The following is a 57671-nucleotide window of genomic DNA, read 5'->3' as shown; positions in this document are numbered from 1 at the left end:
AGCGCCATAGAGAAACGCCAGCGCCCAAGGGAACTCGCTCAACCAATGGGCTGCCATGCCGCCACCGACCAAAGTAATTAAAGTCCCGATCGTCACCAAGTTTCGCAGACTGCCAGAAACTCTGCCCAAATCTCGCAATTGCAGATTGAAGCCGCCTTCAAATAAAATCACCGCCACCAGCAGGGCAACCAACACTTCTAAACCATTGCCCAAGCGATCGGGGTGCAGCACTCCAAACGCACTCGGCCCCAGCAGAATGCCAAATATCAGCAAAAAAACAATGCCAGGAATTTTGACAAACTCCGCCAGCACTTGGGCACCGATTCCTGCAATCACAGTGATGACGATTTGCAGAGTCAGGTCTAGGGGTGCATCCATAAGTGATTGGGGTTCAGGCGTTGGAGTTAGACTTCGTTGGGATCAATGCCCATCTGACGCAGCCGTTCAGCGAGTCGATCCGCCCGTTGCTTTTCCCGTTCAGCACGTTCGTCTCCAGTTGACAACAGATTGCCTTCACCATCCCACCAGCGCAGCCAGGGAAGCTCCATCGACTCGTATTCTCCACGCCAAATGCCTAGCTCAACGCCCATTGGCGGAATGGGAAAGTGTCCGCGTTGGTTGACAGCCATCGGCTGATAGCGACCTTCGACGAGATGATATAGCTCGATCGCGCCTTTGCTACATTCATAAATGCCATAAAAGGGGATGCGAATTGCCTGTTCATAGACCCAAAACTTTCCAGTGACGGGCGTTCGATCGCGTTCTTCGCTGCCATCTCCAGACGCAAATTCTAAGGCAATCAGAGGCGCAACATATTCTTGCCACAGCACATAAGAGCGGCGAAACACACCCTTCAGCATCGGCGGAACGTTGGGCACATAAAACCAGTCAGGTGCCTCGGCTCCTTTTTCAGGGGGATCGGTTAGCCTCCAGTAAATACCGCAATCTTGACCGATGCAATATTGTCCGGCGGGGTGAAGTCTTTGCAATATGGGGCGAATTGAGTCAGTTAAGAGGCTACTTTGCGGGTGTTCCTGAAAGTTTTTCACAAAGATGCCGTCTGACTCTGGAAGTTGCGTGTGGTCAGGGAGAGTCTTGATCGTAAACTCAGAAGATTGGGTTGCCGTCATAGAAATGCCCTTCACCGTTGCGAGCTTGAACCTATTGTATTGATTTTAGGGACACTGCGGAATAGAGGGATGATTTGGGTAGGGGCAAATCCCCCGGTGGTTGCCCTCTGTGCGTCGGGGGTAGGCACGGGGGCGCTACCCCTACCGCTGATGGTCTATTTCAACAGCAAATAATAAAGCTGTCCGGTGGAATTGACGAGTCCTGCCCGATCGCCTGCCTCCTTCCCAGTGCCCATAAAAACATCCACTCGACCCGCCCCCAAAATGGCACCGCCCGTATCTTGATCCAAGACAAATCGACTGACCAAACGTTGTTCTAATTGACGATTTACATTCAGAATTGGCAGTTGAGTTTGAATCAGCGCGATCGCCCCAGGTGGCATTAAAGATTTATCAGTAGCGATCGAGCGTTCTGCCGTCACCGGAACGCCTAAACTCCCCGTTGCAGGGGCACCTTGAGTATTTTGAAAAAACACAAACCGCCGATTGCGAGGCAGATACAAATCCAACTCGTCGGGATGCTGTTGAAAGTATTGCACCACGTTGGGCAGATTCAAATCTTCGAGACGGAGTTTGCCGTCTTTGACCAATTCTCGCCCAATGCCTGTGTAAGGCTGATTGGTGTGTGCGGCAACGCCGATCGTCATCGTCGTGCCATCAGTAAGTTGCAGTCGGGCAGATCCTTGGACTTGGACGAGAAAGGCTTCTAAGCGATCGTGCAGCCAGACCAGTTCCAATCCTCGCAGCAATCCTTTGGGGGTTTGCAAGCCGTCTTTGCCTTCTAGCTCAAGGCGCGTTGGGTGAGGAGCTTTCAATCTTGCGAGATCGGGCGATCGATAGAGTGGATAGCGATAGTCTGCGGTGCGAACTCGACTCGCTTTGTGGACTGGCTCAAAATAACCCGTAAACGAGACAGTTCCCTGATTGTCTTTGCCTGTGGATTGGTAGAAAACAAATTCTCGCTGAATTGCGGTTTGTAATTGTTGAGCCGAGCGAGACGCTAGAATCAGTTGCTTAAAGCGTCTGAGACTGCGATCGACGCGATCGCGCGTTACGCCTTTGACCGGATATTTTTGATAAGCCCGAACTGCCTGAGCCGTTTGCAAATAGCGTAAGCTGTAGTCGATCGCGCTCAACAACGTTTTACGATCACCAGAATGCCAAAGTTGCTCATCTAGGGCGCTTGATGGCGGCTGAGTAGGTTTGATCGGACTGGGTGCGATCGGACTGGGCGTGACCGAAGTAGGGATCGGAAGCGATCGAGCTGGATCGACCCAGCCTCCCGCAATACCTAAACTGATTAGTGCTAAAAGTCTAAGTCTCTCAACGATTTGCAAATTTCTCATGCGCTCTGACGATGAAGAAGCTAGAAGCGAGACGATTCCATCATGCTCAAGTTCCTGACGGCTCTAGTAGCGATCGACGCTGCCTGAATAGAGCGGCTCGACTCGAATTCCGAGCACTTTTGCAGGGCGCACCACCATATATTCGCCTTGAATATTTTTGATCGGCACGCTAATAAAATCGTTGGAAGCCGCTTTGGGCACTAGTTCGCCGCTATACCACTTTTGAAAGTCTTGAATAGTGGCAAACCGCACTTCTTCGCGATGACCGCCCTCTAACAAGAGGTAGACAGCAAACTCACTCGGCGTTCTAGGCATTTTGTTTTATCTCAACCACGACGACCTTATTATGGTCTGGAAGTGGGTGAAAATCACGATCGCGGGTCGGCAGTTCTCGGTGCGATCGCTAAGAAATTAAATTAAAGCGCTGCAATTGAGTTTCAACCGCTTTAGGCAAAAGCTTTTTGAGTTGCGCTTTGTCTTTATAGACGAGACGGTTTTGACTCGGCAAGTCAAAGGGAAACTGTCCGGGCAGGTCAGACCGCTCCATTTGGGTGAGTAAAAGTTGCTCCGATCGCTTGCTTTGCAGAGCATAACCCATCTCAACGCAGACTTTAGGGCTGGGGATCAGTAACGCGGGTGAGCCAGAAATCTGTGCGATCGAGGTGCCATCGGCGATAAATAAAAGGCATTGTCGAATCGATCGCATCAGCGCACTCGTGAGGCGCACTGGGCCATCGGTGAGGCGATGCGATTCTTGCAGAGTGATCGGGAGGCGCGATCGACCATTAATCGATTCAATAATTTTGTCTAACTCTTCTCGCAGCAACTCGCTCGACTCAGAATATTCGGTTTGATAGCACAAGAAGATCGTTGGCTCTAAATGCGCCATTACTTCTTGTTTCGAGAAATAAATCTCGTGACTTCGCAAATCGATGTTAGAAATCGCGTAGCCGCCACTGCCCTCAATATAAAATTCGACGGTTTCGCCTTCTAAATAGCGCTGAAACCAAAGAGAGGTCTTTACCTCTTCACTGTCTTCTAAGAAATCTGCCCGCAAGCCAGACTTTAGCAAGCTATTTTTGCTGAGTCGCAGATCGTGAGGACGCTTTTCAAGATCTCGAATCGGCTCATATTCCTGAAGATACCAAGCTTTGAGGGCAATAATTGACATGCCGTAATCTGCCTTTAATAATTGAATCCAACAGCACTCAAGTCTCTTATTCCCTGAGTTATTTTCTCTTGCGGTTATTGTATATAGAGTTAAACGGGTTGATCATCTTAATTATTAGTAACTTTTGATCAGGCGAGGTGTGAAGTCGCAACGATTTAGTTTTTTGAGAAGCTTATTTGATTTCTAACTATTATAGTACAAATGTCTTAACCGTATCAATCCGTTTAGATTAAGGATCGTGAATGTAAATAACCTGTAACTTTTGACGAGCTTTGTTCATTGCCTCACTCGCCCAGAAATTAATTTCCTGGCTCACAGCGAAAGTCCTCTAAACAGGACTAGAAGAGAAAGTCTGGCCCTCAGTCTGTTTCAACGGACTTCTGCTATTAGCCCGAACTTTTAGTTCAGGGCGGACAAGCAACTCAGCAAAAAGCGCTCAAGGGTCGTTAACTTTTATCAACTTGACTGCCGTGACTACGAGGGTCAGCGGCACTTTCTTTGGTTTCAACGGTGGTCGAAAAGGCTGAGGTTTGTCCAGTTGTCTGAGCATAAGGCAAAATATTGCCTTCAGACAACGCCACTAGATTGGCTTCGAGGATCGGGCGAGGCTGCTCACCGATCGCTTGCCCGATCGCGTTGCCTCCCTGTTTCATATAGACAAAATGCGGAATTCCATCGACTCGATAGCTGAGAATTTCGGGCAGCCATTTCTCGTTATCGACATTGAGCATCACAAAATTGATACGATCGCCATAGGTTTCTTTGAGCGATTGCAGGGTTGGAGCCATTGCCTGACAACTGGTACACCAATCAGCATAAAACTCCATCAAGGTTGGTTTGCCGTTTGCCAGGGCAACCTCTAGGGGCACGGCTACTTTCGCCATCGAGCTGAGAGAAACAGAGGTCGTTTGGGTCCTCAGTCCGAGAGAAATTGCGACGGTCAGCGCGATCGCCACTAACACGATCAGAAAATTGCTCAACCGGGTGGCGATCGGGGTTTCTGAAGGTGCAGCGCTGGAGGTGGGTAAATCTGTAGCCATAGGTGATCACAAGTCGTTACCCCTAAAGTTTAGTAGATTCATGGAGTGCTAGAATTCTTACTTGAGGTAGCTCTTCAGTGGAAACGACGCGATTGTCTAGCAAAGGTCAAGTGATTATTCCCAAAGCTTTGCGGGATGCTCACCATTGGGAGGCAGGGCAAGAGTTAGTCGCGATCGGCACAGGTGATGGGATTCTACTCAAGCTCAAAAATCCGTTCCGAGAAACCACATTAGAAGACGTTGCTGGATGCTTAAACTATTTGGGAGAGCCGAAGAGTTTAGAAGCGATAGAAGATGCAATTCGGCAGGGTGTGATGGAGCAATACGATCGCTTTTAACCTGCGATCGCCTTCAAACAGCATTGAGGAAATCAGATTTAACATGAATACTGAAAATAGCCGCACCTCTAACCAGATGCGGCTATTTTGGCGATTAGAGAACGATCGCTTGATCAAGGTGCTGACAATTGCACTAAATGCGGGTATAGATCTGAACACAGAGGCGGTTGCGTATATTTACGATGTGCTTTGTATAAGCTTTTTGTAAAGGTAAAAAATAACACTAGGAAATTAGGTGGATTTAGGTAAGAATAGCACTCAGTGAACCCGCTCAATTGGGTGAACTTACTGGGGCATCTCCAAGAGGGGTCTACCAAAACCACTTCACCTTTATGGAGATATTTAATTCATGACGACTTTGAGCAACGTGAAAAAACTGTCTGTCATTGCTGCGGGCGCTACCTGCCTCAGCTTAGGCGCAATGAACCCGGCTCAAGCATTGAACCTCGTGTCCAACGGCGGCTTTGAGACAGGCGATTTCTCAGGCTGGACTCAATCTGGCAACACTGGTTTTACAGGTGTTGACTCCGCTTCTGCCAACAGTGGCAACTTTGGAGCGTTTTTTGGTCCCATCGGTACTCCAGGCTTCCTATCGCAGACGCTTGCAACAGTTGCAGGACAAACCTACAATCTCAGCTACTTCTTAAAGAGTGATGGCGGCAAACCAAACAGTTTTGCCGTTTCGGCTGGCTCTGAGGTACTATCGACCTTCACCAATCTCGCTTTTCCTTTCACATCTTCACCTGCGGAAAACACCTTTAGCTTTATTGCACAAGCACCTTCGACTGTGTTGAAGTTCGCCTTTCAACAGGATCCAGCCTATCTTAGATTGGATGACGTGTCTGTGACCTCGACATCTACGGCTATTCCGACCCCGGCGCTCTTGCCAGGTCTAATTGGCTTAGGGTTTGGTGTCCTTCGCAAGCGTAAAGCTGCGGCAATGGCAGGGGCAGCCGAGAGCTAAGATAGCCATCCGATTTGAGTTGTGAGATTGCAGAATGTCCCCCTTGGGGGCTAAGGGGAGCAAACCTGTCCTGCTGCTCACGAACAATTTAGGATTGCTATGGATTAGAGACGATCGTAACTAGGCGGCGATCGTCTCTCCAACTTCAATAGAAAGGCAAAAAGTAAAGGAAGCAGCTTTACTCTTTGCCTTTTCTGTTTTGATAAGGAACGATCGCCGTTTTGAGCCATAGTATTGCTGATCAAGTATCAAGCACTTTGCTAATGACTTGGTACATCGATTCGAGTTCACGATCGCTAATGCAGTAAGGCGGCATTAAATAAAGCGTGTTGCCGAGCGGACGAATGAAAAACCCCAACTCTAGGAAGCGATCGCGCAACTCAGATCCGATCGTATTAAAGTAGCCTGGTGTTTGATCAGTAATGATTTCCATAGCGACGATCGTGCCACAGACGCGAATCTGCTCAATTCTAGAATGTCCTTTGAGCCAAGTCTCTAAATAGCGACGGTGCAACGCTTCTAACGCCCGAAATCTTTGCGGAGTTTGCTCTAACAAGTTGAGAGACGTTAGCCCCGTAGCGCACGCCAGCGGATTGCCCGTATAGGAATGACCGTGAAGAAACATCTTACTCGCGTCGTCGCTATAAAATGTCTGATAAATTGTCTCCGTTGCGAGTGTGACGGCTAACGGTAAGCAACCGCCTGACAGCCCTTTAGACAAACAGAGAATATCGGGAGTTGTGCCAGACTTTGAGCAAGCAAATAGCTCTCCGGTGCGCCCGAATCCGGTCATCACTTCGTCGTAGATCATCAGCACTCCGAATTGGTGAGCGATCGTTTGCAGCGATCGCAGAAATTCGGGGCGACACATTCGCATTCCCCCGGCTCCTTGAATCAGAGGTTCAATAAAAATCCCGGCATAGGTTTCTTGTTTTAAGAGCGATTCGATCTGTTCGAGTGCCTGTGATTCTTTGATCTCAACTTCTGGATCGTCATCAAACGTGGCAGGAAACGGAACCGTATCCATCTCAATTAACAACGGTCGAAACGGCTCCCACCATGAGCAGCCGATTCCGAGTGACATTGCTCCGATCGTGTCTCCGTGATAGCCTTTCTCAAACACTAGAAACCGAGTGCGATTCGTTTCTCCCTGGTTGAGCCAATATTGATATGCCATTTTTAAGGCAGCTTCGATCGCCGTTGACCCATTGTCGGTGAAAAAGACTCGTGTCAAAGCGTCGGGCAGATGGGTGAGTAATTTGCGCGCTAACTGTTCGGCAGGATCATGAGTGAAGTTGGCAAAAATCACCTGTTCTAGCTGCTGTGCCTGGTGATAAAGTGACTTAGCTAAGGCGGGATGTCCGTGTCCGTGAATCGTCACCCACCAGCTTGAAATGCAATCTAAAATGCGTCGTCCGTCTTCGAGTTCTAGCCAAACGCCTTCGCCCTTCACCACTTTGAGCGGCGGAGGAGTCGTTTTCATCTGCGTATAAGGTCGCCAAATTGGGGAATCTGTTTCGTGGTTAGAAAGGTTCATACGGATGCAAAAGTAACGTGACCAGACATGAATGTGCGAATGGTGCCATCAGAAAGACGTAATCGTAGACAACCACGATCGTCAATTCCGATCGCTTCGCCTGAAATCTGCTCTCCAGATAACTCGATCGTGATTTGTTTACCTAACAAGGCATCGCGATCGCGCACGGCAGACAATAGAACAGAAAAACAAGATGAATGCTGCGATGATTGTAAAAGTCCGGCGGTTTGCAACAGATAGTGACGTAATTTCTCCAATATTAGAATCTCATTAGGAACAATGGGAACAACTTCGTGAAGACTAGCTGGATTTCTAATTGTGCTAATCTCTAAACTTGTAAAGTCAGCATGGTGATTTAGACCAATTCCTACGACCAGTTTAGTACCATTGCTTAAGTTACTCGTCACGCCCTCACACAAAACTCCAGCTAACTTGCGTTGATTTAACCACACATCGTTTGTCCATTTTAAGCGCAACTGATTCTGCAAACCTGGAACCAAATCTTCGATCGCATAGATCACAGCTAGTCCTGCGATCAGGCTGAATCCAGATAGTTGGGTGGCGGGGATGCGATCGAGCACCACACTCAACGTCAATACGCCAGGAGGCGAGTACCAGACGCGCCCGTTTTGCCCGCGCCCGTGAGTTTGGTGACGCGTAAAGACGACTGTGCCGTGATCGAGTTGGGCTAAGTGCTCGATCGCCCAAGTGTTGGTACTCGAACAACTTTCTAGCCACTTTAACCACGGCGGCAAAGGGGCGGCAGCAGATATAGAATCGTCCATGATGCTCAACTCTTGAACCTGATAAAACGTCAGTTCGACGAGTTTTTTCGCTTCGTTGTCAGCGGCTTCTGCCCCCTAAATCCCCCATTCTGGGGGACTTTGAACCGGAAATTTTGGCTTGAAGTCCCCCAAAATTGGGGGATTTAGGGGGCTGCCCGAATTCACAAGTGGAGCGAACTACTTCAGTCGAACTGACGTTAACCTGATAAAGAATAGCATCTGGCTCAAAAGGGTTTTACAGTTACTTCTCTAAACGGCGGCGGGTGTGACTAATTGCTCTAAGGTTCGCAGCAACACCTGCTCGTTATAAGGCTTGGAAAAGTAGGCATTTGCGCCTAAATTCATCGCTAACTGGCGGTGCTTTTCACTGCTGCGAGAAGACAACATTGTGACGGGCAATCTTTCTAAATCGGGGTTGGCTCTCAGCTTTGCCAACAAGCCATAGCCATCTAGACGCGGCATTTCAATATCGCAAACGACTGCCTGCACTGATGAACCATTTTCTAAGCGATCGAGCGCATCTTGTCCGTCTTTGGCTTGCTCGACTCGATAGCCTGCCCGTTCTAGCGTCAATGCTAAAAAGCGCCGGACGTTAATCGAGTCATCGACTACCAAAATCGTGGCGGGCTGGTTGCCCATCGCTGCCGATAAAAACGAGGTAGGAGTTGACTCTAGAGACGGAAGACTGGGCATTGGCGGCTCGGTGCGCTCGTAGCTAGTGATCCAGCGCAGCAGTTCTGAGAGGCTGACCAGAGGCACGACGCGCCCATTGCCCAAAATGGTGCAGCTACTAAATCCAGGTGGCAGAGGCAGTGTGCCATTAATGCGTCGAATCGTGGCTTCTTGTTCACCCCAACAGCGATCGATTTGCAGCCCAACTCGCTGACTGCCGTGATTAGCAATGATCACGCTGGTCGAGGTGATGGTCGGGGGCGTTTCAAAGCCGTGGGGTTGACGAGGACAGTTGAAACTCAGCCAGCGCTGTAGCCGCACAAACTGCAAGATCTGACCGTGCCAGTTGAGCATTTCGCTGCCTGCGGTTTGCAAGATTTGCTCTGGTTTAAGCAGTGACATTTCTTCGATCACTTCGGTCGGAAACGCCAGCAGCATCCCGTTGCTTTCAGCCAGCAAGACGCGCACGGTTGAAAGTGTGAAGGGCACCGAAAGCGTAAAGGTTGTGCCCAGACCTGGCTGAGTGTTGACCTTAATTTCGCCTCGAATTTGTTTGAGATTATTTCTGACGACATCCATGCCGACTCCGCGTCCCGAAAGCGTTGTCACTCGATCGCTGGTGCTAAATCCGGGTTCAAAGATCAGAGAGAGCAACTCTTCGTCACTGGCAGAAGCTAACAATGTTGGGTCAAGTCCCATTTGTTCGGCTCGATCGCGAATCTTCTCGATCGCAATCCCTTCACCGTCATCTCGAACAGTAATAATCGTGCGGCTGCCTTGATGAGTGGCGCGAATCTCGATCGAGCCTTCGGCTGATTTCCCTCTTGCCTGGCGCGTTTCAGCATTCTCGATCCCGTGATCAAAGGCGTTGCGAAGCAAGTGCATTAAGGGATCATTTAGCGTTTCGAGAATGTTGCGATCGATGAGAGTGTTGTTACCCGCAACTTTGAGTGTCACCTGTTTTCCATGCTGGAGCGAGAGTTCTCTCAGGGCACGCGGGAAGCGATCGACTATATCTGATAGGGGACGCATCCGCAGTTGCGACAACCCTGATTGCAATTGTTTGGCGGTTTTGTTGAGCGATCGAGTAGTTTGTTCGGTGTCGTCTAAACTCAGTTCTATGTCTTGGCTGACTTCTTGAATTTGCACGATCGTCTCCATTACCTGTTGCGATAATAGGTGGAGATCATTGTAGCGATCTAATTCTAGTGAATCAAAATCTGATTTTAGGTTTTGGGTTTTGGATTTCAACGCTTGCTTAGAATTATTAGCGTTCTCGTTGCTAGAAGTTCCAGCTAGTAGTCTTAATCCCGATAGAGAGATCGATAAATCAGAGTCAAAAACAGATTTATCGTAAACGTCTCGCATTTTTTCGTTGACGTGATCGAGGGCTTTAACCCGATCGTGTAGCTGTTGATTTAAATTGCGGAGACGTTTGATATAAAGATCTAAGCCGTTGCGATCGATGGTTAGTTCGCCAAATAGATCATTAAGCTGGTTTAGCTGCCTGACCGGAACTCGAACTGTTGTATCTAGATCCTCTTCGGGAGGTGCAATATCGCCATCTGCTAACCCATCTAGCACTTTAAAGTCTGAAACCTGGCTTTCTCCGATCAGCGATCGTGCCGCAGGTTGAAATTCGGTGTAGCCCGCATCATCGACCGCAACCGAATCGGTTTCTAGCGCTGCTACATACCAATCGGGAATTGATTCACTCTCATCGGATTCGCCGAAGGAATCTTGCTCCACAGTTGCGGCATCTTGCCAGCTAAATTCGTCCTCAGCAGCCAGATTAAATGATGTGAGGTCTTGATTCTCTCCGATTACTATTTCGGGAGCCAGCGCGATCGCCTCTGGAATTTGATCATACTGTCCGATCATGACGAGGGCTTGAGTGCGTCTCCATGATTGCAGTGCAGACTCGGCGATCGCGCTCACATTGCTGACATCTACCTCTAAGCTGTACGTTACTGATGCACACAGGCGAACAAAGGCAGGCAGTTGCAGCATTTCTCCTAAGCCGCCCAACTCCTGCGCCAAGATGGTAAGTTCTTCTTGCAGACAAGGCTGATCGGGCGTTGCCAACACCCCCTCTAATCGCTGGAGACAGCCTTCAACCTCAGTTTCAAACAGCAGCGGCACAATATCTTGCCCGTCTTCGGGTGACAACACCGATGCTGCATTTTCATCCTGCGGGTCGCCTAACTGTTTGTGGAGTTGTTCAAATAGCGGGTCAACTTCGATGTTCAACCATTGAGGATCGATCGCAGCATTGTGACGATCGTACTCAATCACTCGACGCAGCACATCAACTGCTGTCAGCAAGAGCGTTTCGAGTTGAAAATCGACCGCGATCGCTTTCTCGACTTTTAAGACTTTAAACGAGTCTTCGAGACGATGAGCCAGATCACTTAAGACAGTAAATCCCATCATTCCGGCTCCTCCCTTAATCGAGTGGATTGCTCGCAATGCCGCATTGATTTTTTGAGTATCGACTCGATTATCTGCCAGACCGATCAAAGCGGCATCGAGCGCATCTAGATATTCCTGCGCTTCATCGAGGAACTGGCGACGAATTTCAAGTTCCTTAGCGTGTGACATAGGCGTTAAAGGGTGAAGAATCAAGGATGAAAGATGCGATGAATGTCATTGCTGAATGCCGGGATGAATCGTTAAGTCATTGTCATCCTCTCGCCCCCTAAATCCCCCAATTCTGAGGGACTTTGAACAGTCTTGTTCCCCCAGAATTGGGGGCTAGGGGGCGTATTCAAGCCTTTTCAGCAACGTTTTAATTTCAGTCTCCATCCATCAGCGTTTAGTTGACTTTGAACGTTTCGACTGAGAATTGTAGCTCTCGCGCCACTTCAACAGTTTGGCGCAACGATCGCGACACCTGAAGCGACGAATTTGACGTGCGCCCCGCGACTTCTACTACGTCTTGCATCAGACTAGTGACCGCTTGCGAGGTTTCGACTTGAGACACTGTTGCGTCAGAAATCGATCGCACTAAGTCGTCAATTTGAAGAGACACTGCCAGAATTTGCTCTAGACTTTGCTTGGCGTTACCGACGAGGCGAGTGCCTTCGACCACTTGAGTCGTGCCCGCTTCCATTGCGTCTACTACTTCGCTCGTTTCGCGCTGAATTGTTGCTACAATTTGCTCGATTTCGCGGGTAGCAGCCGCCGATCGTGCCGCCAATTCTCCGACTTCTTCGGCAACCACTGCAAAACCCTGACTCTCTTCTCCAGCCCGTGCTGCCTCGATTCCGGCGTTGATGGCTAAGAGATTGGTTTGTAGCGCGATTTGATTAATCAAAGACACGACTCTCGAAATCTGCTGTGACGACTCGCCCAAGCGTTTGACTTTCTTTGCCGTTTCTCCGATCGTTTCTCGCAGACTGAGAATATTGTGTACGGTTAAATCCATCGCCATGCCGCCCTCTGCTGCTGTTTCGGAGGCAGTTCGCGCTACGTCTGCGGCTTGAAGAGCGCTGTCTGACACCGCCTGAATCGATCGCACCATCGCCTCAACCGAGTTAAGTGTTCGAGTAGTTTCTTCGGCTTGCTGTGTTGCTTGCTCTGAAAGCGTGCGAACTGATTGTTCATCGCTGCCCAGCGCATCGTTGACTTGGGTGGCGGCTTGCTTAACCTGAGTCACAATTTGCCGGAGACTTTCGACGATCGAGTTAAAAAAGTCGGCAACGGTGCCGATTTCTCCAGCAGTCACATCTGCCCGAACGGTTAGATCACCATGAACGGCTCCTTCGACCTCTCCCAGCAAATTGAGCAACTGAAATTGCAGATCCTCTTTCTGCTGACGGCGTTCTTCTGAAAGATCTTCGGCTTGTTGTCGCGACTCGTTGGCTTGTTCTAACAGAGAAGCTTGATCCAATGCGAACCCGATCTGAGTGGCGAGTTGGGTGAAGAAGTCGATTTCTTCAGGAGTCCATTTGCGAGTGTTAGCGCATTGATGAGCGCAAATTAATCCAATTAGTTCTTGGTTTCGCAGAATCGGCGCAACGATGTTTGCCTTGACTTCTAAGCGCTCTAAAATCTCACAGTGACAGAGTGTTAGATCAGCATTCTGCACGTCTTCTACTGCCCAAACTTGCCCAGTGCGATAGCGATCGACATCTCCCAGAGCTAATGGATCGTCAACAATTTTGCCCAATGCTTTCACCCAGCCCGGCACAACCGACTCAGCCGTAATCGTGCCGCTCAACCAATCGTCATGAAAGCGGTAGATCACAACGCGATCGACCTTGAGAAACTCTCGCACTTCTGAGACACTCGTTTGCAGAATATCATCAAAGTTGAGTGACTTTCTGACGTTGACAATGATGTTGCTCAACAATTGCGTTCGCATTGCATGATCGCTTTGTCGCTGTAATAAGTTTTGCAGTTGCTCTGCCATTTGATTGATGTTAAAACCCAGGCTCGCGAGTTCGTCGTCTCCGACCACTTTGATGCGAGTCGTTAATGCGCCCTGTCCTAGTTTTTCGACCGCCTCAGTTGCCTCTAAAACTGGACGAGTTGCCCGTCTCGCGATCGCGGCAGCAATAGCACCTACTAACAGAGTGGTTAACCAAGTTCCGACCGCTAGAGTGACTGCCAGCCCCCTTTGAGGCGCAAACGCAGTCGCCGTATCCGATGCCAACATCACCTCCCAATCGAGGGAGGGCAGCCCTTCTAGATTCATCGGTGGCGCGTAACTCACCAACGCTTCGGCATTGCTTGTTGGATCAACGGTCACAAAACTGTCGATCGCTCTGTTCGATTGCAGCCGATCTAAACCTGGAAAACGCGATCGCCCCTCTTCCCCTAAATGCTTTTTGTTGGTTGCTAGAAATAGCTTTCCGGTCGAGTCTGCAACATCATAATCTCTGCCGTAGGTCTGAAAGTCTTGAATCACATCCTCTAAGCGTTGAAGCGGAATCACCGTGCGAACAATTGCGATCGTTTTACCTGTAACGCTATCTCTAACGGGAGCGGCAATATAAACCGCAGCATCTTTTTCTAGACTAGAGGCAACGTTTCGCTCAATATAAGGGCTATCGCCCCGAAAGACTGCCTGAAAATAAGCTTTATCTCGCTGGTTTGGTAGCTTTTCTCCTTTCGATTGCAGAATCGGATTTCCGTCTAAATCCATCACTGCAACGCTTTCATAGATGTTGTAGGTATCCACGACCTGGGTCAGCACGGCTTGCTTTTCTTCAACTGAAATGACTTCTTTGAGTTTGGCATTATTCAGCACGGGCAGTCGGGCTAAAACTTGCACATCTCCATAGCGATCCAACATAAATCGATTCAGTTTATCTGACAGCCCAACTGCGCTAGATTGCTGCATGGTGACAATTTGTTCTTTAACGGCTTTGTCTGCAAAATAGTAGGAGATTGCTCCGATTCCTAACACGGGCAGCGTTCCGATCGCCAGTGCGATCGCAGTTGCTTTTGTTCTCAAACTCGTTCGCCTAAACCCAGAAACTCGATTCGGCTTAGGGGCACGATTTGCAGAATCAGCGATCGGCGACGCTAAATCGATGCTAGGAAGTTGTGACGAACTCGATACGGGAGCGCTGTTCTTTGCTGTGTTAATCTGATCAACCATGAAATAACTCTCTTAACCCAGTAATGAAGTGAGTAGAACATGATGCACACAACCTGATATTGAAATCGTAGGGACATGGCACTGCCGTGTCCGTTTCCATTGCTTCGTCAAGAGCGGCTTCTGCCCCCTAAATCCCCCATTCTGGGGGACTTTGAAACGGAAATTTTGGCTTGAAGTCCCCCAATTTTGGGGGATTTAGGGGGCGCGATAGACTGGTAACGAAGTCGTCGAATTCACACCATTGCAAGTAACCAATATTGTTCAATCCACGATCGTCAGCAGCTCAATGTCCTTGCAAAACGGGAGACTGCACAATAGCTTCGGCATCTAAGGCTAAAAGAATGTCTTGAGACTGCACCATGCAGCCGCGCAAATAAGGAATCAAGTTTGTCGCAATATGAAGAGGCGGCGGTTGCAGCGTTTCGGGTGCAACCCAAAGAATCCCTTCTACTTGCCGCACTGCTACTGCCACGCTCATCGTGTGAGTGCGAAGAATCACCAAATCATATTGCTGTGGGCTGGGGTCGAGCGCTCCGATCTCTAACATTTTGGCGAGATCCATCACCCAAAGCACGCGACTGCGGCGATTGGTAAGTCCCAACAGGCAAGCGGACATATTGGGCATGGCAGTCAATCGGTGTGGCGGCAAAACCAGCACTTCTTGCACCTGCTTCATTAAAAAAATTGCTTGAATGCCTCGCCCCAACTCAAATTTGAGATAAGCATCTCCGGTGGCTTTTGGCGATCGAGTCGAGGTGAGCGTTAGCGATGAAGAAACCATTTATCCTCCTACTGAGCGAACGGCGCGCACCAACTGTTCTCGCGTAAAGGGTTTAGTGATGTAGACATCTGCCCCTTGCCGCATTCCCCAAAGGCGATCGATTTCTTGACCTTTTGACGTGCAGATAATGATCGGCACTTTTTCAGTTTCGGGGTGTTTTTTTAAGCTACGACATAGCTCAAAGCCGCTCATTCCGGGCATTACCACATCGGTAACGATCACATCGGGTTTAAGCTCGATCGCTTTATTGAGCGCTTCTTTGGCACTAATCGCGTTGATCACTGCATAGCCACTTTCTCGTAGATAGTGACTGAGCAGTTCCATTTCTGAAGGCGTATCTTCAACGACTAGAACGGTTCGCATTAATGTTAGGCTCATAATCCTTAAATCTGCGTGAGAGTGTTAGAAATGTGTGATCAAGTGAGATGTTTAAACACCGCTTTTAACAAGTCTGATTGTGTAAAGGGTTTGGTTAAATATCCAGATGCACCCACTAGTTTGGCTTTGGCGCGATCGATAAATCCGGTGTGTCCGGTGACCATAATAATCGGCGTATTTTTAAAGCTGGGATGCCGTCGCAATAGAGAACACAACTCATATCCATCAAGGTTGGGCATCCCGACATCCAGCAAGATCACGTCTGGTTTGCTTCGCATTACTTGCATCAACGCTTTAACCGGATCGTTAATCATCAACACCGAAAAACTAGAGTCGTCTAAGAAGGAGTTAATGGCTTGCAAAATTGTTGGACTGTCATCAATGCAGGCGATCGTGTAACCAGTTCTTGCGGAAGGCACAACAGGTTTCGATCGATTAGTCGCATCATTCGCAGCAAGTTGTCTAGCACTTTGAGATTGCTCGGCTGGATTGGGGGCACGATGATTGACTCCTGGCAGTGCATCGGGGCGTTGAATTTTGGGAGGAATCTGACGGGCAACAGGTTGCTGCCGCCGATTGTGGCAATATTCAACGATCGGGCGCAAATCAAGCTGGCAAAGGCTGGGATAGTCGGTGAAGCTCTGCGGGTCGGTGATCTCATACATGCCTTCAGTGACGCTCAAAAAAGACTCAATGACTTCTTTTGCCAAAGCCTCAATCAGTGAAGTGGCTTGCGAGCGATCCAGTCCTTGCTGCTCAACCAACCAGCAAATCGCTTGATAATCAGCACTACTGGCGGGGTGGCTTCCCGATGTGCCTTCAAACCGCGATCGCACCTGAGCGCATATCTCACGGGTTAAAGCAGGAATCTGAGCATTAAGTTGATGCAGGTGACGATCGAGGCGTTCAAAGGGATCAGTCGAGCTAGTAGCAAAGCACAGCTTGCCGTGGTTGAAATAAATCAACCAGGAAGTCGCTCCACTCACAACTTCTAAACACCCATCGACCTCACGACTCATTAACTGTGCTAACAAACTTAGGGGTTGCAAGCGTTGAAACGGTTTGGGACTAACCATAGAAACGGGGTTAAAACTTCTCACATCTCTTGAATCATTCAGCCGTTTTCTCATTTTCCCGACAGGTTAAGCGCGATCGAGCACCTCCTCAGATTGCAAATGACTCAGGCTGCACCCAAATTTGAAAGCGTTTCTATCTTTCGCTCAAGATTATTCCAAGTCACCTTTAGTGACTAATGCCTCAGCGTTTCTGTCTTTGAGCGATCGTGGGTAGATGCAAGCTTTATCACAATCCACTAGTTAGCAGATCGATTACGAGGTCAGTAACTAATCTCACAACTAGGTTACTGGTTACTTCTGCAAATAACAAGGGCTTAACACGATGGTAGTTCTTAGAAAATGTACTTTATAGCACTTATACTTTACTTTCTTGAAGCACTTATACAACTTATAAGCCTCGCCATAGGAAGCTTTCAATTTTTCTTGAGCACGAATATACTTGGTTTTAACCCATCAATCCTTATTGATAAAGCCTACGAGTCTGCTTCAGAAAATAAGGGGTTTTCCGTATTTTGAAGTACTTAAAAACACATACAATTACTAAGCTATTCAACGAAGCTATTGAGGAAACTTCTTGTACTGCAACCAGAATGTATCATTTTTGACAACGCCTACTAGTTTAGATATCGGTCAAAAATAATACTTATCTTTTGATTAATGAGTGAGTATAAGTTGATTTAGACAGCGCAAATCCTTGATCGATCGCAACCTATCCCAACACTAGGGCAAGATCAGCCAATTGACTGATCATTCTCCGCAAAATTCTCAGGGTGAATCAACACCGATCGCCTTTTGTTTTTTATTAAAACCTGTAAAAAAATTAACTATTGCTGCGGTTCTAATCTATTGGCTACGATTTTTTGGTAAAAACTCACCTAATGATTCAATCAAAATTAAAAGCTTGTAAGGAGAAAACCGTTGATTACGACCCTTTTGCTGACGGCGGCTCCTAGAACTTTAGAATGGACTCTAGGGCAAACGCATACGTTTCTTAACCATTGAGTGGCAGGGGTTGGAACGATCGAGAAGAGAACGTAAAATCCAGAGCAGACCTGATTGTGAGGAGCGTTCTGGGATGATTGGGTGCCAGCAGTGTTCAACATCCCTGATGGACAACTGATTGGTCTAGATGGCAAAACGCTACGAGGCCGTTACGACCGTGGCGGTAAACAAAGCATGATTCATCGGGTGAGCGCCTGGGCGAATCAAAGTCGGCTGGTGTTAGGACAGCAAAAAGTGAACGAGAAATCGAATGAAATCACAGCGATTCCAGAACTCTTGCAGGGACTCGATCTAAACGGAGCAGGGAAATATCTTGGATCATTTCTACGCGATGTGTTTCTGACACTCTTAGCCTGGGTGTATCTTTATATCCGTCGCATCCGTTTTATCATTAGTAGAAAGGCAAGAGCTTTTTATACCTGGCGAACTGGTGCAGGCTTTACCAATACAGATTGCAACTCCCTCGATCGCTTCATCTGCCGTCTCATATAAGTCACGCAGACCGCAATTGCGCTAATTTCTCTGGGTCAGGCTGCCTAAAACCACGACCATTTACCTCTTCTGTGTTAGGTTCTTGCGGGACTATTTGGGAAACGAGATTTTGTTGTTATGCTAAGGTTTTAGAGCAAGTAGTAGATTCAGATTAGTGATTCATAACATGGATGTTCTAATTGAGTCAACAAAGGGGTTTGAGAAGGATCTTGGTAAGCTGAGTGAAGGCGATAAAGCAGCAGTGATTCAAAAAATCAACGACTGCGCCAGCCTCTTCCCAACTCAAAAAGCTGATGTTTATCGTAAGCTGCGACGGCTCGGCCTACCGTCAAATCTTAATGGCTACGAATCTTCACTGTATACACTACGGGTTTCTCAAAAACTAAGCGTGGTTTTGTCAGTTGACGAAGACCCAATTTTTGGGCAAGTTATTTTTACTCTTTTTCGGGCAGTCAAACATGATGACCTTGATCAAGCGTATAAAGATGTAGCAGAGTCCTTATATCAAGGGCTACTTCACTACGATCGAGAAACTGCTCAGATCTCGTAAGCTTATTTATGGCAAAAGCTCTGACTCTTTGCGATGAATACGGCGTTACTTACGAAGCCATGAAAATTTTGCCAAATGACAAGCTAAAAATTTGTTTTCTTGAAGCCTTGTCAGAACTTGAAGACAGCGAGTGTCACAGAACAAGAAAATTTCCAAAAACGAGACTGCATAAAGTAAAGGGTGTGAAGCAGGCAATTTATCGTGCCGATATCGATAAGGTGTCAGGCTGGCGTATCCACGTTCAATACCTTAATGGGCAAATTCATCTCAAAGATGTGATTGAGGGGCAAAGGCACGATGATGTCATTGAGGTGATTAAATCTAAGAAGACACGCTACGAGTAGTTCTCAGTCCTGCTTGTTGCCTCACCTGCACCAGCTTTCCGAGAGGTTGTTTGGTTCGATCGTAGTGCATCTTGCAGCATAATTAGATTGTTCCACGAGAACTGGATACAAATGTTACCTGTTAGGAACAATACATCCATCGCCAGTTCTGTAGAACAACCTCGTTGGAACCGACACGCGAAACATGGTCGGTAAGGTTAACCGCACTGCTAACTAAAGTTAACAGTAGCTGTAATCGATCTGGTGCGGTTCAACTCGATCGTTAGCCTGGTAATCTGCTAGTGGGCAGTTAGCAAACTCCGTTGAAAGGCGTTTACACTGAGTCATGAACTTGTGAAGTGCCGCATCATGTCAGAGCCACTCAAGAGAATCACAATCAATCCCAGGCAATGTGGCGGTCGTCCCTGCATTCGAGGGATGAGAATCCGAGTATCGGATGTTTTAGACTTGTTTGCGGCTGGGCTGAGTGCTGAAGAGATTTTAGAAGAGATGCCTGATCTTGAGGCAGACGATCTGAAAGCAGCACTTTTATACGCATCACGTAAGCTCAATCATCCGGTATTAGTTGCATGACAATTTGGGTAGATGCCCATCTGTCGCCCGCGATCGCAACTTGGATCATCAGCTCTTTTAGAATAACAGCATTAGCCTTACGCGATGTTGGGTTGAGAGATGCTGAAGACTCTGAGATTTTTGAGGCAGCAAAGGCTCAAGCAATTATCCTCATGACCAAAGACAGCGACTTTGTTGATCTGGTTGGTCTTCTTGGATCACCACCACAAATCATCTGGTTGACGTGTGGAAATACTTCAAATGCTCGATTGCGAGAGATCTTGAGCGCGACTTTACCAGAAGCACTGCAACTTTTACGAGCAGGTGAAGCGTTAGTCGAAATCAGTGGAGATTAGCAGCGTAGGGTCACTCGTGAACTCGATCGTCAAAGCTAGTCGTCATGAGAGAAAGTTTATCTGCGGTGGGTGATAGGCACCGATATCTAGAATTAATCTACACCGCGATCGCCACTCCCTCGATCGCTTCATCTGCCGTTTCGTATAAATCACGTAGCTGCGCCAACTTCTCTGGTTCAGGTTGCCAAAAACCACGACCGTTTGCTTCTAACATTCGGCTGACGATGTTGCGAAATGCTTCAGGGTTTGCCGATCGCAGTTTGTTTGCCATCTCTGCATCGAGCGCATAGGTTTCGGCGGCTTGGTCATAGACCCACGACTCTTGAAAATCGACGGTGCCGCCCCAGCCAATCAAAGCCGTCATACGTTGAGAAATCTCGTATGCTCCGCCAGAACCCTGATCTGCCATTGCTTCCGCCCATTTTGGATTCAACAACTTCGTGCGATATTCCATTCGCAGCAGATCGTCTAAATCGCGAGGGGTCGAATCTTTTGAAAAACTCTCGACAAAACTCGCCTGGACTTTTTTGCCCTGCTGCTTTTCTGCTGCCCGCTTTAATCCGCCCGTGTTGGCATAATATTCTTGAATGTCTGTCAAGCCATATTCGACCGAATCGATTTCTTGAATGATCCGATCGGTCGTTTTTAATAGCGATTGCAAGATCAGCGATCGATCTTGTCCTTTATCGCTTCTGCCATAGCTAAATCCGTTGCGACTCTGCCAGGTTTGCGCTAATTCATCGCCCGATTCCCAATTACCAGCAACAACCTGATCGTTAACGAGAGAGCCATAATCTCCAGATGGATTGGAGAATAGCCGTGCCGAAGGATTTTCAACGCCTTGAGACTTGAGCGCTACAACGTGTTTACGAATGAAATTTTGATCGTTTGGTTCATCAGCATCGGCAGCACGTTGAAACAGATCATCTAATAGCTCAATGATGTTGACAAAGCTATCTCTAAAAATGCCTGAAAGATTAGCTAACACATCAATGCGCGGATGTCCAACTTCTGCTAAAGGCTTTAACTCATAGCGGACAATTCGCCCCGTGCCTTCTTTAACGGGTTCTGCACCGACTAGCTCTAATAAAATGCCCAGCGATTCACCTTTTGTCTTAATCGCGTCTAAGCCCCACAGCATCACTGCAACGGTTTCAGGATAGGTACTGTGCTGCTGCAAATGTTGCGTGAGAATTTGTTGCGCGATCGCTCTCCCTCGTTCATAAGCGGCAGGTGAAGGCATCCGATAAGGGTCGAGGGCGTGAATGTTGCGTCCGGTAGGCAAAACTCCTGCACCGTCGCGCAGCAAATCACCACCGGGAGCAGGCGGAATATATTCTCCATTCAGTCCGCGTAGAAGATTAGTAAGTTCGTCGGTGTTTTGAGCCAGCAAATTGCGGATCTGCAATGCCTCCTCAGTCTCTAGCGAACCATCAAAATAAGCGTTGAGATAACCGTCTAATTCTTCGGGGTTAGGTGGTTCACCGAGGACATGCAGACCCGATGAGAACAGACGATTTTCGAGAATTTGCAGATACTCGTAGAGAGTGACTAAGTAGTGATTAAAGGCATCGTTGCTGAAAAGTTTGACGGTCTCGATCGTGAATTCCATCCCCATCTGTTTAGCCTCTGCAAATGGACAATCTGCATCCAGTCCAGTGTCGCTAATCTTCTTACAAATCGCCTCTTTTAGCGCATAATTTTTATCGGGATCTTCACGATATTCAGCAATCAGATCGCGTAGGGTGACGAGTTCTTTATACAACCCCGATCGACCATAAGGCGGCACGTTATGCGAGATTAAAACGCCATAGCCGCGACGCTTTGCCAGAATTGATTCTGAGGGATTATTGGCAGCGTAAATGTAGAGATTGGGCAAATCTCCAAGCAAGACATCTGACCACGAATAGCCCGTGTTGCCCAACGGAGAACCGGGGAGCCATTCAACGGTGCCGTGCATCCCAAAGTGAACGATCGCGTTTGCCTGAAAGTCTTTTTGCAGCCACTGATAAAATGCGGCATATTGCGGATGAGGGGTGAGGTCACGATCGAACATTAATCGCATTGGGTCGCCCGAAATCCCTAACGGAGGTTGTACTCCAATCCACACATTGCCAAACTGAACACCGCCCCAGGTGAGGTCTTCACCCATCGTTTTGATGCCGCTTCCTGATAGCGACTTCCACTGTTTCTCAATTCGTGAGGTCAGAAGATAGCCTAGCCATTTTTCTAACGTCCGAACGTTGACAGAATGTTGAGTTGAATCATCAGTTTGGGATTCACCGAGCCATTCATCAGCTTGTTTGACTTGACGAATAATTTCTTCGCCGTTTTCGGGCAAGTCTCCGATCGTGTAGCCTTGATCTTTGAGTGCCTGTAAAAGTTTGAGCAGCGACTTCGGCACATTCAACAATGCGGCTGTGCCGACGGCTCCATAACCGGGGGGGAAGCCATATAAAATGATAGCGAGTTTACGATCGCTGACCGATTTCTGTCGCAGATCAATCCAATTTTGCAGCCGTCCGGTGAGCCGTTTGACTCGTTCGGGAATCAGGTAAATCTTCTCACCGACTAAACCGCCGAGTGGAATGGTGTCGATCGCGCCATCTAATTCTGGCAGCGCATACAGCACAACGCTTTGCAAACCGCCGATGCCTTGCCGCGTCCAGGAGTGGATGTCTTGAATCAGCAGCGGTGCCGCCACTAAATAAGGAATATTTTTGGCACTGAGAATGCGTTTTGCCACGTCGGTTTGACGACCCGCTTCCATCGATCCTGCTGGGCCTCCGACTAATGGAAAGCCGATCGTAGACACGATCGCGTCTACTTTTACCGCTTCACTAGAAAGCGATTTTGTGTCTACGATTCCTTGTTGACGTTGGGCTTGCTCATAGTCAGTTGTCATCAAGTCACGCACGGCAACATGTCCTTCAACGCCGTTAATAAAAATTGGCAGAGGAATCAAACCCGCTTGCTCAAAATGTCGAATTAATTGAGCAATATAAGGCTGTTTTGTAATGACGTGCTTTCGATAAAGCAAAATGCCAACTACCGGAAGATTGTTAGATTGGCGAGTTTGATACCAGTTCAAATATTGTTTAGGAGACTCAAAATAACCTGAATAATCTGGGTGTAATAAGCCGATGTTGGGAGTCTCGATCGGAGGTGCAATCTCTCCAACTTCTAACCCTAAATACTGCTCTGCCAAAACCCAAAACAGAGATGCCACATTTTCTGATCCGCCCGCATTCCAATAGCCATAAACAATCAGCCAGTTCCGCAGATCTTGCACCTTTTGACCTGGAACAAACTTTAGCAGTTTCGGCCCAATTTTGAGAAAGCTAATGTAACCTGCAAGTTTGTCTTCTTCGCGCCCATTGCCAAACTTGTCGAGGATGAACTTAATGGGTTTGGGCATTCCCTTGGGCTTGTCACCAATAGCAAACTTTCCTAGCTGTGTGAGGCTCATCAACTCTAACGCCGACTCAAACACTAGCCGAATCGGAATGGGCTGCACTCGCTCTCGTAGCCACATCACCTGATCATAGTCAAACAGCAGACTCCCAAAAAATACGTCAGCATTGCGGAGGGCAGACTCAACTTCAGTCGAGTGGGTGGTGAGATCGCGATCGCTAAACACTAAAATCTCTAGTTCTGGGCACCGCGCCTGAGCTACTTGAGCCGCCTGTCGGTAAAGATCCGCGTTGAAGGACTCAAACCCAGCGATTAAAACAATCCGTTTCATGCCCTAATTGTTAAGAAGTTCCGATGTCTCAATCTTAAAGCAGTCTCCAAAAAGAAATGCACCTCTCGGCGAGAGGTGCAGATCCAAAACCTTATTTAAAAGTCATCCAGCTTTGCTAAGATGCTTTTTCAACCTAATTTTGAGAAAGGTTTTGGTTGCGTTTCCGCAGAAACATGCCGCCTGTTGCCAACAGTCCCAACACAATGCCCGGTTCAGGAACCGATTTCGGCTTCAGATTGCCATCAAAATCAAACTTGCCTGTTCCCTGATGGAAAGAGTGGTTATCAGATTCAAAACCGCCCCCATTCGTGCTGGATTGGGAAACCACGATTTTGTCAAAGTTGTCGGCACTGCTGTCGGAGTAGAAATGGACATAGCCGTTGCCTTCTCCATTTTGCCATGAGGCTTTAAACAAAGCCGCGTTGTTGAGAATGTCAGCAGTGGTAAAAGACTTGACCAGTTTGTCTTTGCCAGTTGTGCCACTTTGGTAAAAAGAGAACGTGTTGTTTTGGCTCACTGCACCCCAGTCAATCCCAAAGTAGTTTAGGGTTTTGTCCAATTTAATCGTTGCAGCATCGCCGTTAAAAACTGCCAGATAGTTAGAGCCGTTTTGCTTGCCTGTTGACCCAGCAGGTGCCCACTGGTCAGCACGGACGCTGCTAGTACCTGAGGTGTTTTCAAACGAGTATTTAGCAAACCCGGTGGTGGGCACTTTGCCTGAGTTGAAGTCGATCGTGGTGGTCTCCTTTAACTTAGCAAACTCGGAGAATGCACCTTGATTCGTTTCCCCATTCAAACCGGGAGCGCCGTTGGTGATTTTAAATGAGATGGCTTGAGCAGAACTTGAGTAGCCAAGGGCTGCAATCGTGCTAACTGCTGCGATACAAAAGACATTGATGGATTTCATTGATTTGGGTTCTCGCCTATCTATGACCTTTCAACTGTCATTATCAACGCAGCAATAGGGCAAAGTCTTTGAGAGAAAGTACTGAACTTATCAACAATTTTGCTTCTAAACTTTTTGATATCAAATCAATAAAATCTTTCTACAAACTCCGTTAACTTACTTCAGTAATGAGCAAGTAAAGTTCCTTTGTTCATGACAAGTTCAAACATTCTCTTTGAAGCTTTTGACAGGTTCACGAGTTCTTTAAAGTCTACTGTGTAAACTTACATAGCCTCAATAGTTCTACTTAGAGATTAACACGCTGACTTGTGAGTAGAAGACTCATGAAAGTGTCCTAGTTTTCACCGATAAATTCAGAGAAGCCTAGCTTTGTTTAAAGCAAAAATCGATCGCTAGTCTGCGATCGGCAAAGTCACCGCAACAATCGTCGAGCCATCTAATAGCATCTGACAGGTGACTGCTCCGTTTTGAACTTCAACTCGTTTGCAGCAGAGGGCTATCTCTGGGGCAAAGTCGCGCTCACCTAATGAGACAAATCGTTGAGCAGTAATGCTGATGGTTATTTGTGACTCAAGCTGGTTGACTTCTAAAATGGTGGTCACATCGGGATCAGAACATTTCAGCGATCGCCCCAAAAGATCGGTTAAAACTTCTTCGAGCAAGTCACGATCGGCAATGACGGGCGGCAAAACCGCAGGAAATTTGCAAATTAAGCGCGGAGTCTCAGCTTTGGGGGCGAGCAGATGACGACTCACGCAATCTAAAAGCAGATGCAAATCTAAAGCTTCTAGCTGAACGGTGACTTTTCCGGCTTCTATTTTTTGCAGCAGGGTGGCATCGGCAAGCAAATCTCCTAGCTGTTGGAGTTCGGCTGCCATCGACGCGATGTTAATCTGCCACTCAGATGAGTCGTGAACCGCTTGATTGAGTTGGGTCAAATAAGTCTGAATCGAGGTCAGCGATCGTCCGACTCGCCGCTCGATCGCCGTCACTAACTTCTGCTGAGACTTGAGCTGATTTCGCAGATCAGCCGTTTCCACTTCTTCTAGCGAGGGTGAACTTAGAGGGAGTGGGGCGCATTGCTGAGACATGATGCCCAAAAGATGATTGATGCTTTAATTTTACTGCTGCTTTAATAAAGTTAACAAATATTCAAACTATCCTCAAGCTTTTCTCGACTACAAAAATGGTGGAGAGACTTTCGCCCTCCACCGATTCGCTATTTCCCAGGGCAGGAATTAACTGCCAGGAGTGAGGTGATCGATCGCATCAACGACCCGCTCAACCACATTGGGGTTACTTTTCCCCTCCCCGTTCACCATCATGGCTTGAGGAGTTTTGGGCGTGCCGTGCAATCGTGGATCGGGTTGGGGTGGTTCTGGGATTGATCCGATCGGTTCAGGATTCGCCACATACTGAAACTCGCCTTTGCCATCCATTGAGGGACCTTTTGCCCAACGTCCTTCGGCGCTTTCTTCTCCCTCAGAGTTGTTCCAGAATTGATACGCATACTCGTTCTTGCCATATTCATAGGCAATGCCGGGAACAACCGTATCCTCAAATCCTTCACTCTTGAGATCTTCGATCGCCGCTAACCACTGGTTTTGATGCATGGTGTCACGGGCGATCATGAAGCTGAGATGGTCTTTCACGCCTGGGTCATCGGTCATCTGATACAACCGTACAGCCTGCATCAGACCTTGAGATTCAGCATGGAGATTAGAACGAAAGTCTGCCAATAAGTTGCCACTGGCGACGATAAAGCGACCGTTCCAGGGGAAGCCGACACTATCAGATGGCGTTGCACCTCCACCAGAAACAATTTCGTGCTGGGGGTTCATCGCTGCCACAATCACATCTCGGGGGTTCATCCCGCCCATAACCGCACCGACGACGGGATCTTTTGCACCATCTTCTTGCATTTTGACTGGGGCTTTCTCTAATAGATGAGCGATCATCGTGGCTAACATCTCAACGTGACCAATTTCCTCAGTCCCGATATCTAGCAGCATATCGCGGTATTTAGCAGGTCCGCGGCAGTTCCAGCCCTGAAATAAGTACTGCATCATTACAGTCATTTCCCCAAAGCTACCCCCGATGAGTTCTTGCATTTTCTTGGCATAAATCGGATCGGGATTTGCGGGTGGAGTGAAGTATTGTAATCGTTTTGTGTGATAGAACATGGCAAGTTAAATTCCTAGGCTTAGGGTATTGCGCTTGATTTGAGACGACAACAAGATGCGTCTCTAAACTGAGCTAATAACACTTGATATTTGTGTCATTCCTACTCCCTATGTAACTAGTTAGAAACTTCCTGTTCGTCAGCCTTTAGGAAGGCAAAGCGTATCCAATAGAGATAAGAGATATAGCACTTCCTAATCCCTTAAAGTGCCAACAAAGGCTTAAGTCCCTTTGCTTAGGAATTGCCATACTAAAACGCAAATTTTAGTTAACCAACCGATCGAACGAAATCAAACCTTTATGTAAAGCAAAGTTGTAGCCTAAAAGTAGTAGAAAGGCTATTAATTGAACACAAAAAATCGGCTTGAAGGTCTACTATTATTAATTCGCTAATTATTTGTAGTTAAATCTCTTATATTTGCGAAAGTAGTTAGTCTAAAGTTTTATGCAATAAAAAAGTCAGAGAAACTTTTCTCTGACTCGCTGCAAACGATAAACAGTTGGTTAATTAAGGTACGACGAGATTCGACAGCCGTGACATATCCTCCGTCATCGCCTACCCGACGCTGATTGCAAGCAATACAACGATGGCTCTCCGAGACTTTGGCTACTCGTTTCATTGGCTGGGCAACCCCTATCGCCTCCACGAGCGTTGTTTAGACTCCGCGTCATGACCCACCGCAGAGGATTAATTTTTGTTTGATGCGGTAGGCTTTTCAGCTTCCCGACTCGTGTCACTCCCGCCTGTTGATTGAGTCTCGTACTCTAGGTTAGGGACATTCCCGAACTATGCTGGTTCTGAGGGTTGCAGGCATTTCGGATGGCAACTTCACCAATGAAGCGATTGTACCATGCTCGTTGATGGCAGAGGAGATTGGCGCTTCCTCGTTGATGCTAATCTCTGAGCAAGCGACGCTTACTATCGCTTAAGCGCTCAGACCTGGAGGAGGGTTTCCCTCCGTAGCGCTCAGTGCTGAAGACGGGTTCCCCATCGCAGGCAACTGAGTAAGAAGGGGACTGAGTAAGAAAGCATCGACTCGTCAGTGCCCGTCTTATATCCCGACGTTCATCGAAGCGGCAGAACGCGGGGCTTACGACGTTAGGGCTAAAATTGCACCTGCTCCGAGAATGTGGCCGAACCTAGTCGCGCCAATCAATGCAGGCAACCCAAAACCGCCTAACGGGCTAGAAGCTGGCAGGGCAGGGAAAGCACTCGGTTTCTTGATAGTAAATTTGGCAAACGCGATCGCCAAAATATTGCAGACGATCATGACGATCGCTACTGTCGGAGTCCATTCTAGGGCGAACGCACACGTTTCTTGATCATTGGCGGGAGGGGTTAGGAACTTGAGCCAAAACCTTGGTGAGATAATGATCATCCCAACCCGCCTTAAGTCGTTTAGCACGCGTGCCGCCTTTGGCGGACTGCTCGTGAGAGCTTAAATTCACCGCGAGATGGCAAATCACCGCTAAGTTTTCTGCACAATCCCCCTGAGTGGCGCGAGCTGGGTCTTCTCGGAATCCGCCATCCAAAATCCCCTGCAATGGATTCTCAAGGCCCCAGTGACCCCGTACCGCAGGGGCGAAACCTGTTGCATCCAGCGGTAAACTCAGCCGCTAGTAGCGCCTTTCACTCGTCATGTCTCCTATCGCAGAGGCTGAAACCGAAAAAGTTGCCCTTCCCGCTTGACTTTTAAGATCATCGCTAAATCCCTCTCCCAGAGCGGGAGAGGGACTTTGAAGCTGGCTCCCCTTCTCCCAAATTTGGGGAAGGGTTGGGGGATGAGGGCAAATTTTGATTCACGCAGGAGGTCTAATAAATAATGTAAGTGAACGCGCTAATCTGGTAGATGGCGGATCACAAAACCTTCGCCTACTATATTTTGATAGACTGCCGATCGTTTGACTTTTATTTGACCTATGTTTGACGCTCTCTCTGAACGCTTAGAACAAGCCTGGACTAAATTACGCGGTCAGGACAAAATCTCTGAATCCAACGTCAAAGACGCGCTTCGAGAAGTTCGTCGTGCTCTGCTCGAAGCCGATGTTAACCTGCAAATCGTCAAAGATTTTGTAGCTGAGGTTGAGCAAAAAGCACTCGGCGCAGAAGTCGTGCAGGGAGTGCGCCCCGATCAGCAATTTATTGAAGTTGTCTATAACGAGCTAGTCCAGGTGATGGGCGAGGCGAATGTCCCACTAGCTGAAGCGCCATCAAAACCGACGATCGTGCTGATGGCAGGTCTGCAAGGCACGGGTAAAACCACCGCTAGTGCCAAACTCGCGCTCCATCTCCGCAAAGAAGAACGCACCACGCTGCTAGTCGCGACCGATGTCTATCGACCTGCGGCGATCGACCAACTCGTCGCCCTCGGCAAACAGATTAATATCCCAGTTTTTGAACTAGGGACAAGCGCTGACCCCGTTGAGATTGCGCGTCAAGGAGTCGAGAAAGCGAGAGCCGACGGCTTTGATGTCGTAATCGTTGACACAGCAGGTCGTCTGCAAATCGACCAAGAGATGATGGGCGAACTTGCCCGGATCAAAGAAACCATTCAGCCCCATGAAACCCTGCTCGTCGTGGATGCCATGACTGGACAGGAAGCCGCCAACCTGACCCGCACTTTTCACGACCAAATTGGTATCACGGGAGCCATTCTCACCAAATTAGACGGGGATACTCGCGGGGGGGCTGCGCTGTCAGTGCGACGCATTTCAGGACAGCCAATCAAATTCGTTGGCGTGGGTGAAAAAGTCGATGCGTTGCAGCCGTTTTACCCCGATCGCATGGCATCGCGCATTCTCGGCATGGGCGACGTTTTAACGCTGGTCGAGAAAGCCCGCGAAGAAGTCGATATGGCAGAAGCCGAAAAGATGCAGGAGAAAATTCTCTCTGCAAAATTCGACTTTACCGACTTTCTCAAGCAGACCCGCTTGCTCAAAAACATGGGTTCTCTGGGCGGCATCATGAAGCTGATTCCGGGTATGGGCAAGTTGAGCAGCGAACAGCTTGAGCAAGGGGAAACCCAACTCAAAAAAGCGGAAGCGATGATCGGCTCCATGACGGTTCAAGAGCGCAAAGATCCCGACATTTTGTCGAGTTCTCCGAGTCGTCGCCGTCGCGTTGCCAAAGGCTCTGGTTATGGCGAGAGAGAGGTCAGCGAACTGGTGACCAACTTCCAGCGAATGCGAACGATGATGCAGCAAATGGGGCAAGGTAACTTCCCCGGCATGGGCGGAATGCCCGGAATGGGAATGCCGGGTATGGGCGGTGGAATGCCCGGAATGCCCGGAATGGGCGGCAACCCTTCCCCTCAGCCTGGATGGCGCGGCGGCGGTGGCAACCCCAATAAAAAGAAAAAGAAAGACAAGAAAAAGAAGGGCTTTGGAACGCTGTGAGGTTGATTCAGTTTCAAGACTCAACATCGTGCCCTCTAGCTGTGATACGATAAATAGTCCACGATCGAACGATTTTGTAATCCAACAGGAGTTCAGTTTTCTAGCATGATCAAACTGCGATTAAAGCGATTTGGCAAAAAGCGCGAAGTAAGTTACCGCATTGTCGCGATTAACAGCCGTGACCGTCGCGACGGTAGACCGATCGCTGAAGTCGGTTTCTATAACCCTCGCACCGACGAAACGCGGCTTGATGTGCCCGCGATCGAAGCTTGGCTGCAAAAAGGCGCACAGCCGACCGAAACAGTTCGCAACATTCTAACCAAAGCTAACGTTCTAGAACAAAAAGTTTGGGCCTGATTCTTCTATGCCAGAGCATACCGCCGTGCCCGACTATGCAAGCTTGGCACGCTTTTTAGTTCAGCCATTTTTAGAAACCCCAGACTCGCTTAAGGTTGACTGCGAAATTTCGTCGCGCTCACGGGTCTGGGTGCGGTTAGCCTTTGAAGGAACCGATAAAGGACGGGTGTTTGGTCGCGGTGGGCGAAACATCCAAGCGATTCGGAGTGTCCTTGAAGGCGTGGCAAAAGCCGCCGGACACACTGCCCTGCTAGATGTTTACGGCACCCCAAAAGAAGGGTCTGACCACGAACGATCGGATGAGTCATTTTCTCCCCGCAGATCGGAAGCGTCACCTCGTCCGTCGGGCGCACCACGCGTGGTGCCCAAGCCTAAACCCCGACCAACCGAGTAAAGGAATTTTGCAGTTTTGAGCCAGTGTCTTATAACCCTCGCTAGACTAATAAATAGACGCTGAAAAGGCACCTGATCAGTCTGCAAAGATACAGATTCAGGTGTCTTTAGCGTTTAGATGTTGAATTTTGGATCTAGCCTTCATTAAGATTCAGCATTGTGACTCTATACCCTAACCCTGGTCTGAATGGTAGAAACCTTAACTGTCGAATTGCCAAGTGTCGAAAGCGCGATCGCGCTAGCCGGAACCCAAGAAAATAATCTGAAAACATTAGCCAAGCAAACCGGGGCAACTCTGGTGATGCGAGGGCAAGAGCTATTGATCTCTGGCACCAAAAATCAGATTGATCTCAGTCAGCGACTAGTTCAGGCTCTAGAAGAATATTGGAGCCAGGGAAAATCGATTACCAGCGTTGATATTCTCACAGCGCGTCAAGCCTTAGACGCTCATCAAGAAGACACTCTGCAAGAGCTTCAGCAAGATGTCTTGGCACGGACGCGACGCGGCGACGTGATTCGGGCTAAAACCTTTCGACAACGGCAATATATTCAAGCCGTTCGCAGCCATGATCTGACGTTTTGCATCGGCCCCGCCGGGACTGGAAAAACCTACCTAGCGGCAGTTCTAGCTGTTCAAGCGTTGCTATCAAATGAGTATGAGCGGTTGGTGTTGACCCGCCCGGCGGTGGAAGCGGGAGAGAAATTGGGCTTTCTACCTGGAGATTTGCAGCAAAAGGTCAATCCCTATCTGCGTCCCCTTTATGACGCGCTGTATGAATTTGTCGAGCCAGAAAAAATCGCTAGTCTAATGGAGCGAGGCGTTATTGAAGTGGCTCCGATCGCCTACATGCGCGGTCGCACCCTCAACAATGCGTTTGTGATCGTGGATGAGGCCCAAAATACGACTCCCGCTCAGATGAAAATGCTGCTGACTCGGATTGGGTTCCGCTCTAAAATGGTGGTGACGGGCGACTTGACTCAAACAGATTTGCCTAATCACCAAACCTCTGGGCTGTCGATGGCAGAGCGAATCTTACGATCGGTCGATGGTATCGCGTTCTGCAATCTCTCTAAAGCTGACGTAGTGCGCCATCAGTTAGTGCAGCGCATTGTCGAAGCTTACGAAACGTTCGAGCAGTAGTCTACTTAGAGAAGGGCTGAATAAAGGGAAACCCATCTAAAACATAACTTTGACGTTTGGGTCTGACGCAGTAACGTTTGCGCTCACCGGACACAGATAATTTTTACAGCTCAACCAACCACTTTGGGAAGTTCCAGTACAGCGCAGTTTTTTGCCTATACACTTTACCTTTTATGGATTACACCAAGTGCTTGAATCTCACCAGATGGGCCACTAGTTTCTCCAGGTGGAATAATGAGTGATGTTGCCCTATCATAAAAGGTAACATTACCTTGCTTCAGTTGGGAAAACCAAGGATCTCTAGAGACATGATCATACCCAGTAGATAAGTATCCCAATCTATTTGCTTCATATGAAAAAAGCCATTGATTGCCATAAAGCTCGTCTTCTGTTAAAAATTGTTCCCATTTCTTGGTAATCAACCATTCTGGAATCCTTCCTCGTTGCTGTGCATCCAACGCTAAAATCGCAACAATAGAATCTTCCATACCAGAAATTGCTTGACTGGCTTCTTTGTATATAGCCAGCTTGAATACAATTATTGACCATATAGCCCAAGCCACTTCACTGCTATGTCCGAGCGGGGCATGTTGAAGAACTTGCAGATTGAGATTTTTTTCGAGTGAGTCTAGGTCAATTGGGTATTTCTTAATTTGATTATTCTGAAATATTGATAAGGCATCGCGTAAAGTACTTGATTCGATTGTCACTGACTGCAAGAGTAAACTTTCGAGCAATGACCAATTATCTGGATGAAGTTCATGAAAGTTTTCAATTCTTGCAATTGCATACTTAAGAACTGGCTCTTGAGGAGCCTCCTTAGAGATTTGAAAAGCGCGATCGAAATAGCGAATGATGTCTTGCATTTGAGCAAGCTTACTCTTGCTGAATTTGTAATCAGATAACTCTAAAACCCAGGTAGAGTCTAAAGAACAAGGTAACTTAACAATTCTAGTCTTATCAGGATTAAGAGTTAGTTCAAAATCTGATAAAACTTGCTGAAGATGACTTAGAGCTGTCTCTGCTTCTGAACGAGTTAGAAAAACGAATTCATAATCATCGCTGTAGCGAAAGCCTCTGTATGGATGTGAACACGAGTTTGAAATCCGTCTTTCCAGTTCTAAATCTAAAGTACAAAGTATCAATTCAGCGATGACTAGCGATGTGTCAGGACTAATAGGAATACCCATTGTCTGACCATCCTGGCTGTTACGAATCAATTTATCAAGTTGATTTCCAAGCAAAGATGAATCATTTCTTCGGCTTTTTGCAATTTCTTTTCCATGCACGGCCCAAGGGATGCTGTGCGTATAAATGGACTGGTAAAACTGTGAAATATCTGTCTGTAAAGCATATCTACCGATTGCTCTATTTTTAGCTCTTTCCCTAGGGAGATCAGGAAAATCAAGTAAAGGTGAAATTGAGCGATTACGCTTTGGATGTGGTGTATGGACAGGTTTGCTTTTTGAAAAATTAGATTTTTGAGTTATTAATTTAATGTCACTCCAATTATTTTCTATAACTTTAGCTATCTCTATAAAAAAAGCTGGATTTTGAATACTTAACTTTCTTCTCAAAGACCCATACCTTACATGGCTATGTGAGTAAAGCTTTGAGTTATTTCTAGAAGGCGGTTGCAAGGAACTGTTAGCTACCACGAAGTCAGCAAGCGAGCTGGCTTTAAATGGTGGAGGGAGTTCTCTAGGAAAGTAACCTCTCGCAATCAAATCTCTCCTATCCATCTATTCCCCCAGTAATGACGGCTCGTTTAGCCCTTAATTATAGTTATGAAACTCAACGCCTCAGACATTTTACTTTCAAGTGCAGACAGATAACCTTTAAGAACTACCCAGAAAGCTAACTTCTTTTTAGGAAGAGTTTCTGCATAACACCCTAAATTAGGGAACATGTGTAGAGTTTCCACCTATTTTCAGATTTAGTCCAGTTGTCAGAAATTGTCTTGGACTTGCCTGTGACTTGACTTCTGCACTTAATTTTTGGTGCGATCGCCTGAGACAAAACGACGATCGAGTACATTCAACCCAGCAGGGTCTCTAACTTAGCGAGAACCTCTTCGATCAGGGCATCGGGTGCCTTCTCGACAAATTTCGCCCGTCGCGATCGCCAATCAAAACTCTTCACTTGGTCACTCAAGATTACGCCTGATGTGATCATCTCCTCCATTAGCCGTACTTCAAACGAAAAACCTTTTGATTGATTAGTAATGGGGCACATTAGCGCCAGAGAAGACAGATTGTTGTACCTTGCAGGAGAAAGAATGATTGCGGGGCGATATCCTGCTTGTTCGTGCCCTTCTTGAGGGTCAAAACTCAATTTCACAATATCGCCACGATCGGGCACATACACCCTTCGCTTACCAGATTTCATTACCAACGGGTTGCCCCATCTCTACTTCTGCGTGTACGTTATCTAAATTCATTCCGACTAGTAAATCGTCCAATGTATATTGCTTTTTCTCAGGCTTGATGATCAAACTGCCATTCACGACTGTGAAGGTAATATTTGTTCCTTCTTGCAAGTTAATCTGTTTTGCAATCTGCATCGGAATACGAACACCTAAACTATTGCCCCATTTTGCGACGACTTGAGGTTTCATTAGCTCGACCACTTGCAAAAGGATGTATAAACATTATAGATACAAAAGTGGTAGAACGGCTATTATCCAAATTCGGCTCATACTAACGCAGGTTCGAGCAGTGCGCCCTGCATTCGACTCAGCCAATCAATCAGATTAGAGAGTTGCTGATCGGCACTGAGAAGCCCTAACCCTCGCACAGTGACTTTGCCGGGTGCATAGACAAAGCGGGTTTGCAGATGATTCGGTAAATTTTCTTTGAGCAGATTCCAGGCGGGTTCCTCCATTGGGGTTTCGAGAATGACGTGTTGTTTGCCTTCGGGCTTGATGCGAGAAAAGCCAATCTTTTTGGCGACTTGCTTGAGTTCCATGACGCGCAGAAGTTGGAGAACCGCTGTCGGAATCGTGCCATAGCGATCGCTCCAGTCTGCTGCAATTTGGGTCAACTCTGGTTTAGAAGATGCGGTGGCAACCATGCGATAAGCATCCATTTTTTGGTCTAAATCGGGAATGTAATCGGCAGGAATAAATGCGGTGAGACTGAGATCGATCTGCGTGTCGTCCACTTTGGGAATTTCTTGACCGCGAATTTCTTTAATCGCATCTTCGAGCATTTCCATGTAGAGATCGAACCCGATCGCATCCATTTGTCCCGATTGTTCCGCTCCGAGTAAGTTGCCCACGCCGCGAATTTCCATATCTCGCACTGCTAACTGATAGCCCGATCCGAGTTGGGTAAACTCTTGGAGTGCGCGGAGTCGTTGACGGGCTGCGTCTGAGAGTTCGTGCTTTTTAGGATAAAACAGCCAGGCGTGAGCCTGAATGCCTGCCCGCCCAACTCGACCCCGCAATTGATAAAGCTGAGACAACCCAAACTTTTGCGCGTCTTCAATCAAAATCGTGTTGACTCTAGGAATGTCTAACCCCGATTCGATAATCGTGGTGCAAACCAGAATATCGGCTTCCGCTTCACCAAAAGTCAGCATCGTCGATTCGAGTTCTGATTCTGGCATTTGCCCATGAGCTACCGCGATTCTGGCACCCGGAATCATCTCCCGCAGTTGAGCCGAGATTTCTTCAATGCCTTCAACTCTGGGAACCACGTAGAAGATTTGTCCGCCGCGATCGAGTTCTTGCCGAATCGCCGATCGCACCATTTCGGGATCGTAAGGCGACATGTGAGTCTTAATGGGACGACGAGACGGTGGAGGAGTCGTAATTAAACTCATTTCGCGCACACCAGATAACGCCATATACAACGTTCGCGGAATCGGAGTCGCGCTGAGAGTGAGAACGTCAACTTGAGTTTTGAGCGATTTGATTTTCTCTTTTTGATTGACACCAAACCGTTGTTCTTCATCGACGACTAGCAGTCCCAAATCCTGAAACTGAATTCCTTTGCCTAAAAGCTGGTGGGTGCCGACGACAATATCTAATTCTCCAGTAGTCAATCGACGCTGAATATCTTTGCGTTCGTCAGCCGTGCGGAAACGATTGAGCAAACCCACCTGAATTGGGTAAGGCGCAAATCTTTCTTTGAGGGTGTGATAGTGCTGTTGCGTCAAAATTGTAGTCGGAGCCAGCAATGCAACTTGTTTTCCGGCGATGACTGCTTTGAAGATGGCACGAATCGCAACTTCTGTTTTGCCAAATCCGACATCTCCGCAGACCAGGCGATCCATTGGGCGATCGCTCTCCATATCCAGCTTCACGTCTTGCGTAGCTTTTAACTGATCGGGCGTTGGCTGATAGGGAAACGACTCTTCCATCTCTTGTTGCCAGGGCATATCAGTCGGGTAAGCAAAGCCAGACTGTTGCGATCGCTGGGCATAGAGATGCAATAAATCTACCGCGACTTTTTTAATCGCTTTACGGACTTTGCTCTTGGTTTTCTCCCAGGCTTTGCTCGACATCTTGTTGAGTTGCGGCGTTGCCTCGCCCACGCCTCGGAATCGAGACAGGGCGCTGAGTTGATCTGCCGCGACTCGCAGCAAACCATCAGCATATTTCAGAACTAAATACTCGCGAGTTTCGTCGTTGAGCGTCAAACTTTCAAGCTTGATGAATTGACCCACGCCATGATTTTTGTGAACCACGTAATCACCGGGCTGCAATTTGTTGGGATCAACTTGCTTAGAGGCGGCGCGACGACGTTTGCGAACATAGCTCGGAGTCGTTAAGCTGTGTTGCCCAAAAAACTCCCGATCAGTCACCAACACGACTCGAAAAGTTGGCAGAATAAAGCCTTCTAGCTCGGCTAAACCCGAATATTTGACCGCGACGGGAATGTGCTGAGTTTGCAGTTTGTCGATCGCCAAAAAATCGCGTGGGTTGGGCACAAATTGCGCGGGGCAATCATGCTCTTGCAGCAGCGAGACTGAACGAGACGGCTGGGCTGAGACAAGCCAGACTGAGAAACCGCGATCGCGCTCTCCTCTCAAAGTTTCGGCGAGTCGTCCAAACTGATGCGGCACCGCAGGAACGGGACGGCTGGCGAGATTTAGCCCATTTTTTTCTTCTGCCAGTTCGCTGAGAAACAGCCGATCGAAACACTCGACTTCAGCCAGAGATGCAGCAAAAGAACGGTGAGTTTTAGGAAACGGATGAGGAATTTCTTGCCAATGTTCTTCGACTTGATCAAACCAGCGATCGCCGTGTGCCTCACACATTTCTGGTTCGTCGAGGGCAATCAGCGTGTTGTCGGGTAAATAATCCAGCAAAGAGGCAGGTTTTGAGAAGGCGAGTCCTAAAAAGCGGCGCATTCCTTCGATCGCCTGTCCCTGCTCAAATTTTTCTTGATCCTCAGGAGAGAGATAAGACTCGACTTGCTCAAAGGTGAGATGAGATTGAATAATGGGACTGAAACTGGTGGGAGTCAGCACTAAGCGATCGATGCGATCGAGCGATCTTTGCGTAGACGGATCGAACTCACGAATCTGATCTAACTCGTCGCCAAATAACTCCAATCGCACGGGCAATTCTGCCGCAACGGGAAACACATCGATAATGTCTCCTCGACGACTCCACTGTCCTTCAGTTTCGACGAGATTGACGCGCTCATAGCCTAATCGTGCTAGTTCGTTACTGAGTGTATTCAGGTTTAACTCTTTGCCGCGATCGAGCGACAAACAATAAGGGGCAAATGCCTCAGCCGGGGGCAGGTGAGTTTGGAGGGCGCGTTCGGTGGCCACGATCGCCAGAGAAGCCTTCTCGGTTTCATCGTTCACCTTCACTAGATCTGCCAAGACTTGCAACTGTCCCCAATTCATCTCCGCTTCGGGGTCAAACGACTCGTAGGGCGACGTTTCAGACGTGGGATAAAAATGAACGGTTTGCCAGCCCATCGCCTCTAGTTGAGCGCTCCAGCGCCCGGCTTCTTCTAACGTCGCTGTCACCACCAGCAAAGGATGGGTTTGGGCTTGTGCCAGCGTAGACGCGACTAAGCCCTTGGGCAACCGTGCCAGCCCACTCAGTCGCAAAAATTGCTGCTGACTCAATTTATTGAGCAGTTCAGTCGTCAGGGGCAATCGTCTGAGGGCACGAGTAATCGAAGAGAACGCCATTGGTTAAGCGGGGGTGTTGCAGTTTAGCTATCTTTACATTTTATCGAGCGATCGAGGTGATTAGAAGACGTGACAGGTGAATGGTAAAACTCAGATACACTAAAACAGTCCGCACCATCCCTGCCAAATCAACAGGCAGCGTCAGGAATGCCTTTCACCGTCGAACTTCTGATTATCTTTCTCTTAACGATCGCCAACGGACTGTTTGTGATGTCAGAAATGGCGATCGTGTCTGCCCGAAAAGTGCGCCTTCAACAGATGGCAAATCAAGGAGACGCTAGAGCCAAAGCAGCGCTCGATCTGGCAAACGCGCCCAATAACTTTTTGGCGATCGGGCAAGTTGCCATCACGCTAATTGCGATCATTTCTGGTGCATTTGGTGAGGCTGCCATTTCTCGAAGAGTCGAGCCTGTTTTAGAATCAATCCCATTTTTGCGACCCTATAGTCAGCCGCTTTCGTTTGTGATCTCGGTGATTCTTCTGGCTTATCTGACGCTGATTATTGGCGAATTAGTGCCGAAGCGATTAGCGCTTAACTATCCCGAACGGGTGTCGTCGCTGGTGGCGATGCCGATGAGTTTGCTGGCAAAAGTGGCCTCTCCGATCGTCTTCTTGTTGGGTGTCTCAACTGACGTAGTGCTACGCGTCTTAGGCATTCGTCCCTCTGGTGAGCCGACCGTGACTGAAGAAGAAATTCGAGTCATGATTGAGCAGGGCACCGAAGCGGGAATGTTTGAGCAGGCAGAAGAAGACATCATGAAACGGGTGTTTCGGCTGGGCGATCGTCGCGTCAGTTCTCTCATGACTCCTCGCTTAGAGATTGTCTGGCTCGACCTAGAAGACTCGCTTGACGAAAACCGCCGCACGATGATGGAGAGTTCTCACTCTCGCTTCCCCGTTTGTCATGGCGGGCTAGATAATTTGCTAGGAGTCGTGCAGGTTTATGATCTGTTAGTTAAAACGCTGGCGGGTCAGCCGATCGATTTCACCAGTTCGCTGCATACGCCTGTGTTTGTGCCCGAAAGCACTCGTGCGCTCAAGGTGCTGGAGCTATTTAAGCAATCGGGCACTCAGATCGCGTTTGTTGTGGATGAATATGGGGTGATTCAGGGATTGGTGACGCTGACAGATGTGCTGCAAGCGATCGTCGGTGATATTCCCTCGGTCGAAGAACTGCAAGAGCCGCAAGCCGTGCGACGAGAAGATGGTTCGTGGCTATTGGATGGAATGTTGCCGATTTACCAATTCAAAGAGATCCTCAATTTAGAAGAGGAAGAGCTTCCGGGAGAACAACGGGGCAGCTATCAGACGCTCGGCGGTTTTGTAGTGATGCATCTGGGTCGTATTCCTTCAGCAGCCGACCACTTTGAGTGGAGTACGATGCGCTTTGAAGTGATGGATATGGATGGCAACCGCGTCGATAAAGTGATGGTGATGCCTCGCAGAACAGAAAGCCGAGGATTGGAAGGACGAGGAACTTATGAACCCGATCGACGAGACAGATCCTAATCTGACGTGAATTCGATGAAGCTTTTCGCTACGGCTGCAAATTCGGGTAGCCCCCTAAGTCCCCCAAAATTGGGGGACTTTGAACCTAAATTCTGGGCTTGCAGTCCCCCAGAATTGGGGGATTTAGGGGGCTGAAGCTCTGAAGAACGCAGCGAAAGAACTCAGCGAACTGACGTTAATCTGGTTAACCAAATCCTCCTCCTCCAGGCGTTTCGATCACAAAGATATCTCCCGGTTGCATCGTGACTTCGGCTTTGCTGGCTAGAAGATCGATCGCGCCATTCGATCGTTCGACCCAATTTTTTCCGACGAGTCCCGGTTCGCCGCCTTGCAGCCCAAACGGTGGCACGACGCGATGACCTGACAAAATTGCTGCCGTCATCGGTTCTCGAAATCGAATCTGACGAATCACGCCATTGCCGCCAGGATGCAAGCCTTTGCCGCCGCTGTTAGGACGGATCGCAAAACTTTCTAACAACACCGGAAAGCGCCATTCTAAAACTTCAGGGTCGGTGAGACGAGAATTGGTCATGTGGGTTTGCACAGCATCAGTTCCGTTAAAGGTTGCCCCTGCTCCTGAACCGCCGCAAATCGTTTCGTAATATTGATAGCGATCGTTGCCAAAGGTGAAATTATTCATCGTGCCTTGAGACGCTGCGATCGCATTTAAGGCTCCATACAACGCATCGGTGGCCGCTTGCGAAGTCTCAACATTGCCCGCAACAACTGCCGCCGGGTAGCGCGGATTGAGTAGACAGCCTTCAGGAACAATAATATCTAGCGGTTTGAGACAGCCTGCATTTAAGGGAATGTCATCATCCACTAGGGTGCGAAAAACGTAGAGAACGGCGGCTTTGCAGACGGCTAGGGGCGCATTGAAATTGGTAGGCTGTTGAAGTGAGGTGCCTGTGAAGTCGATCGTGGCGCGATGGGACGTGCGATCAAGACGAACGCTGACACAAATCTCGCAGCCATCATCCATCGGGTAAGTAAAGCTGCCGTCTTGAAGGGTTTCAATGACTCGACACACCGAGGCTTCTGCATTGTCTTGCACATGCTGCATATAGGTCTGGACTGTTTCTAAACTGAAGTGAGCAATCATTTTCCGAAGTTCTTGTACGCCTCGCTCGTTGGCGGCGATTTGTGCTTTTAAGTCTGCCAAATTTTGAGCCGGATTTCTGGCTGGGTAAGCATGATGGGTTAATAGTTCTAAGATCTCTGGCGATCGCAAGTGTCCTTGATCAACGAGTTTGAAGTGATTGATTAAGATGCCTTCTTGCTCGATCAAGGTGCTGTTAGGTGGCATTGATCCGGGTGTCATTCCACCAATATCGGCATGATGTCCACGAGAGGCGACGAAGAATAGCGGTGCAGAATTATTGTCTGTCCTATTCTCTTCTGTGAATATAGGCGTGATTACTGTGATATCTGGTAGATGAGTTCCTCCGTTATAGGGATTGTTTAAGACGTAAACATCACCAGGTTTTAGAATTATGTTTTTTGCATTCATTAAACTAATCACGCTCTCACTCATCGATCCTAAATGAACGGGGATATGAGGAGCATTCGCCACAAGTTGACCATGTTGATCAAATAGAGCACACGAGAAGTCTAATCGCTCTTTGATGTTGACTGACGAACTTGTGTTTTGCAATGTGAATCCCATTTGTTCGGCGATCGACATGAACAAATGATTAAAGATCTCTAAAAGAACAGGATCGGCAGATTTTGAAGTTTGGATTAGCGATGTTGGATTAGCGATTTCTAAACGCCTCAAGATTAAGTGATTGCGATCGCTGAGGTCTGCTTGCCAACCCGGTTCGATCACCGTTGTGCTAGTGGGATCGATGATCAAGGCACAACCCAAAATCCGATCGCCTGGATGTAAATCTCCACGCTGAAAGACGGGCGATTGTTGCCAACATCCCTGCGTATAAATGGGAACAGTGGCGATCGCGGTTAACGGACTAGTGCGACGATCGAGAATGATGATTTCTTGAGGCGCGATCGTGGTGCCAATCACTTCAACTGAAAGCGCTTCAACAATCAGTGCTTTGGTGTCGTCAATAAAGCCGTAACGTTGGCGATGAATTTGTTCAAACTGAGTCAGCATTGCGCTCAAAGTGCCAAAGTCTACGATTAGGGCTGAATCGGTTCCTTGATAGCGCAATCGGACTTTAGACAACACTTGAATGTGAGTATCTGCAATATCTTGACGCTGTAATTCTGCAATGCCTGCTGTGGCAAGATCGGTCAGAATTTGAGTCAGTTCTGGCAACAACTGATCAGTGAGAACGGCTTCGACAGCGCGATCGCGCAACACTCGCAGGTCTGCCAAACCCATGCCATACGCCGACAAAACGCCTGCATAGGGATGCAGAAAAACCTGTTTCATTCCTAGCGCGTCGGCGATCAGACAAGCATGCTGTCCACCTGCGCCACCAAAACAGCAGAGCGTATAGTCTGTAATGTCGTAACCGCGTTGGACGGAGATTTTTTTAATCGCGCTGGCCATTTTTTCGACAGCGATCGCTAAAAATCCTTGGGCAACCGCTTCGGGCGATCGAACATCTCCACTCGCGGTCTGAATGTCTGCCGCGAATGCTGCAAACTTCTGCTGCACAATTTCTGCATCTAGCGGCAAATCGCCACTCCTCCCAAACACATGAGGAAAGAAATCTGGCTGAAGTTTACCGACCCTGACATTGCAATCTGTGACGGTCAACTCGCCCCCGTTACGATAGCAAGCCGGGCCCGGCTTTGCGCCTGCCGATCGAGGCCCGACTCGATAGCGCGAACCATCAAAGTCGAGCAGAGAGCCGCCACCCGCCGCTACAGTGTGAATCGCCATCATCGGCGCACGTAGCCGCACACCCGCAACTTCTGTTTCAAAGGTGCGCTCATAATCGCTGTCGTAATGAGCGACATCGGTCGAGGTGCCACCCATGTCAAAGCTGATGATTTTGTTAAACCCTGCCAGTTTGCTGGTCTGTACAGCACCCACAATGCCCCCAGCCGGGCCGGATAAAATGCTGTCTTTACCTTGAAAGAGATCAGCGTCAGTCAATCCGCCGTTGGATTGCATAAACATAAGTCTCGGAGCATTGTGAATTGAAGTGTGAGCAGTTAGTTCTGTGGTAACTCGATCGACATATCGCCGCAAAATTGGAGACAAATAGGCATCAACAACGGTGGTATCGCCTCGGCTCACGAGTTTCATAAGTGGGCTGACTTGATGAGACACCGAGACTTGCGTAAAGCCAATCTTGTGCGCGATCGCCGCAATCTTCTGTTCGTGATCAGAATATCGATAGCCGTGCATCAACACGATCGCACATGCCCGAATTCCATCGTTATAAGCCGACTTGAGAGATACTATCCATGACGTTTCTTCGGCTGTTGAAAGTGCAGTCAGTTCTTCACCCTGGGCGCTATATCGCTCCTCAACTTCGATGACTTGCTCGTAGAGCATTTCGGGCAACACAATCTGGCGGGCAAAAATATTGGGGCGATTTTGATAGCCAATCCGCAGGGCATCTCGAAACCCTTTTGTGATCACCAAAACAGTGCGATCGCCCTTGCGTTCCAGTAGCGCATTCGTCGCAACCGTTGTTCCCATCTTTACTACCGCAATCTGCTCAGACGGAATCGGTTCATCTGTACTTACGCCTAAAATCTCGCGAATGCCTTGTAACGCTGCGTCTTGATAGCGATCAGGGTTCTCTGACAACAGTTTGTGAATCACTAACTTGCCATCTGGGTTTTGCGCCACGATATCGGTGAAGGTGCCGCCGCGATCGATCCAAAATTGCCAGCGCTGATCAGATTGCGTCATCATACCTACTAAAAATCTGATTATAAAGAGCGAATTCCGGTAATTAGTCCATGACAGATTCCGGTTAGAAAATCTAGATCGAGGGTTTCTAAACGATCGCTGGCTTTGTGATAGTTTGGATTGCGAAGATCTGCGGTGTCGGTGATCATTAAGGCCCGATCGCCACGATCCCAAAAAGGCGCGTGATCACTGCGTCGAGTTAATGGCAAAATCTTTCCTTTGTTAGGCACCGGAAGCCATTCGCAACCAACGCCTGCTTGACGGATATTGCGTCGTAAATGAATCAGATCTGGAATCGATTTTAGATTGCCAATTAATCCAATAAAATCGCCCTGATTGGGATAAAAATACTTTAGTCCGATCGGGTAATTTTGCGAATTGGGATCAGACACACAATAGCCCAACATCTCTAAAGAAATCATCAAACGCAACGGCTGCTCTTTGAGAGAGTGGGCGTAGTGAGTGCTGCCAGCACGATCGTAAGAAGTCTCCTCAAAGTCAAACGCTACTAATCGGATCGGATGTCGAGCAGGTTCGGCGTGAAAAGCTCTTGCCATCTCTAGCAGCACCGAAATCCCCGTCGCATTATCGTCGGCACCGGGCGAACCTGGCACCGTATCATAATGGGCACCGATCAAAATTTCAGATCGATTTACTTGATCTTGTGCAGGTAAATTCAGCACCCAATTTGAGTGAGTTTTTGCCCCGACTAGAAATTCATGACTCTCAGCAATTCCCCACTGGCTAAACTCCTGACGAATATATTGCTGTACATAAAAGTGTCCCTCAGTGGCTAAATAAGCATCCCGTTCGCGAATGATTTCTTGAAGGTGCGATCGTAACCGTTCTTTTAACGCCAGCATTCTTTAATCCTTCTAAACAAATTCGCCTTTTGCCACCATCACCACATGACCGCCGACCGAGACTTCGATTTTGTCACCTGTTTTCTGCGCCTTTAGCAACAGCAGCGACGGTCTGCCCATTTCATAGCCTTGCTCAACGCGCACATCGACTGAGGAATCGCCAAAATAGTGATATTGAGCCAGATATCCAGCGAGACAACCGTTGGCGCTTCCTGTCGCTGGGTCTTCTGGAATGCCTAACCCATCGACAAACACGCGCACACAGAGTTGATTTTCAGAATGATAGGTTTCGGGACAGAAAACCAAAATGGCTTGAGCTTCCGTGGTTTTAATCAGTTCAAATAGTTTCTCTCGGCTAATTTTGGCGTGTTGGAGTGATCGTTGCTTTTTCAACGGCACAATGATAAACGGTAAGCCCGTTGAAACTTCTTGAATGGGATAGCGATCGTCGAATTCATCAGCCTTGAGATTTAGAATTGGCGCGATCGTCTCTCTATCAAATTGTTGTCCAAAAGTTGGCTGATTTTGACGCATCCAGAGCAGATCAATCTTTTGATCTTGATAACTCAACGTCACCGGAATCTGTCCCACTTTGAGATTCAGCATTACCGTTTCTATGGGTTGCCGAATCACTTCTTGTTGCAAAATAAATGCCGTTCCTAACGTCGGATGTCCGGCAAACGGCAACTCTTGCTGAGGGGTAAAGATCCGAACAAAATAGCCGCCACTCTCAATGATTTCAGACACAACGAACGTGGTTTCAGAATAGTTCATCTCTTTGGCAATTCGCTGCATCTGCTCAGTAGAGAGATTCTCCACTCCGCGAAACACCGCAAGCTGATTGCCTGCATATTTCTCCTCCGCAAACACATCGACAATATAAAACTGCATTTTTTCTGCCTCACGGTTGACCTAACATAAACTGAAACCGTTATACCAATTTCAAAAACAATTGCGATCGCTTGAACGATCGCAATCAAATTAGTATTACAGTCCCCTTTCTTCCCTAGCATCTCTCAACAGACAGTGGCAAAATAGACGTTACTCTTTTCGTTAGTTGAAAAGCATCATGACGATTCATCCAGCTTTACAGAATGCCCTCGATCGTGCCCACACTCTAAAAATCATTAGTGGCTTGAATAACTTTAATGCCGAGCGAGTCGCTGCGGTGGTTAAGGCAGCCGATCGGGGCGGTGCAACCTTTGTCGATATCGCGGCTGACCCCAACTTAGTACGAATGGCAAAACAACTTACCCGCCTTCCAGTCTGCGTTTCTGCGGTCGATCCTGAGTTGTTGGTCGCGGCGGTCAATGCCGGGGCAGACTTGATTGAAATTGGTAACTTTGATAGCTTCTATGCTCAAGGTCGTCGATTTGAGGCAGTCGAAGTCTTGGCACTCACTCATGCGACTCGTGCTCTATTGCCGACCATTACCCTGTCCGTCACGGTTCCTCACATTTTGCCCCTCGATCAGCAAGTTCACCTGGCAGAAACCTTGGTCAAAGCCGGAGCCGACATCATTCAAACCGAAGGCGGCACCAGCAGCGCCCCGGCTCATTCTGGCAGCCTGGGTTTAATCGAAAAAGCCGCTCCGACTCTTGCGGCGGCTTATGAAATTGCTCGTGCGATCGAAATCCCAGTTTTGTGTGCGTCTGGGTTGTCGAGTGTGACGGCTCCGTTGGCGATCGCGGCAGGCGCTTCTGGCATCGGTGTCGGGTCTGCCATTAACCAACTCAATAGTGAAGTTGCAATGGTTGCCGCCGTTCGCAGCTTGGTTGAAGCGCTGGCAACAGTGAACCGCGCCAAGGTTAGCGTATAGGAACGTCCCCTATAGCAATCCTAAGGAACGTGGATTTATTAAGGTGTAACTTCTCGCCATCTCCCTAAGGAGCTACGGTGTACACCAATCTTTGTCGCTGCGTTTGGGTCGGCTTCAGCCCCCTAAATCCCCCATTCTGGGGGACTTTGAGCTAAGACTCCGGTTTCAAAGTCCCTCACTCGTGGGGGATTTAGGGGGCAAAAGTCTCGGCGATGACAAATCAGAGGACTTTTACAGGTTATTTAATCCACGATCCTAAGTGAATTATGGGATGGGTTTCCAGCCACGGGCAAGATGCCCATCCCACTTTTACAACTGAAATAGGACTGCCATAGAATGTCTCTACGTCCTTTTAGTTTCAGTTTGCCGTCGTGGTTTTTCTTTAATTCTTGCTAAATTCTGGGTGCCGCGTGGTTGCCCATATAGAAGGATTGATGCGCTGGCAAATTCAGTCACTTTGGCGCTGAAAGAATCAACAGACCTAGAACCCTCTTTCACTTGATAAAAGAGAGCCTCATACTGGTTTAGCGCTTGTTCAAACGAGTAACGCTCTAACGCATATTGCCGCCCTTGCTTGCCCAACCGCTCTGCCTGTTCAGGGTTTTTGTGAAACTCTAAAATCTGCATGGCTAACGCCATCGGATTTTCTGGCTCAACCACGACTCCACCTCGGCTTTTCTCGATCGCCTTCGCAGCGCTGCCAGAATGCGGCACCGAAGCAATCACCGGGCGACCACTCGCCAGCAAAACTTGTGTTTTAGATGGCATGTTAAAAGACACGACATTATGCTTTTGCACAATCAGCCCCACGTCGGCTGCTGCCAACATTTCGGGCAATTGCTCTCGTGGTTGAAATGGCAGCAAGATCACATTGTCAGCTCCGCAAGTCTGGCAGTGATGTTTCAGCGTTTCAACTGCCTTCGATTCGCCGACGATGACAAACACAATGTCTGAAACGTCACGCAACTGAGCAGCAGCTTCCACAACGGTTTCTAAACCTTGAGTCAAGGCAATATTGCCCGAATAAAGGACGACAAATTTGCCCTCAAGATTGTGGGCACGTCGGAACGCATTGTCATCTTTAGGCAGGGGACAAATGAAGTTGGTGTCTACCCAGTTGGGAATGCAGGTGATCTTCTGAGAGGGAACGCCTTTGCCTTCTAGATTCTCCACAAATCCTTCGGCAATGACGCTCACGGTGTGAGCCGTTCGGTAAGCAAATTTCTCGATCGCCTCCAGCAGCCAAATCAATGGTTTGTTTTTGATCAAGCCCATGTGAATGGCGGCTTCAGGCAAAATATCTTGCACGTTGAGCACGATCGGGCAGTTGTGCAGCCAGCCTAACAGCGCAGCCGGGGCACAGACTGGCAACGGCGGAACGGTGAGGAAAATCAAATCGGGTCGCCAACCTCTAAGCGCTTGAAAAAAGCTGGTAAGCACAAAACTGCTGTCTAAAATAATCCGATCGAGCAGGCTTGGCTTCGGTTTGACGCAAACATAGCTGCGCTGGATGGTGACTCCATTCCTTTCTTCAGTCTCATAAAGCTTGCCGCGATATTGCTCGTAGATCTCTCGCTGCGGATAATTGGGCATCGCCGTAATCACTCGCACTTCATGCCCACGTTTTACTAGCCCCTCTGCAAGCTCAGTCATGAGCGGAGCGATGCCGATCGGCTCTGGGTAGTAATTGTATGAATAGATCAAAACACGCATAGCTGATGGGCCCAGACGATTATGGTTGCGTTTCACTGACTGCATTCGTGTTGAGAATTTGACTCTCAGCCTCTTAAAATTTTCGTCTCAACGAGAGCTGTTAAAATCTCTTAAAGAATTGTTTCTAAGTGGCGATGTGCTTATCATGCCCAGTAAGTAAAAATAATCACGCTACGCAGTCAGTTACCAGAGATATGAGACATCTACTCCTTTTACTAGATCTTGATTAACGCTATGTAAAAGAGGCTAACCTTTATAGTCCCTTTAAATACTTGAAGCGGGCTTTGCTTTGCTTACTCTTTACACGCCTAACCTCCCATCTCTGGAAAATGTTCGTGTCAATCTAGGCTTTCTTGGGCAAAACCGAGGGTTAAGAACTTAGTGGATTTTAAGACGATCGAGAGCCGCTATTTCTCTTCCTCACCAGAAAGTGGATCGATCTGGGCAGTATCTGCTTTATAGATCGCCGAAAATAGCGCTGCGTAATCCATCTCGGCAAACGACATCGCCATCGCTTTGATCAAAATTTGACGCACTCCTTCTACACCGTCAATTTCAAGACCGGAGGATTGGGCGGCTGAGATGAATAGCTCGATGTCCTTTTTGAGATGCTTGGTCGGAAAGTTTGGAGTCTGATAGTCGCGATCGAGCATTCGTTGCAGCTTCTTGTCAAACGTGGGGGCATAGAGGGCACTTTTACGAAGAATCGCCATAAACAAGTCAGGGTCTACGCCTTGACGCATGACTAAACCCAAACTGACGGCAAACGCGCTGGTTAATGAACCGATGAGTTGGTTGAGTGCCAATTTGACTGCCGCCGCAGAACCCACCGATCCTAAAAGCACTGGCTCTGATCCAAAAGTTTCTAACAGCGCTGACCATTGAGCAAACTGATCTGGCTCTGCGCCCACCATCACGATCAGTGACCCCGATCGCGCTTCTGGAATGCTGCCCAGTACAGGCGCTTCTAGATAGTCGCCCCCGGCAGCAACCACTTCGTCTCGAATCATTTGGCTTTCAGTCGGGGCGATGGTACTCATCAAAAAAATGGGTCTGAAACCCCGTGCTTCTAGCACGGCTTTACAAGTACATTTGAACGAGATACGATATTACGGGAGCAAACGATAACCAAGTTTGCTCCACCCTATACCGAGGGACATCCGGGAAAGCAGGGCAATGCTTAAAGTCTGTGGAGCGAACATAAGACCAAAAAACCTTCGAGGTGGAGGCAGTTGCAACGAAACAGAAATCTAAATCGTGAGGTTTAGAGAATCACCGTTCCTTTAGGTCGGTGAGTATGTCAACTGAATCACGGTGCGCCCCGCTAACTGCGATCGAGACGAGTCTGAAAGCAAAAGCTCACGAATCGCAGCGGCATCCGTGAGCATGAGGATAGTGCACTCTGAAGCAGCAATTGCGGCAGCAGCAGAGGGAGCGATCGTAGCTCCAGCCGTTTGCAGCGGAGCTAACTTAGAGGCAGTGCGATTGTAGACAGTGAGAGAGTGATGGGCATCAATCAAACGTTGGGCGATCGGCAAGCCCATCAGCCCGATCCCCAGAACGCTAATCTTCACGGTTCACCTTTTATATAGATAGACTCCTAGAGTCTACAAGGCACAGGGGTTCTTGACTTTATTGAATTGCCTTCATCAAGAACTGAGCGATTTCAATCAATTCATTTTTGTTGAACGTTTCTAACAGGACTCTGGCCGCCGCTCTCGGTTCTCGTGGAATAGAAATCTGTTCATGCCGACTAACTTGACGTACCGAAAGTTGGGCCACTTGAGCCGGGAGTGTAGCCGCTTGAACAGGCATCACCAGTTTGAGAAGATTTTGACTCACTTCGATCTCAGCCACTCGCCTAGTTAGCAACAAATCGCTGGCTTGCTTCAGATCTCGAATCACGATCGGAGCCAAAGTCGAGTAAGTATTTTTGGGGTTAGCGATCGCTCTTTGCACCGTTTGCAGTGCAGTCACCCAAGGCTTGGCAGTGCCACTTACCTGAATTAAGCGATTGCACAATGCAACCATCTGTTGACGGCTTTTGATCGAGTCTCCTTGCTTAAACAGTTGCAGCATCGCCTTGAGAATGGTGTTGATATGAGCCGTCGCATTCGTGGCTGACCCGGTTTTGTTGCTGGGTGATGCCGGAGTTGCCTCGCGATTGAGCAGCGATCGAAGATACATTTCTAGTTCTGTAAAGATTGGCTCCGAGGCAATTACAGCCTGTTGAGCCTCTTCTTCTCGCAGCCCAAACGGACTTTGCAGCGCTTCGATCAATTCTCTGAGGGTGTCAAATCCTTTGAGGAAAAGGTTTTCTAATTTTTGGTCAATTTTGACCGGATGTTCTTGTAAGTGTTTAAAGCAATCCTCGAAGTGATGAGCCGTTTTGTGAATGCTGTCAAACCCTAGCATCGCGGCTCCACCTTTGATCGAGTGAGCCGCCCGAAATAGTTCGTTGATTTGCTCTGAGTTTGACATGGTGACTTTTAAATTGACCAAGCCTTGCTCGATCGTATCGAGATGTTCTTTGGCTTCTTCGATGAAATAGCCCAAAATTTGCTGCTGCTTGACTGATTGCACTGCCTTGCTCCCTTCGTCACGAGTGAATATCAAAAGCGGGGAACCCTGCGCCCCTATACTGAGTGTTCCCAGCTACATCTACAGCCTCACGGATTCTCAAGTGAAAACTTGATAAAGGTTAAATTTGATGAGAACTTATGCAAACCTCGGAGGTTTTGGTCAAAATGCGTAAGTCTTGGCTATCTGAGAGAATGCGATGGTATAAATCGAGATAAAAAGTTTTAATAGATATATCAATATCCGTTAATCGAACCTTGATTACTCCTGAATTAAGAAATACCTAGTTGAAGTGTTTCGATAAGAGTTAGATTTTTCGCTGACTGTGGGTGATTAGAATAAACCCTCTACTAATTCCTTTCCTCATCTCAAGAGTTGCTTTCTATGGATCAGCCTCACCTTCTAGAACTCGCTAAACAGGGCAGCCCAACCGCGATCGCAGTCTTGATAAACGCAGTTTTAAACCCCCATGAGATTCAAGCTCAAGCGAAGTTAAAAGCACGCTGCTTGTGCATTTTTCTGGAGTCGAACCAAACGTTGAGCCAAGAGACCCTCGTTAAATTTGTTGAAAGAGGGTTACTCAAGCTAAACATAGAGTTAATCGACACGGTTGAAATTTGTTCGCGCAAACCTGGGGAATCTTCTTTCTCCTGGGTGAGAAAATTTGAGATAAAGCCGATCGTTCAACTAGTTTCGGTAGATTTAGTCAGCCCTACTGAAGATCGTCATGACTCTTTAGACTTAGCTGACCCCGATCGTGGTTTAGACGAATCAGAATTTGAGGAAGAACAGGCTGAAAGTGGGTCATCCATTCCAACTTATTTTCGGGCTTACTCAATTCTGTTTGTCCTTGCGATCGTGGTGGGTTTTATGTCAGGCGGAATGATCGTTGCTTTTATTTCGACTTCGCAGGCAGAAAACCAAACGGCGGCAGAGACAGAAGGCGTGTTTTTGGATGAGAGTATTAAAAAGCAAACTCCTCAAGAAAAACAGCAGAAAGCGGAAAGTTATCTAAAGGCGATGAATGTCGCTCAAGCAAAGTTTTATCGCCAAAATCAGCGCTTTGCCAGCAGCTTAGAAGAGCTTGAGCGATCGACTAACTTAATTTCTCAAAGCTATGACTATGCCTATAAGTTAAGAGTAGCCGATGAGTCTCGCGCCGAGATCGCAGCCATTCCTAAAGCAAAGGGCTTAAAAAGCTACGTGGGCGCTGTGGTGGTGACTGACTCAAAAACTGACGATATCGTCTGCAAGGCAAAAAACTCTTCGATCGAGTCGTTGCCCATTCCCGAATTTTCGAGGACATTAGTTTCAAAGACATTGAGGTGTCCGAGTCGATCGTCTCAAGTCAACTAAGACGGAACCGTTGGCAGCGTGGTGAACAGAAAAATGGCAACCACCGCGATCGCCAATACGCCCTGAATCAAATTGCCAATCAGCGAACCGACGACGATTCCAACTCCAGCTTTGGCAGCAACTTTGATGTCTTTGCAGTAGATAAACTCGCCCACGATCGCGCCTAGCAGCGGCCCGATCAAGATGCCTAGCAGCGGCCCGCCGAAGGGCAGAGCAGGTAACAGCCCAAAGATTCCTAAAAATAGACCGACGATCGCGCCGCCTTGCCCCCAGTTGCTAGCGCCTGCTTTCTTGGCTCCCCAATAGCTTGCCAAAACATCGATGCCGATGCTGCTAATCAGAACCACGATCGCGACCGCTAAAGCGACTCCAACGCTAGAAAATCCTCTAATCAGCCCCCAAGCGGTGATCCCAATCAAAATCAAACTAGTTCCAGGGATGCCAGGAACCACTGCACCGATGATGCCCACGACCATTAGGGCAACCAACAACCAATAGAGAACGATCGTCGATGTCATTGGAAAAGTCAGCTAAAGGATGTTACTACGTTAGCGTAGAAGTTAAGTCAGCAAAGTTAACCTTTGGCAGGTTCAAGGTATTGGCTGAGGGTGTTATCCAGCTTTTCTGCGATCGCAGCCACCCAATTTTCATCTTGACTGGTGTAACTTCGCGGAGCATTAGCGCCTAAGATCAGAATGCCTTCAGTCCCGATCGGCTGACAGATCACTCCTTGCGTGTTTTCTGGCAAATAATCAAACTCAAAGCGTCCTGGGTAGATCGAGAGCGCGACGAGATAGACCGCCTTATGTTTGTCTAAAACTCGTTGTAAGATAGCTCCGGGTTTGACTTCAACTTTGGGACTGAGAATACCTCGCCGCAGCAGAATTTTGCCCCGGTGCCAAACGACGATCGATTTCGTAACGGTGTTGGTTAGGAGTAAATGTGATGCCCAAGCAAGCTCAGTTTTGATCGCATCGGGCAGATCAGGCAAAAGTTCAAAGCCTTGTTCGCCAACTAGCTCTACGCTTTCTGGCGTTCTCGGTTGGACTCGTTGCCAAAGTAACCCAGTCAAAATCAGCAAGGCGCTAAGAATGATCCCCAGCGCATCCGATCGAGCTTGTGAATCGGTCAAACTCGGTGTTAAAAGTCGATTGGCGAACAGTAGAATACCTGCTATTGTGCCAACCACGATCGGCAGTTGTCGCAGCACTTGATTTTGATCAGGTTTCGCCATTTTTCTCGCTCAAATTTCTCAATCCCCTTCATTTATTCTGACAGGAGACGTGGCTTGCTAGAACTTTTTGGCTCTGGATTGGTGTCGCTTTGGCTGAATGTGGCAGGAGTGCCAGACTCGCTCGATTCTCTAGATGCGATCGAGCTAACGAGCCTGCAAGAAACGCCCGATCGCGGCGCAGAGCGCACAATGAAGCACTATCTTAAGCAGCTTGCCAGTGAGGGATTGAGTGAGACAACCCAAGGAGTTTGGCTGCAATCAGGTGCCAAATTGTTAGCGACCAATCAAGGAACGACTCCTCTCCCCGCCGCTTCGCTTACAAAAGTGGCGACCACATTAGCAGCGCTAGAAACGTGGGGCCCAGATCATCAGTTTGAAACCTTGATTGCTGCCACAGGACCCATTCAGAATGGAGTCTTGCAGGGAGATTTAGTGATTCAAGGCGGCGGCGATCCGCTATTTGATTGGGAAGAGGCGATCGCGCTGGGTCATTCTCTCAACCAGATTGGCATCTCGCGCATCACCGGAAATCTGCTGATCGTGGGCAACTTTATGATGAACTTTGAGGACGATCGCACCCAATCTGGAGCGCTACTTAAACAAGCGCTCAACTCAAAAACGTGGGATGAAGACGCAAAAGCAGAATATGAGCAGTTGCCAAAAGATACGCCTCGCCCCACGATCGAGATCAAAGGTGCAGTCAAGGTTCTTACAACGAGCGCACTTCCCAAGCAAATTTTGCTGTTGAGACATCGGTCTCTCCCGTTGACAGACCTGCTCAAACGTATGAATGTCCACAGCCAAAATGAGATGTCTCAGATGTTGGCAGACAACTTAGGTGGCGTTCAGGCAACCGTTCAAAAAGCCGCTACTGCCGCCGGAGTTTCTCCATCCGAAATCCGGCTTGTGAATGGGTCAGGGTTAAGCATCGAGAATCGAATTTCTCCTCGTGCTGCCTGTGCAATGTTTGCCGCGATCGACCATTACATTCATCCGCGCAACTTGACGATCGCTGATCTGTTTCCCGTCTCAGGCTGGGATCACGAAGGAACGCTAGAAGACCGAGATCTGCCGCGTGCGGCGGTGGTCAAAACAGGCACACTCAACGAGGTGAGCGCCTTAACCGGAGTGTTGCCGACGCGCGATCGCGGGTTTGTCTGGTTTGCAATTATCAATCGGGGCAGCAACATTAGCAACTTGCGAAAGCAGCAGGAAGTTTTTCTAAAATCGCTTCAGCAGCAGTGGGGCCCTATGCCGTCTCCGACCATGATTGAGCCAAGCTCTTGGGTGGGGATGAGACGCGCCACGCTAGGGGCATCGGCTCGAAATGAAATCGTGTATGGCGGCTAGACGAAAAACCTCATCAACATGAGTGAATCTTTAAGATAGTTTAAGCAAATCTAAGTTACGTTGCGTTTTTACAGGAAGATGAGAGAAGCCTGATATTCTGTGATGATTCCCAAACATGATTAAGGTAACGTTATGCAATCCTCTCAAAGACACCTCGGTCAGTCGATCGGAATGGTTGTGTTACTCTCTATAACTTGTATTAGTTTTATCGCACTGATCTCTCAAATGAACTAATTGGCTCGGCAAACCTTAAAGTAAGAAGGAAAAGCCAGATCATTTTGTAGATGGGCTAAATGAAAATCCTTTACTTTAGTTAACAAATTCCGATGGTTTATCTGAAACTTCTCATAATAAAGGGCAGAGACCTCATTAAAGTGGCCTCTGCCCTTTATTTTTGACCCTAGCCGCAAGCTCAAATTCGTTGCAGCAAACTCAACCCATGAGTGTCAGTGCCGCAGGTGTTGAGCAAATGATGGCGATCGCTCAACTGTCGAACTCGCTGAGTTTCGCTGGGGCTGGCTCGCCAAGGCTTAGGGTTATTGTAGGCATAGTAAGTTTCTACTCCATCAATGCCGCAGTTGACCGCAGCCGGAATCAAATCATTGGGCGATCGTCGATAGCGAACTGGGTGCGCCAACACTGCCAAACCGCCCGCTTGATGAATGGCAGAAATGACCTGAGCCGCCTGAGCCGCTTCGCCTTGAGGTGCATTGCCTTGTAGATAGGGCACGATCGCGCCATGCTCTGGGTCAAACGCAAAGCCCAAAATGTGCACCTCAGTTCCGATTAATTGGGACGTAATTTCAGCACCGACCCACAGGTGAGGAATCGGTTTGCCCACCGCTTCAGGAGAATTTCGCCAGTGATCAAACCATTGCTGCGCGACTTGATAACCGCTCACCCGATGGTGATCAGTGATCGCAAACCCGGTGAGTGATAGCGCGATCGCTTGCTGCATCAACAACTCAGGCTGCAACTGCCCGTCGGAGTGATTGGTGTGCATGTGGAAGTTATAGACGTGCGGACAACTCTCAGCATCGATCGATCCGAAAACCTGCCTGAGTGCCGCCCCATCCTGCGCTGCTGGCTTCTTAGATGTTGAAACGGTCGCAAGATTAGCAGCCATAGCGCCTCAAAAGTGAATTGGCTTATTTTGTTACTTGTCGTCACTATAACGAATTTGAAGAAAGTCTTTAAATGGCGTTGCTGAATAGCGGGATGATTAGGTAGGGGCAATCCCCCCGTGGTTGCCCGCCGGGGGCTACCCCTACAGCCATTTCATCCCCGCATTCGGCAACACCCTTTAAATTACAACTTGTTCAGTCTTTAGTTCACGTTATTAAACCATTCTCTAGCGCAAATCGAACTAGCTCCGTTCGGCTGTTGGTGCCAGTTTTAGTAAACAGACGACTGACATATTTTTCGACATTGCGAACGCTCGTTTCTAGGCGACGAGCAATTTCTTTATTCATCAGACCGTCTACTACGAGGTCTAAAACGCTTTGCTCTCTGGGCGTAAAGTCAAGCTTGACTGAAGAATTCGATTGAACAATTGCACCTCTCTGAGTCAAAATTGCTTTAATTTCTGCAATCTGACGTGCCATATCTGCAACATCGGGCGTTTCACCGCTTCCACCTGATGCTTTGAGCGATTCACGCTGTTTGAGCAAGCGAGTCACGATCGCCACCAATTCGTCAGGGTCAAAGGGTTTGGGTAGATAGGCATCACAGCCCGCCGCATAGCCTTGAATGCGATCGCCCGTCATGCCTCTAGCCGTTAGAAATACGACAGGCAGCGATTGAAATCTGGGGTCTTCTCGGAGTTGCTTAAGAAACTGATAGCCATCGACTTGGGGCATCATCACATCGGTAATCACCAAGTCGGGTAGTTTCTGCTGAACCAGTTCCCAGCCTTCTTTAGCGTTGCTTGCCGTGTTGACCGCAAAGCCACTGTCTTCGAGATAGGCTTGCACTGCCTCGCGAAGTCCAGGTTCATCATCGACCAATACTAGTTGCCCTGGCATCAATTGCGCTCCCTTGTGTTTTCTATCATTCTAGTGATTGTTGGCGATCGGCTCACGATTTTGCACTAACCATTCTGTAATTCCATCGGCTAAGGTGAGGGCTAATTTTTGCTGCGCTTGCGGGTTTGTGATCCACTCAAATTCGAGAGGGTTAATCATAAAGCCCAGTTCTAGCAAGACAGATGGGGCAACGGTGGGACGGGTTAACGCTAAATTATTCCAGAACACGCCATAAGAAGGTCGATCGAGCTTTTTCACTAAATAATCATGCAGAAATGCCGCCAAATCATGGGCTTGCGGATGATACCAAAATGCTGCAACGCCTTTAGTGTTGATTGCATCGCCATCATCGGGCAGCGCGTTGTAGTGGAGGCTAATGGCGATCGCTGGCTCCATTTTTTGAATCATTGCGGCGCGATCGTTGGGCAACAAATCCACGTCTGCTTCGCGAGTCATCAAGACCGTTGCACCGCGCTGAATGAGATGCGATCGCACCAGTTTTGAGGTAATCAACGCGACATCTTTTTCGGGATATCCCGTCGGCCCTCTTGACCCCAAATCTTCGGGCCCGCCATGCCCTGGGTCGAGCAAAATCCGTACACCTGTGAGAGATTTTTGATTTTTGATTGGAGTAATCTGCGGCGGATTTCGGAGAGACAAAACGAGCGTTGTGCCGTCATATCGCAGCTTATAGCCCCACTGCTGAGACGATTTGAGGGAAAACCGATATTCGACTTTGCCGGGTTCGACTTGCTGCCAGTTTAAAAAGGTGACAAACGGATTGCTGCTAAGACGAATCGTGTCGGTTTGAGCCGTCGTGTTGTAGAGCGTCAAAACAAACGTGTCTCTACTTTGCTGAATCGTGACCGGAATGGGCACTTGCAGCGGAAAGAGAATCTCTGTCCAGTTGGCTTTTTGACGAGATGTGACTCCGCGGATTAACGATCGCACAGGCACCGAACTCGCGACAATTTTAGTTTCACTGCT

General features: G+C 48.3%; 49 protein-coding genes and 2 pseudogenes (2 of these 51 only partly in view). 16 read left to right on the top strand and 35 right to left on the bottom strand.

Translation table 11 applies throughout. The features are described from left to right. The 6 genes from C7B65_RS05025 to C7B65_RS05000 form a co-directional block, all read right to left on the bottom strand. Positions 1-378, bottom strand: partial view of a cation:proton antiporter gene (locus tag C7B65_RS05025; RefSeq protein ID WP_073069942.1) — the 5' portion only. Its footprint begins 1557 nt before the window's first position; the window shows 378 of its 1935 coding nt (coding positions 1-378); its start codon is at positions 376-378; its stop codon lies off the left edge, out of view. 26 nt (positions 379-404) lie between these two features. After that, positions 405-1130: a Uma2 family endonuclease gene (locus C7B65_RS05020; RefSeq protein ID WP_073069941.1), complete on the bottom strand. Its 726-nt coding sequence runs from the start codon at positions 1128-1130 to the stop codon at positions 405-407. Between the two features lie 155 nt (positions 1131-1285). Further along, positions 1286-2476, bottom strand: a complete 1191-nt coding sequence (gene mltA, locus C7B65_RS05015; RefSeq protein WP_073069940.1) for a murein transglycosylase A — start codon at positions 2474-2476, stop codon at positions 1286-1288. Between the two features lie 63 nt (positions 2477-2539). Next, entirely contained in the window at positions 2540-2791 is a 252-nt protein-coding gene (locus C7B65_RS05010) for a hypothetical protein (RefSeq protein WP_073069939.1), read from the bottom strand. 88 nt (positions 2792-2879) lie between these two features. Continuing rightward, a complete protein-coding gene (locus tag C7B65_RS05005; RefSeq protein WP_073069938.1) occupies positions 2880-3647 on the bottom strand; it encodes a hypothetical protein in 768 nt (255 codons plus the stop codon). Positions 3648-4093: 446 nt separating this feature from the next. After that, positions 4094-4687 carry a thioredoxin family protein gene (locus C7B65_RS05000; RefSeq protein WP_073069937.1) on the bottom strand — a complete coding sequence of 198 codons (594 nt, stop codon included), beginning with the start codon at positions 4685-4687 and terminating at the stop codon, positions 4094-4096. A 77-nt stretch (positions 4688-4764) separates the two neighbouring features. Between C7B65_RS05000 and C7B65_RS04995 the strand changes: the two genes are divergently transcribed. From C7B65_RS04995 to C7B65_RS04990, 3 genes are all read left to right on the top strand, one after another. Then, positions 4765-5025: an AbrB/MazE/SpoVT family DNA-binding domain-containing protein gene (locus C7B65_RS04995; RefSeq protein ID WP_073069936.1), complete on the top strand. Its 261-nt coding sequence runs from the start codon at positions 4765-4767 to the stop codon at positions 5023-5025. A 43-nt stretch (positions 5026-5068) separates the two neighbouring features. Beyond that, positions 5069-5233 (top strand): hypothetical protein, encoded by a 165-nt coding sequence (locus C7B65_RS27645; RefSeq protein ID WP_181314335.1) that lies wholly within the window; start codon positions 5069-5071, stop codon positions 5231-5233. 141 nt (positions 5234-5374) lie between these two features. Next, positions 5375-5989 carry a PTPA-CTERM sorting domain-containing protein gene (locus C7B65_RS04990; protein WP_073069935.1) on the top strand — a complete coding sequence of 205 codons (615 nt, stop codon included), beginning with the start codon at positions 5375-5377 and terminating at the stop codon, positions 5987-5989. A 241-nt stretch (positions 5990-6230) separates the two neighbouring features. Here the strand turns inward: C7B65_RS04990 and bioA are convergent, their stop codons facing one another. From bioA to C7B65_RS04955, 7 genes are all read right to left on the bottom strand, one after another. Further along, a complete protein-coding gene (gene bioA, locus C7B65_RS04985) occupies positions 6231-7526 on the bottom strand; it encodes an adenosylmethionine--8-amino-7-oxononanoate transaminase (RefSeq protein WP_073069934.1) in 1296 nt (431 codons plus the stop codon). Beyond that, a complete protein-coding gene (locus C7B65_RS04980) occupies positions 7523-8311 on the bottom strand; it encodes a biotin--[acetyl-CoA-carboxylase] ligase (protein ID WP_073069933.1) in 789 nt (262 codons plus the stop codon). Before C7B65_RS04980 ends, bioA begins: the two co-directional genes overlap by 4 nt. Positions 8312-8560: 249 nt before the next feature. Beyond that, positions 8561-11584, bottom strand: coding sequence for a hybrid sensor histidine kinase/response regulator (locus C7B65_RS04975; RefSeq protein WP_073069932.1), 3024 nt, complete (start codon positions 11582-11584; stop codon positions 8561-8563). A gap of 214 nt (positions 11585-11798) precedes the next feature. Beyond that, entirely contained in the window at positions 11799-14591 is a 2793-nt protein-coding gene (locus C7B65_RS04970; protein WP_073069931.1) for a methyl-accepting chemotaxis protein, read from the bottom strand. Positions 14592-14874: 283 nt separating this feature from the next. After that, on the bottom strand, positions 14875-15372 hold the full coding sequence (locus C7B65_RS04965; RefSeq protein WP_073069930.1) for a chemotaxis protein CheW: 498 nt from the start codon (positions 15370-15372) through the stop codon (positions 14875-14877). Then, positions 15373-15750 (bottom strand): response regulator transcription factor, encoded by a 378-nt coding sequence (locus C7B65_RS04960; protein ID WP_073069929.1) that lies wholly within the window; start codon positions 15748-15750, stop codon positions 15373-15375. Positions 15751-15788: 38 nt separating this feature from the next. Continuing rightward, positions 15789-16826, bottom strand: a complete 1038-nt coding sequence (locus C7B65_RS04955; protein ID WP_083582728.1) for a response regulator — start codon at positions 16824-16826, stop codon at positions 15789-15791. Between the two features lie 1083 nt (positions 16827-17909). On the opposite strand from C7B65_RS04955, the pseudogene C7B65_RS28665 reads away from it, so the two are divergent. From C7B65_RS28665 to C7B65_RS04930, 5 genes and pseudogenes are all read left to right on the top strand, one after another. Next, positions 17910-18128: pseudogene (locus C7B65_RS28665) on the top strand (ISAs1 family transposase); the annotation flags it as partial. A 358-nt stretch (positions 18129-18486) separates the two neighbouring features. Further along, on the top strand, positions 18487-18870 hold the full coding sequence (locus C7B65_RS04945; RefSeq protein ID WP_073069926.1) for a hypothetical protein: 384 nt from the start codon (positions 18487-18489) through the stop codon (positions 18868-18870). Positions 18871-18878: 8 nt separating this feature from the next. Beyond that, the gene (locus C7B65_RS04940) at positions 18879-19214 is read left to right on the top strand and encodes a hypothetical protein (RefSeq protein WP_073069925.1); all 336 of its coding nucleotides are present in this window, start codon (positions 18879-18881) and stop codon (positions 19212-19214) included. A gap of 348 nt (positions 19215-19562) precedes the next feature. Next, on the top strand, positions 19563-19787 hold the full coding sequence (locus tag C7B65_RS04935; protein ID WP_073069924.1) for a DUF433 domain-containing protein: 225 nt from the start codon (positions 19563-19565) through the stop codon (positions 19785-19787). After that, entirely contained in the window at positions 19784-20122 is a 339-nt protein-coding gene (locus tag C7B65_RS04930) for a DUF5615 family PIN-like protein (RefSeq protein ID WP_073069923.1), read from the top strand. Before C7B65_RS04935 ends, C7B65_RS04930 begins: the two co-directional genes overlap by 4 nt. A 97-nt stretch (positions 20123-20219) precedes the next feature. Here the strand turns inward: C7B65_RS04930 and bchH are convergent, their stop codons facing one another. From bchH to C7B65_RS28660, 6 genes and pseudogenes are all read right to left on the bottom strand, one after another. Next, positions 20220-23867 (bottom strand): magnesium chelatase subunit H, encoded by a 3648-nt coding sequence (gene bchH / locus C7B65_RS04925; protein WP_073069922.1) that lies wholly within the window; start codon positions 23865-23867, stop codon positions 20220-20222. Between the two features lie 133 nt (positions 23868-24000). Further along, on the bottom strand, positions 24001-24774 hold the full coding sequence (locus C7B65_RS04920; protein ID WP_073069921.1) for an Npun_F0296 family exosortase-dependent surface protein: 774 nt from the start codon (positions 24772-24774) through the stop codon (positions 24001-24003). A 392-nt stretch (positions 24775-25166) separates the two neighbouring features. Further along, positions 25167-25865: a histidine kinase gene (locus C7B65_RS04915; RefSeq protein ID WP_073069920.1), complete on the bottom strand. Its 699-nt coding sequence runs from the start codon at positions 25863-25865 to the stop codon at positions 25167-25169. Positions 25866-26012: 147 nt separating this feature from the next. Further along, positions 26013-26957: a manganese catalase family protein gene (locus tag C7B65_RS04910; protein WP_073069919.1), complete on the bottom strand. Its 945-nt coding sequence runs from the start codon at positions 26955-26957 to the stop codon at positions 26013-26015. Between the two features lie 1089 nt (positions 26958-28046). Then, complete coding sequence (gene psaK, locus C7B65_RS04905) at positions 28047-28334, bottom strand: photosystem I reaction center subunit PsaK (protein WP_083582726.1); 288 nt, start codon at positions 28332-28334, stop codon at positions 28047-28049. Further along, positions 28279-28569: pseudogene (locus C7B65_RS28660) on the bottom strand (transposase); the annotation flags it as partial. The pseudogene C7B65_RS28660 and the gene psaK, both read right to left, overlap by 56 nt. 306 nt (positions 28570-28875) lie before the next feature. Here C7B65_RS28660 and ffh point away from each other — a divergent pair. The 4 genes from ffh to C7B65_RS04885 all read left to right on the top strand — a co-directional run bounded on the left by ffh (position 28876) and on the right by C7B65_RS04885 (position 32242). Further along, complete coding sequence (gene ffh / locus C7B65_RS04900) at positions 28876-30351, top strand: signal recognition particle protein (RefSeq protein ID WP_073069918.1); 1476 nt, start codon at positions 28876-28878, stop codon at positions 30349-30351. Between the two features lie 105 nt (positions 30352-30456). Further along, complete coding sequence (rpsP, locus tag C7B65_RS04895) at positions 30457-30708, top strand: 30S ribosomal protein S16 (protein ID WP_073069917.1); 252 nt, start codon at positions 30457-30459, stop codon at positions 30706-30708. A gap of 7 nt (positions 30709-30715) precedes the next feature. After that, a complete protein-coding gene (locus C7B65_RS04890; RefSeq protein WP_073069916.1) occupies positions 30716-31102 on the top strand; it encodes a KH domain-containing protein in 387 nt (128 codons plus the stop codon). A gap of 186 nt (positions 31103-31288) precedes the next feature. Further along, positions 31289-32242 (top strand): PhoH family protein, encoded by a 954-nt coding sequence (locus tag C7B65_RS04885; RefSeq protein ID WP_073069915.1) that lies wholly within the window; start codon positions 31289-31291, stop codon positions 32240-32242. Positions 32243-32406: 164 nt separating this feature from the next. On the opposite strand, the gene C7B65_RS04880 is transcribed toward C7B65_RS04885, so the two are convergent. The 4 genes from C7B65_RS04880 to mfd form a co-directional block, all read right to left on the bottom strand. After that, positions 32407-33819, bottom strand: a complete 1413-nt coding sequence (locus tag C7B65_RS04880; RefSeq protein WP_143162011.1) for an RNA-directed DNA polymerase — start codon at positions 33817-33819, stop codon at positions 32407-32409. A 460-nt stretch (positions 33820-34279) separates the two neighbouring features. Beyond that, the gene (gene mazF, locus C7B65_RS04875; RefSeq protein WP_073069913.1) at positions 34280-34630 is read right to left on the bottom strand and encodes an endoribonuclease MazF; all 351 of its coding nucleotides are present in this window, start codon (positions 34628-34630) and stop codon (positions 34280-34282) included. Continuing rightward, the gene (locus C7B65_RS04870; RefSeq protein WP_073069912.1) at positions 34617-34859 is read right to left on the bottom strand and encodes an AbrB/MazE/SpoVT family DNA-binding domain-containing protein; all 243 of its coding nucleotides are present in this window, start codon (positions 34857-34859) and stop codon (positions 34617-34619) included. Before C7B65_RS04870 ends, mazF begins: the two co-directional genes overlap by 14 nt. A 77-nt stretch (positions 34860-34936) precedes the next feature. Continuing rightward, complete coding sequence (gene mfd / locus C7B65_RS04865) at positions 34937-38401, bottom strand: transcription-repair coupling factor (protein WP_073069911.1); 3465 nt, start codon at positions 38399-38401, stop codon at positions 34937-34939. Positions 38402-38548: 147 nt separating this feature from the next. Here mfd and C7B65_RS04860 point away from each other — a divergent pair, with 147 nt between their 5' ends. Then, positions 38549-39910 (top strand): hemolysin family protein, encoded by a 1362-nt coding sequence (locus tag C7B65_RS04860; RefSeq protein ID WP_073069910.1) that lies wholly within the window; start codon positions 38549-38551, stop codon positions 39908-39910. A gap of 184 nt (positions 39911-40094) precedes the next feature. Here C7B65_RS04860 and C7B65_RS04855 read toward each other — a convergent pair whose 3' ends face one another. Genes C7B65_RS04855 through C7B65_RS04845 form a run of 3 tightly spaced genes read right to left on the bottom strand, consistent with a single transcriptional unit; the run spans position 40095 to position 45499 of the window. Further along, the gene (locus tag C7B65_RS04855) at positions 40095-43748 is read right to left on the bottom strand and encodes a hydantoinase B/oxoprolinase family protein (RefSeq protein WP_073069909.1); all 3654 of its coding nucleotides are present in this window, start codon (positions 43746-43748) and stop codon (positions 40095-40097) included. 17 nt (positions 43749-43765) lie between these two features. After that, complete coding sequence (locus tag C7B65_RS04850; protein ID WP_219898355.1) at positions 43766-44608, bottom strand: M28 family peptidase; 843 nt, start codon at positions 44606-44608, stop codon at positions 43766-43768. Positions 44609-44620: 12 nt separating this feature from the next. Further along, a complete protein-coding gene (locus tag C7B65_RS04845) occupies positions 44621-45499 on the bottom strand; it encodes a PhzF family phenazine biosynthesis protein (protein WP_073069908.1) in 879 nt (292 codons plus the stop codon). A gap of 178 nt (positions 45500-45677) precedes the next feature. On the opposite strand from C7B65_RS04845, the gene C7B65_RS04840 reads away from it, so the two are divergent. After that, a complete protein-coding gene (locus tag C7B65_RS04840; protein ID WP_073069907.1) occupies positions 45678-46427 on the top strand; it encodes a DUF561 domain-containing protein in 750 nt (249 codons plus the stop codon). Positions 46428-46769: 342 nt separating this feature from the next. Here C7B65_RS04840 and C7B65_RS04835 read toward each other — a convergent pair whose 3' ends face one another. From C7B65_RS04835 to C7B65_RS04820, 4 genes are all read right to left on the bottom strand, one after another. After that, positions 46770-48140 (bottom strand): glycosyltransferase family 4 protein, encoded by a 1371-nt coding sequence (locus C7B65_RS04835; protein WP_083582740.1) that lies wholly within the window; start codon positions 48138-48140, stop codon positions 46770-46772. Between the two features lie 407 nt (positions 48141-48547). After that, entirely contained in the window at positions 48548-49180 is a 633-nt protein-coding gene (locus C7B65_RS04830; protein ID WP_073069906.1) for an NAD(P)-dependent oxidoreductase, read from the bottom strand. Positions 49181-49423: 243 nt separating this feature from the next. Next, positions 49424-49714, bottom strand: a complete 291-nt coding sequence (locus tag C7B65_RS04825; RefSeq protein ID WP_073069905.1) for an NAD(P)-binding domain-containing protein — start codon at positions 49712-49714, stop codon at positions 49424-49426. A gap of 58 nt (positions 49715-49772) precedes the next feature. Then, positions 49773-50723 (bottom strand): Hpt domain-containing protein, encoded by a 951-nt coding sequence (locus C7B65_RS04820; protein WP_073069904.1) that lies wholly within the window; start codon positions 50721-50723, stop codon positions 49773-49775. 381 nt (positions 50724-51104) lie between these two features. Here C7B65_RS04820 and C7B65_RS04815 point away from each other — a divergent pair, with 381 nt between their 5' ends. Next, positions 51105-52076, top strand: a complete 972-nt coding sequence (locus C7B65_RS04815) for a type IV pilin-like G/H family protein (RefSeq protein ID WP_073069903.1) — start codon at positions 51105-51107, stop codon at positions 52074-52076. Here the strand turns inward: C7B65_RS04815 and C7B65_RS04810 are convergent. Further along, positions 52073-52594, bottom strand: a complete 522-nt coding sequence (locus tag C7B65_RS04810) for a DUF456 domain-containing protein (RefSeq protein WP_073069902.1) — start codon at positions 52592-52594, stop codon at positions 52073-52075. The two genes, C7B65_RS04815 and C7B65_RS04810, sit on opposite strands and share 4 nt — an antisense overlap. Before the next feature lie 56 nt (positions 52595-52650). Beyond that, complete coding sequence (locus C7B65_RS04805) at positions 52651-53310, bottom strand: cofactor assembly of complex C subunit B (protein ID WP_073069901.1); 660 nt, start codon at positions 53308-53310, stop codon at positions 52651-52653. Between the two features lie 54 nt (positions 53311-53364). On the opposite strand from C7B65_RS04805, the gene C7B65_RS04800 reads away from it, so the two are divergent. Beyond that, the gene (locus tag C7B65_RS04800; RefSeq protein WP_073069900.1) at positions 53365-54660 is read left to right on the top strand and encodes a D-alanyl-D-alanine carboxypeptidase; all 1296 of its coding nucleotides are present in this window, start codon (positions 53365-53367) and stop codon (positions 54658-54660) included. Positions 54661-55072: 412 nt separating this feature from the next. Here C7B65_RS04800 and C7B65_RS04795 read toward each other — a convergent pair whose 3' ends face one another. The 3 genes from C7B65_RS04795 to C7B65_RS04785 form a co-directional block, all read right to left on the bottom strand. Then, on the bottom strand, positions 55073-55786 hold the full coding sequence (locus C7B65_RS04795) for a PHP domain-containing protein (RefSeq protein WP_073069899.1): 714 nt from the start codon (positions 55784-55786) through the stop codon (positions 55073-55075). Positions 55787-55991: 205 nt separating this feature from the next. Continuing rightward, entirely contained in the window at positions 55992-56684 is a 693-nt protein-coding gene (locus tag C7B65_RS04790; protein WP_073069898.1) for a response regulator transcription factor, read from the bottom strand. A gap of 30 nt (positions 56685-56714) precedes the next feature. After that, on the bottom strand, positions 56715-57671 hold the 3' portion of the coding sequence (locus tag C7B65_RS04785) for an N-acetylmuramoyl-L-alanine amidase (protein ID WP_073069897.1). Its footprint extends 825 nt past the window's final position; only the last 957 of its 1782 coding nucleotides appear in the window; the start codon falls outside the window, past its right edge; its stop codon occupies positions 56715-56717.

The sequence above is a fragment of the Phormidesmis priestleyi ULC007 genome, assembly GCF_003003695.1.
GTDB lineage: Bacteria > Cyanobacteriota > Cyanobacteriia > Leptolyngbyales > Leptolyngbyaceae > Phormidesmis_A > Phormidesmis_A priestleyi_A.
The sequence above is the reverse complement of the archived record's forward strand: the minus strand, read 5'-3'. Positions and strand labels throughout refer to the sequence as shown.

Excerpts from the sequence above, each read along its gene's own strand:
- C7B65_RS05020 (WP_073069941.1), bottom strand. The coding sequence starts at position 1,130 with ATGACGGCAACCCAATCTTCTGAGTTTACGATCAAGACTCTCCCTGAC.
- mltA (WP_073069940.1), bottom strand. The coding sequence starts at position 2,476 with ATGAGAAATTTGCAAATCGTTGAGAGACTTAGACTTTTAGCACTAATC.
- C7B65_RS05010 (WP_073069939.1), bottom strand. The coding sequence starts at position 2,791 with ATGCCTAGAACGCCGAGTGAGTTTGCTGTCTACCTCTTGTTAGAGGGC.
- C7B65_RS05005 (WP_073069938.1), bottom strand. The coding sequence starts at position 3,647 with ATGTCAATTATTGCCCTCAAAGCTTGGTATCTTCAGGAATATGAGCCG.
- C7B65_RS05000 (WP_073069937.1), bottom strand. The coding sequence starts at position 4,687 with ATGGCTACAGATTTACCCACCTCCAGCGCTGCACCTTCAGAAACCCCG.
- C7B65_RS27645 (WP_181314335.1), top strand. The coding sequence starts at position 5,069 with ATGAATACTGAAAATAGCCGCACCTCTAACCAGATGCGGCTATTTTGG.
- C7B65_RS04990 (WP_073069935.1), top strand. The coding sequence starts at position 5,375 with ATGACGACTTTGAGCAACGTGAAAAAACTGTCTGTCATTGCTGCGGGC.
- bioA (WP_073069934.1), bottom strand. The coding sequence starts at position 7,526 with ATGAACCTTTCTAACCACGAAACAGATTCCCCAATTTGGCGACCTTAT.
- C7B65_RS04980 (WP_073069933.1), bottom strand. The coding sequence starts at position 8,311 with ATGGACGATTCTATATCTGCTGCCGCCCCTTTGCCGCCGTGGTTAAAG.
- C7B65_RS04975 (WP_073069932.1), bottom strand. The coding sequence starts at position 11,584 with ATGTCACACGCTAAGGAACTTGAAATTCGTCGCCAGTTCCTCGATGAA.
- C7B65_RS04970 (WP_073069931.1), bottom strand. The coding sequence starts at position 14,591 with ATGGTTGATCAGATTAACACAGCAAAGAACAGCGCTCCCGTATCGAGT.
- C7B65_RS04965 (WP_073069930.1), bottom strand. The coding sequence starts at position 15,372 with ATGGTTTCTTCATCGCTAACGCTCACCTCGACTCGATCGCCAAAAGCC.
- C7B65_RS04960 (WP_073069929.1), bottom strand. The coding sequence starts at position 15,750 with ATGAGCCTAACATTAATGCGAACCGTTCTAGTCGTTGAAGATACGCCT.
- C7B65_RS04955 (WP_083582728.1), bottom strand. The coding sequence starts at position 16,826 with ATGGTTAGTCCCAAACCGTTTCAACGCTTGCAACCCCTAAGTTTGTTA.
- C7B65_RS04945 (WP_073069926.1), top strand. The coding sequence starts at position 18,487 with ATGGATGTTCTAATTGAGTCAACAAAGGGGTTTGAGAAGGATCTTGGT.
- C7B65_RS04940 (WP_073069925.1), top strand. The coding sequence starts at position 18,879 with ATGGCAAAAGCTCTGACTCTTTGCGATGAATACGGCGTTACTTACGAA.
- C7B65_RS04935 (WP_073069924.1), top strand. The coding sequence starts at position 19,563 with ATGTCAGAGCCACTCAAGAGAATCACAATCAATCCCAGGCAATGTGGC.
- C7B65_RS04930 (WP_073069923.1), top strand. The coding sequence starts at position 19,784 with ATGACAATTTGGGTAGATGCCCATCTGTCGCCCGCGATCGCAACTTGG.
- bchH (WP_073069922.1), bottom strand. The coding sequence starts at position 23,867 with ATGAAACGGATTGTTTTAATCGCTGGGTTTGAGTCCTTCAACGCGGAT.
- C7B65_RS04920 (WP_073069921.1), bottom strand. The coding sequence starts at position 24,774 with ATGAAATCCATCAATGTCTTTTGTATCGCAGCAGTTAGCACGATTGCA.
- C7B65_RS04915 (WP_073069920.1), bottom strand. The coding sequence starts at position 25,865 with ATGTCTCAGCAATGCGCCCCACTCCCTCTAAGTTCACCCTCGCTAGAA.
- C7B65_RS04910 (WP_073069919.1), bottom strand. The coding sequence starts at position 26,957 with ATGTTCTATCACACAAAACGATTACAATACTTCACTCCACCCGCAAAT.
- psaK (WP_083582726.1), bottom strand. The coding sequence starts at position 28,334 with ATGATCATTATCTCACCAAGGTTTTGGCTCAAGTTCCTAACCCCTCCC.
- ffh (WP_073069918.1), top strand. The coding sequence starts at position 28,876 with ATGTTTGACGCTCTCTCTGAACGCTTAGAACAAGCCTGGACTAAATTA.
- rpsP (WP_073069917.1), top strand. The coding sequence starts at position 30,457 with ATGATCAAACTGCGATTAAAGCGATTTGGCAAAAAGCGCGAAGTAAGT.
- C7B65_RS04890 (WP_073069916.1), top strand. The coding sequence starts at position 30,716 with ATGCCAGAGCATACCGCCGTGCCCGACTATGCAAGCTTGGCACGCTTT.
- C7B65_RS04885 (WP_073069915.1), top strand. The coding sequence starts at position 31,289 with ATGGTAGAAACCTTAACTGTCGAATTGCCAAGTGTCGAAAGCGCGATC.
- mazF (WP_073069913.1), bottom strand. The coding sequence starts at position 34,630 with ATGAAATCTGGTAAGCGAAGGGTGTATGTGCCCGATCGTGGCGATATT.
- C7B65_RS04870 (WP_073069912.1), bottom strand. The coding sequence starts at position 34,859 with ATGAAACCTCAAGTCGTCGCAAAATGGGGCAATAGTTTAGGTGTTCGT.
- mfd (WP_073069911.1), bottom strand. The coding sequence starts at position 38,401 with ATGGCGTTCTCTTCGATTACTCGTGCCCTCAGACGATTGCCCCTGACG.
- C7B65_RS04860 (WP_073069910.1), top strand. The coding sequence starts at position 38,549 with ATGCCTTTCACCGTCGAACTTCTGATTATCTTTCTCTTAACGATCGCC.
- C7B65_RS04855 (WP_073069909.1), bottom strand. The coding sequence starts at position 43,748 with ATGATGACGCAATCTGATCAGCGCTGGCAATTTTGGATCGATCGCGGC.
- C7B65_RS04850 (WP_219898355.1), bottom strand. The coding sequence starts at position 44,608 with ATGCTGGCGTTAAAAGAACGGTTACGATCGCACCTTCAAGAAATCATT.
- C7B65_RS04845 (WP_073069908.1), bottom strand. The coding sequence starts at position 45,499 with ATGCAGTTTTATATTGTCGATGTGTTTGCGGAGGAGAAATATGCAGGC.
- C7B65_RS04840 (WP_073069907.1), top strand. The coding sequence starts at position 45,678 with ATGACGATTCATCCAGCTTTACAGAATGCCCTCGATCGTGCCCACACT.
- C7B65_RS04835 (WP_083582740.1), bottom strand. The coding sequence starts at position 48,140 with ATGCGTGTTTTGATCTATTCATACAATTACTACCCAGAGCCGATCGGC.
- C7B65_RS04830 (WP_073069906.1), bottom strand. The coding sequence starts at position 49,180 with ATGAGTACCATCGCCCCGACTGAAAGCCAAATGATTCGAGACGAAGTG.
- C7B65_RS04815 (WP_073069903.1), top strand. The coding sequence starts at position 51,105 with ATGGATCAGCCTCACCTTCTAGAACTCGCTAAACAGGGCAGCCCAACC.
- C7B65_RS04810 (WP_073069902.1), bottom strand. The coding sequence starts at position 52,594 with ATGACATCGACGATCGTTCTCTATTGGTTGTTGGTTGCCCTAATGGTC.
- C7B65_RS04805 (WP_073069901.1), bottom strand. The coding sequence starts at position 53,310 with ATGGCGAAACCTGATCAAAATCAAGTGCTGCGACAACTGCCGATCGTG.
- C7B65_RS04795 (WP_073069899.1), bottom strand. The coding sequence starts at position 55,786 with ATGGCTGCTAATCTTGCGACCGTTTCAACATCTAAGAAGCCAGCAGCG.
- C7B65_RS04790 (WP_073069898.1), bottom strand. The coding sequence starts at position 56,684 with ATGCCAGGGCAACTAGTATTGGTCGATGATGAACCTGGACTTCGCGAG.